This is a genomic window from Ensifer sp. Root31, from assembly GCF_001424825.1.
GTDB lineage: Bacteria > Pseudomonadota > Alphaproteobacteria > Rhizobiales > Rhizobiaceae > Ensifer > Ensifer canadensis.
Window position 1 is genome coordinate 230687 of sequence record NZ_LMCO01000006.1, and the last position, 49999, is coordinate 280685.

The 49999-nt window shown below is 61.9% G+C and carries 48 protein-coding genes, 1 tRNA gene and 1 pseudogene (1 of these 50 only partly in view); 28 read left to right on the forward strand and 22 right to left on the reverse strand.

Annotated elements, in window-relative coordinates; translation table 11 throughout:
* The 3 genes from ASD00_RS07955 to ASD00_RS07965 all read left to right on the forward strand — a co-directional run.
* On the forward strand, positions 1 to 1027 hold the 3' end of the coding sequence (locus ASD00_RS07955) for an ADP-ribosylglycohydrolase family protein (RefSeq protein ID WP_244496026.1). It extends 1082 nt beyond the left edge of the window; 1027 of the gene's 2109 nt are visible here — the last part of the coding sequence; its start codon lies off the left edge, out of view; the stop codon is at positions 1025 to 1027.
* A gap of 78 nt (positions 1028 to 1105) precedes the next feature.
* Positions 1106 to 2161, forward strand: a complete 1056-nt coding sequence (gene ugpC / locus ASD00_RS07960; RefSeq protein ID WP_057205894.1) for a sn-glycerol-3-phosphate ABC transporter ATP-binding protein UgpC — start codon at positions 1106 to 1108, stop codon at positions 2159 to 2161.
* Positions 2158 to 3375 (forward strand): CoA transferase, encoded by a 1218-nt coding sequence (locus ASD00_RS07965; protein ID WP_057205896.1) that lies wholly within the window; start codon positions 2158 to 2160, stop codon positions 3373 to 3375. Before ugpC ends, ASD00_RS07965 begins: the two co-directional genes overlap by 4 nt.
* A gap of 37 nt (positions 3376 to 3412) precedes the next feature.
* Here ASD00_RS07965 and ASD00_RS07970 read toward each other — a convergent pair whose 3' ends face one another.
* Positions 3413 to 3826, reverse strand: a complete 414-nt coding sequence (locus ASD00_RS07970) for a VOC family protein (protein WP_057206150.1) — start codon at positions 3824 to 3826, stop codon at positions 3413 to 3415.
* 2 nt (positions 3827 to 3828) lie between these two features.
* A complete protein-coding gene (locus tag ASD00_RS07975; RefSeq protein WP_057205899.1) occupies positions 3829 to 4845 on the reverse strand; it encodes a threonine/serine dehydratase in 1017 nt (338 codons plus the stop codon).
* Positions 4846 to 4931: 86 nt separating this feature from the next.
* Between ASD00_RS07975 and ASD00_RS07980 the strand changes: the two genes are divergently transcribed.
* A complete protein-coding gene (locus ASD00_RS07980; RefSeq protein WP_057205900.1) occupies positions 4932 to 6266 on the forward strand; it encodes a PLP-dependent aminotransferase family protein in 1335 nt (444 codons plus the stop codon).
* Between the two features lie 117 nt (positions 6267 to 6383).
* On the opposite strand, the gene ASD00_RS07985 is transcribed toward ASD00_RS07980, so the two are convergent.
* Positions 6384 to 6821 carry a hypothetical protein gene (locus ASD00_RS07985; protein WP_025429699.1) on the reverse strand — a complete coding sequence of 146 codons (438 nt, stop codon included), beginning with the start codon at positions 6819 to 6821 and terminating at the stop codon, positions 6384 to 6386.
* A 223-nt stretch (positions 6822 to 7044) separates the two neighbouring features.
* On the opposite strand from ASD00_RS07985, the gene ASD00_RS07990 reads away from it, so the two are divergent.
* The 3 genes from ASD00_RS07990 to ASD00_RS08000 all read left to right on the forward strand — a co-directional run bounded on the left by ASD00_RS07990 (position 7045) and on the right by ASD00_RS08000 (position 10106).
* Positions 7045 to 7380, forward strand: coding sequence for a hypothetical protein (locus ASD00_RS07990; RefSeq protein WP_025429700.1), 336 nt, complete (start codon positions 7045 to 7047; stop codon positions 7378 to 7380).
* 521 nt (positions 7381 to 7901) lie between these two features.
* Positions 7902 to 9854, forward strand: a complete 1953-nt coding sequence (locus tag ASD00_RS07995; RefSeq protein WP_057205902.1) for a hypothetical protein — start codon at positions 7902 to 7904, stop codon at positions 9852 to 9854.
* A 33-nt stretch (positions 9855 to 9887) separates the two neighbouring features.
* Positions 9888 to 10106 carry a hypothetical protein gene (locus ASD00_RS08000; RefSeq protein WP_057205904.1) on the forward strand — a complete coding sequence of 73 codons (219 nt, stop codon included), beginning with the start codon at positions 9888 to 9890 and terminating at the stop codon, positions 10104 to 10106.
* A 213-nt stretch (positions 10107 to 10319) separates the two neighbouring features.
* Here the strand turns inward: ASD00_RS08000 and ASD00_RS08005 are convergent, their stop codons facing one another.
* Together ASD00_RS08005 and ASD00_RS08010 are read right to left on the reverse strand one after the other, a co-directional pair.
* Entirely contained in the window at positions 10320 to 10787 is a 468-nt protein-coding gene (locus ASD00_RS08005) for a GNAT family N-acetyltransferase (protein WP_025429703.1), read from the reverse strand.
* Positions 10788 to 11267: 480 nt separating this feature from the next.
* Positions 11268 to 12626 carry a dicarboxylate/amino acid:cation symporter gene (locus ASD00_RS08010; protein WP_057205906.1) on the reverse strand — a complete coding sequence of 453 codons (1359 nt, stop codon included), beginning with the start codon at positions 12624 to 12626 and terminating at the stop codon, positions 11268 to 11270.
* Here ASD00_RS08010 and ASD00_RS39825 point away from each other — a divergent pair.
* Positions 12583 to 12876 carry a hypothetical protein gene (locus ASD00_RS39825; RefSeq protein WP_107027870.1) on the forward strand — a complete coding sequence of 98 codons (294 nt, stop codon included), beginning with the start codon at positions 12583 to 12585 and terminating at the stop codon, positions 12874 to 12876. The genes ASD00_RS08010 and ASD00_RS39825 overlap by 44 nt on opposite strands.
* 72 nt (positions 12877 to 12948) lie before the next feature.
* On the forward strand, positions 12949 to 13380 hold the full coding sequence (locus ASD00_RS08015; protein WP_025429705.1) for an OsmC family protein: 432 nt from the start codon (positions 12949 to 12951) through the stop codon (positions 13378 to 13380).
* Between the two features lie 192 nt (positions 13381 to 13572).
* Here the strand turns inward: ASD00_RS08015 and ASD00_RS08020 are convergent, their stop codons facing one another.
* A complete protein-coding gene (locus ASD00_RS08020) occupies positions 13573 to 14595 on the reverse strand; it encodes an LLM class flavin-dependent oxidoreductase (RefSeq protein WP_057205908.1) in 1023 nt (340 codons plus the stop codon).
* Positions 14596 to 15078: 483 nt separating this feature from the next.
* Here ASD00_RS08020 and ASD00_RS08025 point away from each other — a divergent pair, with 483 nt between their 5' ends.
* The gene (locus tag ASD00_RS08025; RefSeq protein WP_057205910.1) at positions 15079 to 16356 is read left to right on the forward strand and encodes a DUF2254 domain-containing protein; all 1278 of its coding nucleotides are present in this window, start codon (positions 15079 to 15081) and stop codon (positions 16354 to 16356) included.
* Between the two features lie 79 nt (positions 16357 to 16435).
* Here ASD00_RS08025 and ASD00_RS08030 read toward each other — a convergent pair whose 3' ends face one another.
* Positions 16436 to 17464, reverse strand: coding sequence for a helix-turn-helix domain-containing protein (locus tag ASD00_RS08030; RefSeq protein ID WP_082523475.1), 1029 nt, complete (start codon positions 17462 to 17464; stop codon positions 16436 to 16438).
* 126 nt (positions 17465 to 17590) lie between these two features.
* On the opposite strand from ASD00_RS08030, the gene ASD00_RS08035 reads away from it, so the two are divergent.
* On the forward strand, positions 17591 to 18211 hold the full coding sequence (locus ASD00_RS08035; RefSeq protein WP_199197053.1) for an isochorismatase family protein: 621 nt from the start codon (positions 17591 to 17593) through the stop codon (positions 18209 to 18211).
* A gap of 91 nt (positions 18212 to 18302) precedes the next feature.
* On the opposite strand, the gene ASD00_RS08040 is transcribed toward ASD00_RS08035, so the two are convergent.
* Positions 18303 to 19502, reverse strand: a complete 1200-nt coding sequence (locus ASD00_RS08040) for an MFS transporter (protein WP_025429709.1) — start codon at positions 19500 to 19502, stop codon at positions 18303 to 18305.
* A 110-nt stretch (positions 19503 to 19612) separates the two neighbouring features.
* On the opposite strand from ASD00_RS08040, the gene ASD00_RS08045 reads away from it, so the two are divergent.
* Positions 19613 to 20551 (forward strand): AraC family transcriptional regulator, encoded by a 939-nt coding sequence (locus ASD00_RS08045; RefSeq protein ID WP_057205912.1) that lies wholly within the window; start codon positions 19613 to 19615, stop codon positions 20549 to 20551.
* 74 nt (positions 20552 to 20625) lie between these two features.
* Here the strand turns inward: ASD00_RS08045 and ASD00_RS08050 are convergent, their stop codons facing one another.
* Positions 20626 to 20922 (reverse strand): CcdB family protein, encoded by a 297-nt coding sequence (locus tag ASD00_RS08050; RefSeq protein ID WP_025429711.1) that lies wholly within the window; start codon positions 20920 to 20922, stop codon positions 20626 to 20628.
* Positions 20922 to 21167 (reverse strand): type II toxin-antitoxin system CcdA family antitoxin, encoded by a 246-nt coding sequence (locus ASD00_RS08055; protein ID WP_025429712.1) that lies wholly within the window; start codon positions 21165 to 21167, stop codon positions 20922 to 20924. The genes ASD00_RS08050 and ASD00_RS08055 overlap by 1 nt, the downstream gene beginning before the upstream one ends.
* 186 nt (positions 21168 to 21353) lie before the next feature.
* Between ASD00_RS08055 and fdnG the strand changes: the two genes are divergently transcribed.
* From fdnG to ASD00_RS08100, 9 genes and pseudogenes are all read left to right on the forward strand, one after another.
* Positions 21354 to 24449, forward strand: a complete 3096-nt coding sequence (fdnG, locus tag ASD00_RS08065; protein ID WP_107027868.1) for a formate dehydrogenase-N subunit alpha — start codon at positions 21354 to 21356, stop codon at positions 24447 to 24449.
* A gap of 44 nt (positions 24450 to 24493) precedes the next feature.
* Entirely contained in the window at positions 24494 to 25417 is a 924-nt protein-coding gene (fdxH, locus tag ASD00_RS08070) for a formate dehydrogenase subunit beta (protein WP_164474921.1), read from the forward strand.
* A complete protein-coding gene (locus tag ASD00_RS08075; RefSeq protein ID WP_025429716.1) occupies positions 25417 to 26103 on the forward strand; it encodes a formate dehydrogenase subunit gamma in 687 nt (228 codons plus the stop codon). Before fdxH ends, ASD00_RS08075 begins: the two co-directional genes overlap by 1 nt.
* A 38-nt stretch (positions 26104 to 26141) precedes the next feature.
* A complete protein-coding gene (gene fdhE / locus ASD00_RS08080; RefSeq protein WP_057205916.1) occupies positions 26142 to 27062 on the forward strand; it encodes a formate dehydrogenase accessory protein FdhE in 921 nt (306 codons plus the stop codon).
* A gap of 4 nt (positions 27063 to 27066) precedes the next feature.
* The gene (selA, locus tag ASD00_RS08085; RefSeq protein ID WP_057205918.1) at positions 27067 to 28467 is read left to right on the forward strand and encodes an L-seryl-tRNA(Sec) selenium transferase; all 1401 of its coding nucleotides are present in this window, start codon (positions 27067 to 27069) and stop codon (positions 28465 to 28467) included.
* Entirely contained in the window at positions 28454 to 29239 is a 786-nt protein-coding gene (locus ASD00_RS08090) for a tetratricopeptide repeat protein (protein ID WP_057205920.1), read from the forward strand. Before selA ends, ASD00_RS08090 begins: the two co-directional genes overlap by 14 nt.
* Positions 29236 to 31059: pseudogene (gene selB, locus ASD00_RS08095) on the forward strand (selenocysteine-specific translation elongation factor); the annotation flags it as partial. The gene ASD00_RS08090 and the pseudogene selB, both read left to right, overlap by 4 nt.
* A 114-nt stretch (positions 31060 to 31173) precedes the next feature.
* Positions 31174 to 31269 (forward strand) — tRNA-Sec (locus ASD00_RS39830).
* 14 nt (positions 31270 to 31283) lie between these two features.
* Positions 31284 to 31667: a hypothetical protein gene (locus ASD00_RS08100; protein ID WP_057205924.1), complete on the forward strand. Its 384-nt coding sequence runs from the start codon at positions 31284 to 31286 to the stop codon at positions 31665 to 31667.
* Between the two features lie 80 nt (positions 31668 to 31747).
* Here the strand turns inward: ASD00_RS08100 and ASD00_RS08105 are convergent, their stop codons facing one another.
* A complete protein-coding gene (locus ASD00_RS08105) occupies positions 31748 to 32080 on the reverse strand; it encodes a hypothetical protein (protein WP_025429722.1) in 333 nt (110 codons plus the stop codon).
* A gap of 68 nt (positions 32081 to 32148) precedes the next feature.
* Positions 32149 to 33198 carry a selenide, water dikinase SelD gene (gene selD, locus ASD00_RS08110; protein ID WP_057205926.1) on the reverse strand — a complete coding sequence of 350 codons (1050 nt, stop codon included), beginning with the start codon at positions 33196 to 33198 and terminating at the stop codon, positions 32149 to 32151.
* 375 nt (positions 33199 to 33573) lie between these two features.
* Here selD and ASD00_RS08115 point away from each other — a divergent pair, with 375 nt between their 5' ends.
* Entirely contained in the window at positions 33574 to 34056 is a 483-nt protein-coding gene (locus ASD00_RS08115; protein WP_225968553.1) for a hypothetical protein, read from the forward strand.
* Between the two features lie 161 nt (positions 34057 to 34217).
* On the forward strand, positions 34218 to 35534 hold the full coding sequence (locus tag ASD00_RS08120) for a hemolysin family protein (protein ID WP_057205932.1): 1317 nt from the start codon (positions 34218 to 34220) through the stop codon (positions 35532 to 35534).
* Between the two features lie 161 nt (positions 35535 to 35695).
* Here ASD00_RS08120 and ASD00_RS08125 read toward each other — a convergent pair whose 3' ends face one another.
* From ASD00_RS08125 to ASD00_RS08135, 3 genes are read right to left on the reverse strand one after another with little or no spacing between them, the layout of a single operon-like run.
* Positions 35696 to 36742, reverse strand: a complete 1047-nt coding sequence (locus tag ASD00_RS08125) for a glutathione synthase (protein WP_025429726.1) — start codon at positions 36740 to 36742, stop codon at positions 35696 to 35698.
* 8 nt (positions 36743 to 36750) lie between these two features.
* On the reverse strand, positions 36751 to 38667 hold the full coding sequence (locus ASD00_RS08130; protein WP_082523478.1) for a flavohemoglobin expression-modulating QEGLA motif protein: 1917 nt from the start codon (positions 38665 to 38667) through the stop codon (positions 36751 to 36753).
* The gene (locus ASD00_RS08135; RefSeq protein ID WP_057205936.1) at positions 38664 to 39488 is read right to left on the reverse strand and encodes an N-formylglutamate amidohydrolase; all 825 of its coding nucleotides are present in this window, start codon (positions 39486 to 39488) and stop codon (positions 38664 to 38666) included. Before ASD00_RS08135 ends, ASD00_RS08130 begins: the two co-directional genes overlap by 4 nt.
* Before the next feature lie 242 nt (positions 39489 to 39730).
* On the opposite strand from ASD00_RS08135, the gene ASD00_RS38495 reads away from it, so the two are divergent.
* The gene (locus ASD00_RS38495) at positions 39731 to 39886 is read left to right on the forward strand and encodes a DUF3309 family protein (RefSeq protein WP_082523479.1); all 156 of its coding nucleotides are present in this window, start codon (positions 39731 to 39733) and stop codon (positions 39884 to 39886) included.
* 29 nt (positions 39887 to 39915) lie between these two features.
* Positions 39916 to 40932 carry a DNA topoisomerase IB gene (locus ASD00_RS08140; protein ID WP_082523480.1) on the forward strand — a complete coding sequence of 339 codons (1017 nt, stop codon included), beginning with the start codon at positions 39916 to 39918 and terminating at the stop codon, positions 40930 to 40932.
* Between the two features lie 12 nt (positions 40933 to 40944).
* On the opposite strand, the gene ASD00_RS08145 is transcribed toward ASD00_RS08140, so the two are convergent.
* The 5 genes from ASD00_RS08145 to ASD00_RS08160 all read right to left on the reverse strand — a co-directional run bounded on the left by ASD00_RS08145 (position 40945) and on the right by ASD00_RS08160 (position 46370).
* Positions 40945 to 41307, reverse strand: a complete 363-nt coding sequence (locus ASD00_RS08145; protein WP_057205942.1) for a response regulator — start codon at positions 41305 to 41307, stop codon at positions 40945 to 40947.
* Positions 41304 to 44597, reverse strand: coding sequence for a PAS domain S-box protein (locus tag ASD00_RS08150; RefSeq protein WP_057205944.1), 3294 nt, complete (start codon positions 44595 to 44597; stop codon positions 41304 to 41306). The genes ASD00_RS08145 and ASD00_RS08150 overlap by 4 nt, the downstream gene beginning before the upstream one ends.
* Before the next feature lie 118 nt (positions 44598 to 44715).
* A complete protein-coding gene (locus ASD00_RS08155; protein ID WP_057205946.1) occupies positions 44716 to 45786 on the reverse strand; it encodes a putative zinc-binding metallopeptidase in 1071 nt (356 codons plus the stop codon).
* A 42-nt stretch (positions 45787 to 45828) separates the two neighbouring features.
* Positions 45829 to 46014, reverse strand: coding sequence for a hypothetical protein (locus ASD00_RS39840; protein ID WP_156585497.1), 186 nt, complete (start codon positions 46012 to 46014; stop codon positions 45829 to 45831).
* Positions 46015 to 46169: 155 nt separating this feature from the next.
* On the reverse strand, positions 46170 to 46370 hold the full coding sequence (locus ASD00_RS08160) for a CsbD family protein (protein WP_057205948.1): 201 nt from the start codon (positions 46368 to 46370) through the stop codon (positions 46170 to 46172).
* Positions 46371 to 46575: 205 nt separating this feature from the next.
* Here ASD00_RS08160 and ASD00_RS08165 point away from each other — a divergent pair, with 205 nt between their 5' ends.
* Positions 46576 to 47283: a YetF domain-containing protein gene (locus ASD00_RS08165; RefSeq protein WP_025429735.1), complete on the forward strand. Its 708-nt coding sequence runs from the start codon at positions 46576 to 46578 to the stop codon at positions 47281 to 47283.
* A gap of 86 nt (positions 47284 to 47369) precedes the next feature.
* Positions 47370 to 48062: an aspartate/glutamate racemase family protein gene (locus ASD00_RS08170; protein WP_200951446.1), complete on the forward strand. Its 693-nt coding sequence runs from the start codon at positions 47370 to 47372 to the stop codon at positions 48060 to 48062.
* Between the two features lie 90 nt (positions 48063 to 48152).
* Here ASD00_RS08170 and ASD00_RS08175 read toward each other — a convergent pair whose 3' ends face one another.
* Positions 48153 to 49166, reverse strand: a complete 1014-nt coding sequence (locus ASD00_RS08175; protein WP_057205951.1) for a 1-aminocyclopropane-1-carboxylate deaminase — start codon at positions 49164 to 49166, stop codon at positions 48153 to 48155.
* Between the two features lie 159 nt (positions 49167 to 49325).
* Between ASD00_RS08175 and ASD00_RS08180 the strand changes: the two genes are divergently transcribed.
* Positions 49326 to 49790 (forward strand): Lrp/AsnC ligand binding domain-containing protein, encoded by a 465-nt coding sequence (locus tag ASD00_RS08180; RefSeq protein ID WP_025429738.1) that lies wholly within the window; start codon positions 49326 to 49328, stop codon positions 49788 to 49790.
* Between the two features lie 68 nt (positions 49791 to 49858).
* On the opposite strand, the gene ASD00_RS41545 is transcribed toward ASD00_RS08180, so the two are convergent.
* Positions 49859 to 49999 (reverse strand): type II toxin-antitoxin system VapC family toxin (locus ASD00_RS41545; protein WP_244496030.1); only part of this gene is annotated, 141 nt, incomplete at its 5' end.

Sequence of the window (49999 nt, forward strand, 5' to 3'; positions counted from 1 at the left end):
CCGTGGCGTCCGCTTCGACTTCGATCTGCCGGGCTCGACCCATGGTTTCCGCACCGAGGGCTTCAACCAGATCAGCCTCAAGGGCTCGGCCGAAAGGCAGGCCGAAGGCTCGCGCGGCTCGCTCGAGATCCAGCTTGACCGGCTCGAGCGCGGCCAGGGTGGACGTATCTTCTGGAAGCCGTTCTATCGCCGGTCCGATTTCGACGACGAGCGCTATCGTCCGATGTTCTCGCCGCTGGTCGATGCCGGACAGAAAGTGTCGTTCAAGCTATGGCTCGATCCGTGGAACGGTGACTGCAACCTGCGCGTCGCGCCCTATATCCGCCGCGCGATGTCAGGCGCGATCGAAGAGACCGGTGCGTGGCACGTTCCCAACCACGAAGGCTGGCAGGACTACGCATTCACCGTGCCGGAAGGCGCCGAAGCGATCGACGAGATCGGCATTCAGGTCGAGTACTTCGGTCGTCTGAAATTCCTCGGCCGCCTGTTCCTCGCCGATTTCAAGATCGAGGGTGCTGGCAAGACTGTCATCGACCCCAAGACCGAAGTGCAGGAGTGGGGTGCGATCTCGCGCTTTACCTGGAACCGTGGTCACTGGACGCTGCAGGACGGCCGCATTCACGCCCATACGGCCAGCGATGCCGATATGTGGACGGGCCATTACTACGCCCGCGACGTCGAGGTCCTGGCGGATATCAAGCCGCTTACCGGGCCGTCGCAACTGGTGACGGCCCGCGTGCAGGGCACCAGCCGGTTCTATGCCGCAGGCTTCGACGGCGACGACGTCGTCATCCTCAAGGAGGATTTCGGCACCACCGTTCTCGCGCGCGCCCCGTTCAAGCGTGAGCTCGGCAAGAGCTACGGTTTCGCGTTTTCGGTAAAGGGCGATGCGCTGTCCTTTGCCATCGACGGCAAGCCGTTGATCGAGGCGAGCGATGACCAGTTTGCCTATGGCATGGCCGGCCTTCGCCTCGGCGCGCTCGGTCGCATGAGCGTCGGAACGTTCGAGATTATCGAGTCCGCCTGAGCGGGTTTGATCCTGCCTGCCGGTCCAACGGGCCGGCGGGCCAGAACCGCATCGGCCTATCAATTGGGAGGAGAAACCATGTCCGAGATCGAACTGCGGAATGTGGGAAAGAGCTACGGCAGCCTGCCGGTGCTCGATAATATTTCGCTGGACATGGGCAGCGGCGAATTCGTGGTGCTGGTCGGCCCGTCCGGTTGCGGAAAGTCGACGCTGCTGCGGATGATCGCGGGGCTGGAAGACATCAGCGCCGGCGAAATCACCATCGGCGGCCGGATCGTCAACGACATGCCGGCCAAGGAGCGCGACCTTGCCATGGTGTTCCAGAGCTATGCGCTCTATCCGCACATGAAGGTGGCCGACAATATGAGCTTCGCGCTGAAGCTCGCCGGCGTTTCGAAGAGCGAGATCAAGCGTCGCGTCGATGAAGCAGCCGACATCCTTGGCCTTGGGCATCTGCTCGAACGGCTTCCACGCGAATTGTCGGGCGGTCAGCGTCAGCGCGTGGCCATGGGGCGCGCCATCGTGCGCGATCCGCGTGCATTTCTCTTCGACGAGCCGCTCTCCAATCTCGACGCCAAGCTCCGGGTGAAGATGCGCGGCGAGATCAAGAAGCTGCACCAGCGGCTGGGCAAGACCACGATCTATGTCACCCACGACCAGACCGAGGCCATGACCATGGCCGACAAGATCGTGGTTCTGAACGGTGGCAAGATCGAGCAGATGGGGCCGCCGCTGGAGCTTTACAAAAACCCGCAGAACCTGTTCGTTGCCAGCTTCATCGGCTCGCCTGAGATCAACCTCTTGCGTGGCGAGGTCGACGGCCAGATGCTACGGCTTGCCGACGACGCCCGCCTGCCGCTGCCTTCGGGCCATGGGCTCGCACAGGGGCGCAAGGTCGTCTACGGCATCCGCCCGCAACACATCCAGCTTGCCGACAACGGCATCGCCGCCGAGGTTGTGCTGGTCGAGCCGACCGGGGAGGCACAGGAGGTCATGCTGCGACTCGAGACCACGGATATCACCGTGGTTCTCGGCGAAAGCGCATTACTGCAATCGGGCGCGAACGTGACGATCGGCTTCGACACCGCCAATATCCTATTGTTCGACGACAAGACCGGCGGGCGCATCCAATGAGCGAATTTGGCAGGAAACACTGGGATCCGAACGCCGAGGGGCCTCTCGAAGGGGTCAAGGTTCTCGACCTTTCGCGTCTCGTCGCCGGCAACATGTTGTCGCTGCAGCTTGCCGATTTCGGCGCCGACGTGATCAAGATCGAACCGCCGGCCGGTGATCCGCTGCGCGAATGGAAAGACGAAGGCCTGTCGCTGTTCTGGAAGACCTATGGGCGCAACAAGCGCTCTGTCGTCCTGAATTTGCGCGAAACGGCCGACCGCGAGGCACTCTGGGCGCTGGTTGCGAGCGCCGACGTCTTCATCGAGAATTTTCGCCCGGGAACGCTCGAACAGATGGGCTTTGGCCCGGAGGCGCTGCTCGCGCGCAATCCCGATCTCGTCGTCGTGCGCATATCCGGTTTCGGGCAGACAGGCCCCTATGCGGAATTTCCCGGCTTCGGCACCATCGTCGAAGGCATGAGCGGCTATGCCTACCGCACCGGTTTTCCCGACCGCGAACCTGTGCTGCCGCCGCTCGCGCTCGCCGACATGATCGCCGGTGTCTACGGCATGTCGGCGACGATGACGGCGCTCTTTGCGCGCGAAAAGGGCAGAGCGCGCGGGCAGGTCATCGACCTGTCGCTGCTGGAGCCGATCTTTTCCGTGCTTGGCCCCGAGGCCGGTATCTACGCGCTCAACGGCACGGTCAAGGAACGCATCGGCAGCGCCTCGAACACCGCATGCCCGCGCAACGTCTACCGCTGCGCCGATGGCAAATACGTCGCGCTCTCCGGTTCGACGCCGGCGGTCGCCCGGCGGATATTCGAGATCATCGGCCGGGCCGACATGAACGATGATCCGCGCTTCCGCTCCAACAGCGAACGCCTCAAGCATCGCGATCTGGTCGATGACGCCATCGGAGCCTGGTTTGCCGTGCGCTCGCATGACGAAGCCCTTGCCACCATGCGCGACAGTGGCGCAACGGTCGGGCCGATCTACAACATTGCCGACGCCACCGAGGACGCACATTTTGCCGAGCGCGAGGTGATCGTATCGCTGGATGATGCGGAGCACGGTGCGCTGCCCATGCACAACATCGTGCCGCGCATGTCCGAAACACCGGGACGCTTCCGGCGTCCGGCACCGGCGCTTGGTGAACATACGGCCGAGGTGCTGGCAGAAGTGGGGTTTAATGCCACGATAGCGGCGGCGATCGTTGCCGGAGCAGGCCGATAAGGCTGCGTCCCGCTTTACGCGCCGGCCATTCGGACCGTTACGGTAAAAGGGGCAGAAGGTCATCTCTACAGACGACATGCACCTTGTTGCCGTCGGGGTCGCGCAGATATGCACCGTAGTAGCCATCTCCATAGTGCGGCCTCGGACCGGGAACGCCCTCGTCCGTACCGCCGGCCGCAAGGCCGGCAGCATGGGCCTGGTCGACCGCCGCAGGTGTCGGCGCGAGAAATGCGACCATGCTACCGTTTCCCACACTGGCAGGCTTCCTGTCGAACGGCTCATAGACGTAGAAGCGCGGCAATGCCTGGCCTGATGCGATCCAGCACGCTGCAGCCGGTCCGCCATCCGGAGCAACTGTTCGCCTGACAAGACCAAGAGGCGCGAGAACGGCGTCGTAGAAGACGGAGGCACGATCAAGGTCGCTGCAACCAACCGTGACGTGGCTGAACATGTTCATGCCCTGCCGACCGTTGGCTCTCCACTCGCCAGGATGGCGCCGGCAAGATCCAAATCGACGTTCCGGCCGGATAGCGTGACGGCAAACGTACGTCCCTCGAGCGGTATCTTGCGGGCGAGCACAGCCGCCAACGCGACAGCGCTTCCAGGCTCGAGAGCCAAGCCGAATTCGCTGAAGGCCACGCGCATGGCCTCCTTTGCTTCGTCATCCGTGACAGCAAGCGTACCGGCCAGATCAGGTCTGATGATCTCGAAGGGAATCTCTGCCATGTAGAGCCCGCTGATGGCGTCGCAGATCGAATGGCCGCCTGGTGCCAGGTTGATGCGTTTGCCGGCTGCGAGCGATTTCGCCATCTTCTCGAACCCAACGGCCTCGACGCCATAAACCTTGGTGGACGGAGACGCCTTGCTCAACCCCAGCAGGCAACCGGCGGTCAGTCCGCCGCCGGAGCAGCAGGTCAGCAATACATCGATCTGGGCATTCAGCCTCGCGGCCTGTTCCGCCATTTCAAGCGCGACGGTGCCGGCACCGGCAACCACCCAGAAATCGTCGGCCGGCGGTATAAGCACCCGATCCTCGCGACGCGTGATTTCAGCTGCCACGTCGGCGAGGTCTTTCATCGGAACCTTCACGACGCGTGCTCCATAGGCCGCGATCCGTTCGGCCTTTGCCGCCGGTGCGGTCTCCGGCACGACGACCACGGCTGATGTGCCCATCAGGCCGGCGCAATAGGCAATCGCAAGGCCGTGATTGCCGGAAGACCGGGCGACGACGCCACGCCGCCGTTCGTCGTCGGTCAGCGACCCTACCCTGTTGACCGCGCCACGCAGCTTGAACGAACCCGTGACCTGCAGGCTTTCAGCCTTGAGCAGCAACCGGCCACCATATTTCTGGTTGAGATATGGCGATTCCAGCAGGGGCGTCTCGATGCAGTATTTGCCGATACGGCGGGCGGCCGCTTCGACATCGTGTAGAGTTGGCAGGGAAGTTGTCGGGACGGTGGAGAAGGGCATGACATTGATCCGGCGCTGCAATTTGTTTTACAAATGCACCGATGCCATAAGAGTTCAATTGGTTTATTGCCCTCGGAGCATTTGAGATGCTGGATTACCGCGCCGTCGCCGACGTTGTCGCCGGCGAGATCGCCTCTGGAAAGCTGCCGCCCGGTTCGCGGCTGCAGCCGCAAAGAACCTTTGCCTATGAGAGAGGAATAGCGGTCTCGACCGCCAGCCGTGTTTATGCCGAACTCGTTCGCCGCGGTCTGGTTATCGGCGAAGTCGGGCGTGGGACCTTCGTCAGGACGCCGGACCGGCTGCAATCTGCGCGGATCAGCGAGATCGCCGACGCGCCGATCGATTTGCAACTGGCGACATCGGGTTCCCTGGAGCAGGCGGCCCTGATGGCGCCGGCGTTCAAGAACATGGCCAACCCGGCAACACTCTTTGACGCGATGGACGCTCTCGGTCCCTTCGGGCCAAAGGGCGTCGGCGAGATCGTCGCGCGCTATCTCGCGCACGATCATTGGTCCCCGAGGCCTGACGGCATCCTTCTTGCCGGTGGAGGACGCCAAGCGATTGCATGCGCCATGGCAGCTGTCTGCAAACCTGGCGATCGCATCGGTGTCGAGCCGTTGACCTATCCGTCGGTCATCCGCATGGCGGCTCGGCTCGGCTTGCAGCTCGTGCCGCTTGAGATCGACGGTGACGGCGTCGACGTTGCGGCGCTTATCAGGGTGCATCGCGCGAAGCCGCTCGATGCGATCTACATCCAGCCGACCATCCATAACCCGCTCGGCTTTTCGATGTCGCACGCACGACGAACTGCCCTCGCCGAGGCGCTCGAGGAGACCGGGCTGCTCTGCATCGAGGACGCTGCCTTTGCATTCCTTTCCGACGCGGCACCGCTTGCGGCCTATGCGCCGGAGCGTGTCGTCTACGTCAACAGCATGCAGAAGCGGCTTGGTCCGGGCGTTGGCGTTGGCATTGTCGTCGCGCCGCCGCAGGTCAAGGATCGCATTGCCGCGGTCATGCGTGCCGGAGGCTGGATGGCGTCGTCCCTATCAATGCGCTTGGTGCTATCCTGGATCTCTGACGGCACAGCCGCCCATGTTTCGGAGCTGAAGCGGAAGGATGGGCGCGATCGGCAGTTGCTGACGGCGCGCATTCTCGGCCCCGTGTCGCCGTCGGCGGAAAGCAACGCCTTTCATATCTGGCTCGAACTGCCGGAGATCTGGAGTGCCGGGGCGTTCGTTTCGGCGGCCGCTGTACAAGGCGTCGCCATCACGCCTGCGGGCGTGTTTAGTGCCATCCCAGGGCGTGCACCAAACGCGGTGCGCGTCGCGATCTCCGCTCCGCCGCTCAAGGACCTGGAGCGCGGGCTTCACGTGATCCGATCCCTGCTGGCCTCGGTGCCTGGCGACGCCGAGATCGAGTGACGAAGACTTGAAGCAAGCGGGGGCATGGCCCGGCGCTTTTAATCTCGCCAACATCTCTACATCAGCGAACTACCATCCTGCCGCGCAGCATCTCACAACAGTGAAATGCGGCTCGCGTCAGCCGACGAACAGCGCGCGCAGCCGGGCGAATAGGCCGCTGCGTTCGCCAGTCGAGATCGACCTGACGAGTTCTGCGGCCGTCTGCGCGTTCACCGTTGCACCGAAATGGCAGTAGCAGATCACGCCGTGCAGCTGCCAGTCGCGCAACTCGAAGAACCTGAGGGCTTCGCCATAGGTGTCGTTTTCCATGCCTGCGGCACGCAGCATGGTATCTTCGAACGCGACGGAGATCGGCGAGCCGTCGCTGCGCAATGTATCGCGCACGGCAGCGGACTGGTGTTCGGTTTCATACAATGTCGCCAAGTGTCGGGACGGGCTCTGCTCGAGAACCTCCGCCCAACGTTCGAGGCGTTCCCTGCGAGACATGCTCAGCGGCCGGCATTCCGGTTCGATTTGTGCAAAGACCTGCAATTGCTCGCGTGTATGGTGCTTCATTGTTGCCTCCATTTAGACGATAGATGCTCTGCGCCAGCCCATTTCACCCTACCGAAAGCGTGACTCTTGTTGGGCGCGAAGTCCAATCACGATGATGCTTCGTGACCCGCTGCCAATCCGGCGCCGCGACAATCCGTCCACAGGCAACACGCCCGCATGGGCGAAGTACCCAGATTTTGACATCTTGTGGGATCACTCAGGCTGCGTATTGAGGGAGGCTTCCATGAAGACAAAGGCACGCGACCGCGAACTCATCGACGTGATGAGACGATATTTCGCGGCAAAAGCTGAGCTATCCGAGCTACGAGCGCAGCTGGAGCAGGCCAGACGCGCCGCCGGTGCGGACATCGGTAGCTTTTACGATCCGCGCACCAATACCAGCCATGCAGACGACGTCATGCGTTCGCATGCTCTCAACAGCGAGATGCGCTCGCTGATGGATCGAGCCGAAGCCTGGGGCAGACAAGAGATTGCGACATTGAGACGAGATTTGCCGGCGGAGGAGTTGCAATCCGAACCGGATCCAACGGATGAGCCGGCTGCATCCGGTATCGAATAAGCGCCGTCCAACCCTGAGGTCGTGCCGAGAGCCTTGACGCGTGCCCGGATACAGGGACATGCCGCCGGCATGACAACCGTAACTGCGCAAGCGCGATAGGCTCGGAGCGCCAAGTCACCCTGAGCGTGCATTGGCGGTCTTCGGTCAAGCCGTGGCGCCAAGCAGCCAAGCCCCGCTGCAGCATTGGTGCTTTCGATGAACGCAGAGAGCGATCAGGGCCTTCGCCGCGGGACATCGGCCGCGATTCCCTGTCGTTGCGTCAAAAATTGGAATAAAACCTGGAGTGGAACGTAGAATAGACCGCCTGTCGATTACCCATTGGTGCTGGTAAGCTATGGAAACTCCCTTCTCCCACAGTAAATTCCCGGTTGAATTGCGTGAGGTATTAAGACAAACTCTGTCGCGCAATCGTTTGTCCAATCGCTTCCTAGATTAGTGGCCGAAGGGCTTAGATACTGCTGTTGAATTTTTTTCGGCACGCGGATGCCAATCAATATTGGCGGAACGGCTTAAAGGTACAAATGGCTTTCTTGCTGCAAACCTTTGGGGGCTTGAGGCTCGTCGATTCAGAGGGAAGGCAAATTGCCTATCCCGAGAAAGGTTTGTTACTTCTCGCTTATTTGCTCACGACCAAAGATGGAGCCGAACACCGAACGGTGATGGCCGCATTCTTGTGGGGCAACGAAGACAGTGCCGTTCCGCTCGTGAACATGCGCAAGTTGATTTCCAGGATAAAGGTCCGCCAGGACGAAATTGGAGCGCAATTCCTCTCCTTTACCAGTAGCATGATCCATATGGATCGCGCGTCGTTGTCATCGGACATGGATCCGGCGACCGATAGCGAAATAGCCGATCCCTTGCCCCAGCTCCGCAGCCTTGCAACGCTGATGCACAGGTCATTCCTGGGGGCGGTCGGCTGTCAGAGCCGCGCTTTTTATGGCTGGCTCGCGGAACAGAAAGACCGCCAAAATACCCTTCTCAAAGCTTTGTTGCGAAAAGCGGCGCGCGCGCCGCGTTCGGAGGAAGAGGCTGACGTTCTCAAGGATGCGGGGATATTGCTCATCGAGGCGGAATACGCGGATCCGAATCCCGATACGTTGCAGTTGCTTGTCGAAATCTTTCAAGCCGAAGAGCAAGTCGACCACCTCAGGAAAATTCTCGAGAGGCGACGCGATGCGCTTGCACGAGGTGCCGATCTCGTGAACACCTTGGCGAGCCGGGATGCCGGACCTGGACCGGTCGCACGGCCGTACGCTCGTGCCGCCAGCATGTCCGAACCTGATTTTCAGACTGGATCTGGACAAACGCACCGTCATGCAATCCCTCGTCTGGTGCTGTTGCCTCCAAGCGACTATGTCGGGCGCCCGGACTTTGGCTTCATCGCGAGCGCCCTGATCGAGGACATCACCATCGGGTTTTGCGCCTTCAACAGCCTTCAGGTGATCGCCCACCATTCTGCCGTCCGGATCGGGCGCCAGCTTGAGGACCAGGCTGATTTCTTTGAGCGATTTTCTCTGAACTACATCCTCGACAGCCGGATCAGCAGTCAGACAAGCGAAGGGACGTTGTTCGTCCAGCTCATCTTCTTTCCCGATAATGAAGTCGTGTGGGCGGAAAGGTTCAGCCTGAGCCATCCGGAACTCGTCGCCACCCGGCGTGTGATCGCACGAAACATCGCGCTTTCGGTTTCAAGCGAGATCGAGCGGCATGAGGCGGCGCGTCTTTATCGCGAGCTGAATCCGGCAGCGTACCACAGCTATCTCGTGGGACGACGGCACCTGAACCGGCTGACGCTGCCGGACCTGCGGCGCGCCCGCAAGGAGATGAAGACCGCACTCCATGCGAGCGCCGATTTTGCGCCGGCGCTGAGTTCGATCGCCAGGACCTACTCAAAGGAATGGCTGCTGACGGCACGTGGCGACCTCGAACTGCTGAAGGCGGCCGAGGTGTTTGCTACGCGTGCCATCGGGGCCCGCCGGAATCTGGCAGACGGCTATCGCGAGTTCGGCGTGGCCAAGCTGTTGCAGGGGGCTTTCGATGAAAGCGCGGAAGCAATGGAACTCGCGGAGACGCTTGGTCCCCATTATGCCGATATCATTGCCGACCATGCCGATACACTCGTCCATTGCTCGCTTCCCGGCAAGGCGTTGGAAAAGATCGAACATGCGATTGAGCTCAATCCGTTGAGCCCGGACTCCTATCTCTGGACCGCCGCAGGTGCGAACTACGCGTTGAGTGAATTCGAGACATCGCTGGATTACATCGGACGTATGGCCGATCCGAGCCTGGCCGACAGGCTCTCGGCCGCGAACTGGGCGATGTTGGGCCATAGGGACAGAGCGCGTGTCTTTGTTCGCCGGGTGCGCGAAGCCAACCCCAATTTCGACCTGGACACGTGGCTTGCCGCCGTTCCCAGCAAGGAACAATGGCACAAGGACCTCTACAGAGAAGGCTTGAAGAGGGCAGGATTTTAGACCGAGCAGATCCATAGTGAGAGGGGAATACGGATGGCCAAAGTTGTTGTGATAGGTATCGAAGGTGAGGACGGCCTTTGGATTGTCGATCTGAAGGCTCGCAGCGTCGAGCCGCTGGATTCACCGAAGGCCGGGGGACTGAAGACGGTTGCCGATCTACGTGCCGCCGGGGTGAGCGTGATCAAGGGGGCCGACGTGGCGTTGGTCGTCAAGTCGGCTGCCGCCGCGTCGTCGGGGCACTACGAAGGGTAGGGCGCCGGCTTAAAAAACGGCAGCACAAGCCTGGCTGAAGGCGTGGATTGTCTCGGCCATGGGGTCAAGGTGCAGCGCAATGCTGGTGTGAAGCCTCGGCGTGACTTGGTACGCCCCGAGTTTGGACTGCTGGCGCCAGAGCGTATGCAGCGCGGGGGATGCCTAGCAATCATCCAAGCGAACTCAGGCACGGGCCGGTTACATCACAAATCATCAGCGCGCTGACTCAGGACTCCACTTTAGCGGCTTTGAATAAATCCTGAGCTTCGTAGCCTGATTGTAGCCGCTCGCCTTATAGTATTCGGCAGTGGCGCCCTCACTTTGCGACAAAAGCCACGCGCTCGAAAAGCCGGAACTCAAGGCTTCAGCCTCAAGAAATCTTAGCAGTTGCTTGCCGATGCCACGTCCCTGGTGAGAAGGCAGAACCGCGATTTCAGGAATGTACAGGCCCCTGCCGGCCGCCGACGTATGGGGGAGGCCGATCGCAAAGCCAAGCAACGCGCCATTTTCCAATGCCCCGACGCCGAGCCAACCGGGAGTGGTCGACAACTCGCCCATCCGTGCCGTCGCTCTCTCCAAGGTCCACGCCTCGTTCCAAGGCGGCCCGATATATGCCTTCACGATGATGGCCGCCGCCCGCAACGCGTGGTCTTCATTTATCCGTTGGAAGATGACCGGCATTCGAGCTCCGCTTGTCACGTGCTGTTAAGGCAGAAATCACGGCCATTCAGTATTCCAATCGCTGGCAGATAACAACTCTACGGTATTGCTGATAGTAATTCAAACGCGCTGATTGAAGCGCGAGTATTACCGGCAATCCGCCAGTCTTGAGTTCGGAATGATCTGCCACGATTTGGGGTAGCCGACCTTCGGTCCTGCTTCACTGACGCTATCGATGCGAGGCGTTGCAGCCACCTTAGAAGCCGGTGCGTGCGCAGGTTCCTCGAACTGCAACATCGCGGTCGTGCGACAAGCGCTGCTCAACCTCAGGATAATGCAGGCGGTTTGGCTGGCGCGCGCCAAACCGTGCCGGTGGAAGCTTGAACCAGCACTCATGTGAGAACGAGACTGCCGCAAATGATCCGAGGCACCGAGCGGTTTAGCCAGGCAATAGAATCAAGAAGCCGGCGAGATGCCGGCTTCCTCTGGGTGTGAATCCAATCAGGCCGTCTGGAGGCCTACAGCCGGTTCCGGATCCTCTATGGACTTGCCGGCATTGTAGACGGTCTCGTCGAGAATGCCTTCGCGCTTGGAGACGATCGTTGGCACCAACGCCTGTCCGGCGACGTTGACGGCAGTGCGGCCCATGTCGAGGATCGGGTCGATGGCAAGCAACAGGCCGACACCTTCGAGCGGAAGGCCAAGCGTCGACAGGGTGAGCGTCAGCATGACGGTCGCCCCCGTCAGGCCGGCAGTCGCGGCCGAGCCGAGCACGGAAACGAAGATGATCAGCACATATTCCTGCAGCCCGAGCGGTACGCCAAAGAATTGCGCGATGAAAATCGCCGAGATTGCCGGGTAGATCGCCGCGCAACCATCCATCTTGGTCGTAGCGCCAAGCGGGACGGCAAAGGCGGCAAACTCGCGCGGCACGCCGAGGCTCTTCTCCGTCACGGTTTCGGTGACAGGCAGGGTGCCGACAGAGGAGCGCGAGACGAACGCGAGCTGGATTGCCGGCCATGCACCGGCAAAGAAGCGCGATGGCTTCAGGCCATGCGCGATCAGCAGCGCGGGATAGACGACGAAGAGCACGATGGCGAGGCCGATATAGACAGCAGCTGCATACCAGCCGAGTTGCGCCAGCGTTCCCCAGCCATATTGCGCCACGGCGCGGCCGAGCAGGCCGATGGTGCCGATCGGCGTCAGGCGAATGACCCACCAGAGGATCTTGCGGACGATCGCGAGAAGCGACTGGTTGAAGGCAAGGAAGGGCGTGGCCGCTTCGCCTGCTTTCAGCGCGGCGGCACCAAAGGCGATGGAAACAACGAGGATCTGCAGCACGTTGAAATTCAACGACGTACTGGCACTTCCTTCCGTCAGCTTGGTGCTTGCCTCCAGGCCCAGCATGTTGCCGGGAACCAGGCCCTTGAGGAAATCAAGCCATGAGCCGGCATAGGACGGCGCCTTGGCAGCCTCCTGCGACACCGCCGAGCCGACGCCTGGCTGGATGATGAGGCCGAGCGCGATGCCGATGATGACAGCGATGAACGAGGTGATCGCGAACCAGAGGAGGGTTTGCCAGACGAGCTTCGCTGCATTCTGAAGCGTCGCCAGATTGGCAATGGAGGCAACGATCGCCGTGAACACGAGCGGCGGGACCAACGCGCGCAGAAGCTGCACGAAGATGGAGCCGATCGTCTGGAGCGTCACGGTCAACCAGTTGGGGTTGCCGGCCGCATCGACGCCCATGTTTCGGGCGATGAGGCCGAGCAGCAGTCCAATGACCATGGCTGCCAGAACTTGGAAACCGAAGGACATGAAAAACGGCTTCGGCGGGGATTTGATAGTGGCTTGGGACACGATTCACACTCGATTGATTGATGGAGCAGAGCGTTCGGGAGGAAACTTCCGCAACGGCGACAAATTAGTCAAGGTTGTGACAGAGGATAAGCAACCGTTTGGCTCGGGACCAATCATAGGTGGAATAATTTTCCCGGTTGAACGCTTGGCCACGGTGCATGGCGGAGGGGCGAAACCGGCAATCCGTTACGTTGCGCCCGTTTGCTGGGCCGCAAGCCGTGTATTCGGGCGCTGGCGGGTAGCAGCGTAAGCTATCCACACATACCAATCCGACGCCACTGCTCTATCTGGTGCCTGTGGATTTCACCCTGAGGAGAAGAGCATGCAGATCAATCGCACAGGATCGGCGAAATGGGCCGGCGGTCTCAAGGACGGTAAGGGTCAGATTTCGACGCAGAGCGGCGCGCTCAAGGAGTATCCGTATGGTTTTGCAGCGCGCTTCGAAGGCGTCGCGGGTACCAACCCGGAGGAACTCATCGGTGCGGCTCACGCCGGTTGCTTTACCATGGCGTTGTCACTGATCCTTGGGGAGGCTGGCCTGACGGCCGACAGCATGGAGACGACCGCCAAGGTCACGCTTGAGTCCGTCGCCGATGGCTTTGCCATCACGGCTATCCACCTGGCGTTGAAGGGCCGTGTGCCGGGCGCGGATCTGGCAAAATTCACTGAGCTGGCAAACAAGGCGAAAGCGGGATGCCCGGTGTCAAAGGCACTTGGTGCGGTTCCGATAACACTCGACGTCAGTTTGGCATGAGAAGCCCGTGTGCGCCGACGACAGCGCCGCGCGTCTTATTGGACGCGCAAAGGTCACTGCAGCACTTTGAATGGCCGCAACTTTATCCTGAAATCGAATTGGATTTAAGGAAACATGCGGTAGGTCGGCGCACGCGGATATCTTCATGCCAGTCGAATTCGATCGCCGGTGCGAACGAACGCGTCTTGTCGCTCAACGCCAGCCGAGTGCGGGCGCCACGTGCTTCAGGATCGCCTCGATGACGTGCGCATTGTAGTCGACGCCGAGCTGGTTCGGCACCGTCAGCAGCAGCGTATCGGCTTCGGCGACGGCCTCATCCCCGGCGAGCTGCTTGATGAGCACATCAGGCTCGGCCGCATAAGACCGGCCGAAGATCGCCCTTGTGTTCTCGTCGATGAAGCCGATCGTATCCTGTTCCTTGCCGCTTCGGCCGAAATATGCGCGGTCGCGATCATCGACGATGGCGAAGATGCTGCGGCTGACGGAAACCCTCGGCGTGCGGGTGTGGCCCGCTTCCTTCCACGCCTCCCGGTAGGCGCGGATCTGTGCTGCCTGCTGGACGTGGAACGGCTCGCCGGTCTCATCGTCCTTCAGGGTCGAACTCTGCAGGTTCATGCCGAGCTTTGCCGCCCAGACGGCGGTGGCGTTCGAACTGGAACCCCACCAGATGCGGTCGCGCAACCCTTCGGAATGGGGTTCGAGGCGCAACAGTCCTGGCGGGTTCGGGAACATCGGCCGTGGGTTGGGTTGGGCGAAACCGTTGCCTTTCAGTGCTTCGAGAAACACTTCGGCGTGGCTGCGGCCCATATCCGCATCCGACGCGCCGTCCTGCGGCTGATAACCGAAATATCGCCAGCCATCGATCACCTGTTCCGGCGATCCTCGGCTGAGACCGAGCTGCAGGCGTGAGCCGGAGATCAGGTCGGCGGCACCGGCGTCTTCGGCCATATAAAGCGGGTTCTCGTAGCGCATATCGATGACGGCCGTGCCGATCTCGATGCGCTTCGTCCTTGCGCCGACGGCAGCCAGAAGCGGGAAGGGGGAGGCAAGCTGCCGGGCAAAGTGATGAACACGGAAATAGGCGCCGTCAGCGCCGAGCTCCTCGGCGGCAACTGCAAGGTCGATAGACTGCAGAAGCGCATCGCCTGCCGAGCGGGTTTGCGACTGGGAGGAGGGGGTCCAATGGCCGAAGGAAAGGAATCCGATTTTCTTCACGATAGTGCCGCCTGCGAATATGTCGTTGATACTCTTCTAGATGGCATAGGACAGGCTCGAGGGACAGCAGTGGAGGGTCGAACGCTGTGTTTCCGATCTGCTCATGAACCACCATGTTGCACCAAGCTCCAAACACTCAACGCTCGTCATCCATATCCAACGCCGCAAGGCCATGGCAGAGTGGAAAGCCGTGACCGTAATGCCCACCTAAATCACGACCCGATGCTCCATTCCGTCCCTTTTCGAACAACGTGACAGAACCTCGGCAGGCTATGAAAAAGGCTCAAGCTGCGGAGGCGGCTCGGGGGAGAAGCCGTGACCTGAAGTTGTGATTTTCGCGGCCCGACGAGACAGCATAGTATATATTAGGCCCCAGGTCGCTTGCGCCGATCGTCTCGTATCGGGAGTTGGTCGCGTACGGTGCCCTTGTGGCAGATTTGACCGTTTCCGGCTCGAAGGGCCACACGAGAGGGATGGGGCTAAATGCGCTGGAACAAGTTGTATGCGCTCAAGAGCTACATGCGGTCCTCGCTGTGGGTCGTGCCTTTCTTCGCGCTCGTTCTGCAGCAAGCCTTCTTACGCGCAGTGCTTGTATTAGAACAGTGGACAGAATGGGTGCCGTTGTGGCCCTTGGAGACAGAGGGTACGGTTGCAGCGATGCAGGCGATTATCAGCCTGGCGCTTTCGTTCATCGTCTTCACGTTCGGTTCCCTGCTCGTCGCCATACAGATCGCGAGCGGGCAGCTTACGCCCCGGATCATCGCGACCACGCTGCTGCGCGATAACGTGATCCGTTTCACTGTGGGCCTGTTCATCTTCACCCTGCTCTTCGCCATTGGGGCGATCAGTCGCATCAGTACGTCGGCTCCGTCTCCCATCATGTGGATCTCGGGGATCTTTGGCGTCCTGTCGCTGGCTGCCTTCCTCTATTTCATCGATTATTCCGCCCGGCTATTACGTCCCGTCAGCATCATTCATCGCGTCGCCGAGCAGGGCTTTGCCGTTATCGAGGCGGTATATCCTGGCCCGCTGTCGGATACCGACGAGCGACCACAACCGGACGAGCCGTGCGAGAAGCCGGGAAACATCGTTTTGCATGTCGGGTCGTCGGACATCATTCTTGCAGTCGACGTGAAGGCCTTGACCATTCAAGCACATCGAGCGGACGGCGTGATTGAACTTGCTGCGCGCGTCGGCGATTTTGTCTCATCCGGGCAGCCACTGTTCCGCCTCTATGGCGGCGCCAAGGCAATACCAGCCAAAGACCTTCGCAACAGTGTCGTCTTCGGGCGTGAGCGGACCATCGAGCAGGATCCGACCTTCGCCTTCAGGGTTATTGTCGACATCGCCAGCAAGGCGCTTTCGAAGGCTATAAACGACCCGACGACAGCGGTGCTTGCCATTGATCAGTTGCAGCGACTGCTACGCAGCGTTGGTGGGCGCGAACTGAGCAACGAGTACGTCCGCGATGCCCAGGGACGCCTTCGTGTGGTGTTCCCGACGCCGAACTGGGAAGATTTCGTGCAACTTACGTTTCGAGAGATCCGGATCTATGGAGCGGAAAATCTGCAGATCGCAAGGCGGCTGCACGCGATGATCGACGATCTCGAAGCGGTGCTGCCGGAAAGCCGGAAGGATGCGTTGGCCATTGAGCGCAACCTGCTCGACCAGACGATCGACAAGGTCTACCTGCTCCCCGAAGACGCAGCACTCGCGCATATTGCCGATACGCAAGGGCTGGGCGGCTCTCCTAAAGCATGACTGAAATTCGCACATCCGCATAGCCAGTGTCCGAGACGTCCTGATTGGCAGGCGCACGGATTCACCACGCTCCAATCACTCAGCGCTGGTCATCCATGTCCACCGCCTCAAGGCCATGGCGGAGTGGAAAGCCGTGACCGTAATGCTCCCCTAAATCCGGTCTCTTCCTGAACTGCCGGCGGTAGCTTGCCGGCGAGATCGAGAAGGCGCGGGTAAAGTGCTGGCGCAGCGATACCGTTGAGCCGAAGCCGGCCATCTCTGCGACCCGGTCGATCGAGCAGGATCCGGTTTCGAGCAACCGTTGCGCGGTCGCCAGCCGCTGGTTCAAGAGCCATTGCGTAAAGGTGGTTCCGGTCGTCTTTCTGAAATGTCGGGTGAAGCTGCGCAGGCTCATTCCGGCCCGCGCCGCCAGCTTTTCGAGCGACAATGGCTCGTCCAGATGCTCGATTGCCCAATTGATCGTCGCGCCGAGCTGCGCCTCGCCGGCGGCGGCAGGCATTGGCTTCTCGATATATTGGGTCTGGCCGCCATGCCGGTGCGGCGCCACCACCAGCCGCCGGGCGACGCGGTTGGCGATATCTGCCCCATGATCGCGACGTACGATATGCAGACAGCAGTCGATGGCCGCGGCCGTGCCGGCCGATGTCAGGATGTCACCATCATCGATATAGAGCGCATCCTGATCCAGGGCGACCCGCGGATAGCTTCGTTGGAACTCCTCCGCCCAGGCCCAATGGGTGGATGCCGGTCGCCCGTCCAGCACGCCCGCTTCCGCCAGTACGAATGTACCAAGGCAAAGCCCGACCAGCCGCGCGCCGCGTGCATGGGCGGCCCTGACGCTCCGCAGCAAGGCTTCGGGAGGACGCTCGTCCGGATCCCGCCAGGCCGGCACGATGACGGTGTCGGCCTCCCCCAGGTGGCTCAGATCATGCGTCACTTCAATGCGAAAGCCGGAGCCAGTGGCAACCGACCCGGTATTCTCGCCGCAGATCAACAGGCGATAGCGGGGCGCTCCGAGTTTCAAAAGCTCATCGCCGAACACGATGCAGGGCACCGACAGGTGGAAGGCGCTGATGCGCTCGAAGGCGATGACGGCAACGGTGTGCATCGGCGTGGCGATCCCAATCTAATGAATTGGCCAGAACCTAGCACATATTGTCATTCTGGCCACTTTCGCGAAGCCGCCGCATGCAGGATTTTTCCGCCATCAACAACGATGCGAAAGGACGCTTTCATGATGCAGCACCCCACCATCCGGACCATGGCTGGAGCCACAGCGCCGCAAAGTCTCGATCCTGCCAAGACCGCCCTGCTGGTGATCGACTTTCAGAACGAATATTTCAGCGGCAGGATGCCGATCCCGGATGGCGCAAAGGCGCTCTCCAACGCCAAGCGCCTCATCGAGCGTGCTGATCAGGACGGCATGAGAGTCTATCATGTCCAGCACGTGACACCGGCGGGAAGCCCGGTCTTTGCCGAGGACAGTGCGACCTCCCGGTTCCACGACCAGATCCAGCCATCAGCCAACCATTCGGTGGTGCGCAAATCGTCGGTGAGCGTGTTTCCAACCACCGACATCGACCAGAGGCTGAAACAGGCTGGCGTCGATACGCTCATCATTGCCGGCCTGATGACCCATGCCTGCGTGGCCGGCGCTGCCCGCGATGCCGTCCCCCTCGGCTACAATGTGATCGTGGCCGACGACGCCTGCGCCACGCGGGACGTCGATACGGCAGATGGGGAGACCGTGTCGCATGTTGCGCTGCACCGCGCAGCTCTGGCTTCGATCGACGACACCTTCGGCGATATCGTCACGACCGATCAGCTCCTGGCCCTGCCACTGACGCGCAAGTGAGACTTGAGCGCGGCTGAGTACGGGGCCTAATGATGGCTCTCCCGATCCCGCAGGAATTCAGGATCGGGAGGGCCATAGAGTCCTTCATCTCTCAGCCCGGCTGGAGCGCCACCTTGCGGGAGACGGCGACGAGCGAGGCGCCCAGCAGTGCGGCCAATGCCGCAAACATGAAGACGCCGGCAGGCCCCTGGAGTTCGACGATCAGGCCGCCGAGGATTGCTCCGGTGGAGATGGCGATCTGGAATGTCGTCAGCGTCGCCGCACCAGCGCCTTCCGCCTCGTCGCCGGCGGCCCGACTGATGAAGGACTGGACGCTGACAGGGAGCGCACCGAAGGCGAAGCCCCAGGCGGCCGTCGCTGCGGCTGCAATGCCCGGCAGCACGCCGGCGACCGCAAGCAGGAGCGCGGTGGCAGCGATGCCCGCGGCTGCCAGCGTCATCGACAGGCGGGTGTTGCGCTCCGCCAGGAAGCCGCCTGCGATATTGCCGAAGAAACCGCCGATACCGAATGCGAGCAGGATCGCGGTGATCATTTCGACGTCGAAACGCGGCACCTGCTCAAGATAGGGGCGGATATAGGTGAAGCCGGCAAAGTGACCGGTCACGACCAGTAGGATCGTGGCAAGGCCGAGCCGGATCGCCGGGCGCCTGAGAACCCTCACGATCGTGCCAAGGCCGGTGGTCCCGATCGGCGGCAGCGACGGGACGGTCAGCGCCTGGACGATAAAGGTAACCACCCCGACTACGGCTGCCAGCAGGAAAGCATAGCGCCATCCGAGCGTGGCGCCGATCCAGGCGCCGACGGGGGCGGCACAAACCGTTGCGATCGAGACGCCCGACATCACGATCGCCATGGCGCGGGGCATCAGCCTGGCGGGAACGAGCCGCATGGCCAGCGCCAGCGACATCGCCCAGAAGCCGCCGAGCGCGATACCGAGCAACACGCGGGCCGCAAGCAGGAAAGGAAGGTTGGGTGCAAAGCCCGCCATAAGGCTCGAGACGACCAGCAGGCCCGTCAAAGCCAGAAGCACCGTGCGCCGGTCGAACCGGCCTGTGTAGACGACGATCGCCGGGCCGGCGACCGCCGCAACGACAGCAGTGGTGGTCACCGACTGCCCGGCAGCTCCAACGCTGACCCCGAGATCCGCCGACATCGGCGTCAGCAGGCTTGCCGGTAGAAACTCTGCCGTTACCAGGCCGAAGACCCCAAGCGAAAGGGAAACGACAGCGCCCCATCGGGCTTTGTTCCGCTCGTCCGTCGGGGCACCTGATTTCGTCACGACGCCATCCATGATTTTCATCTCCGCGATTGTTAATGGCGAAGGTAGGCATGACCATCAGGAGTTTCTATGCTAGAAAATCCAAAAGACTGTGCCGTTTGTCCAAAATTGCGGAGCACCTTATGAGCGATGCGTTGACCGAGATTTTGCGCGGGCTGAGGCTCGACGGCGTCGAATACGGGCGTTGCCAACCCTGTACGCCCTGGGCGACGGCCTATCCGGCACAGGAGCCCGCGCGATTCCATTTTCTGGCTGCAGGCTCAGCCCATCTTCAGACACCGGATGGTGAATGGATGGAGCTTGCCCAGGGCGACGCGGTGCTGTTGCCGAGGGGTGACGCGCATGTGCTTGCCAGCAAGCCGGGCATTCCTGCCGTTTCGATAGCCGACCTGCCGAGGCGACAGCTTTGTGACGGCATCATCGATGTGCAATGCCCGTCGACGGACAGCAAGAACCTCATCTTCTTTGCGGTGATGCAGTTCAATGTCGATCGTCTGCATCCTCTCCTGCAGTTGATGCCCGCCGTCATGCGCACGAGCGACCTTGCTGCGAGCGAACCTTCGATACCGGCACTGCTTGAGGCCATGATGCGCGAAGCAGAAATGCAGCGCGTCGGCTCGGGCGGCATTCTCTCGCGGCTTGCCGATGTGCTGACTGCAACGCTCATTCGAACCTGGGTGGAGCATGGCTGCGGCACGGCGACCGGCTGGCTGGCGGCCGTCCGCAATCCGGAGCTCGGGCGCGTCCTTGCCGCGATCCACCTTGAACCTGCGCGGGATTGGAGCGTGCCCGAACTGGCAAAGCTCATGGGTGCGTCACGGTCGGGCTTTGCCCAGCGGTTTGTCGACACCATGGGCGAGACGCCGGCCCGTTATGTTGCGCGCATGCGGATGCACCAGGCGCATCAATGGCTACAGGAAGGACAGCGGGTGGCCCTTGTCGCAGGCCGTCTCGGCTACGATTCGGAGGCCTCGTTCAGCCGCGCCTTCCGCAAGATCATCGGGGCACCACCGAGCCATTACCGAAACAAGAGCGTGGCCAGGGGACAACTGGTTTCCTGAGCCGGCTGCTGTTCAGATGATCGCGCAGGGAGGCTGCGGCTTGGAGCGTGACGACGCTTGCTGTCACCCGTTCGCTAAAAGCCGTGAAAAACCATATCGAGAGCGGCGACGATCTCGTCGTGCCGCTCCGATAGATTGGAAACAGGTTCTGCAAGTGCCGATACGGGTATCGCAGCCAGAAACTGAGTGACCAAGGTGTAGCGAACGCCGGATATTTCAAACACGGGATTGAGGCGCTTGGCCGGTTTAGGAGCCGCTTCCATTGGCAAAAGCGGGACGACGACACGCGTCTTCAACTCGTCCAGCACGTCGGCCTGCACATCAAGCACGAGGCCGCCGCCAGGATTGGCATAGACGTCATAACGCGCCATTAGAATTGACGGAACTGCGCCAGCGGCAGGCCATTTGCATCGACGAAGGCATTCGAACTCTGCAAAGCCTCGCTATTTTCTTTCTTCCAACGGGCAGCCTTGGCATCGGACACCGCCCTGGCGATCCCTGCCTCGGCAGCGCGAGAAATATTGATGTCGAAATGCCGTGCTTCTGCAAGAAGATCGGCGTCAATCGTCAAATTGGCTGCGCGCTTTGCAGAGGCAGATCGAGCATGCTCGGCCATGATTGTTCTCCTTTTGAGCAATCAATATATGCGCATCTTTCTGCGCATGCAAATACCCGGCCAGACAAGAGGCGATGGCATTGCCGATCGTCAGGAGAGTGGGTGGCGGGCAACCAACGCACCTTGACTTGCAAGCACTTAGCAATAGACTTCAAGGTACGAAGTATCGGGAAAGGGAGGCCATCTATGAACATAGACCTCTCGCGGCGCAGCTTCCTGAAGCTGGCCGGAGCGGGTGTCGTGGCAACTTCCGTCGGAGCACTTGGCTTCGGCGAATCCGAGGCGGCGGAAATCGCGCATGTGCGTGCTTTCAAGCTGAAGACCACGACCGAAACCCGCAACACCTGTCCGTACTGTTCCGTTGCCTGCGGCGTCATCATCTATTCGAAGGGTGACCCTCGAAAAGGCGAGACGGCGGACATTGTGCATATCGAGGGCGATGCCGATCACCCCACCAACCGCGGGACGCTCTGTCCCAAGGGGGCGGCACTCAAGGACTTCGTCAAGTCGCCGACCCGCCTTCAATATCCGATGCTGCGCAAGCCCGGTTCCGATACTTTCGAACGGATCTCCTGGGACGATGCTCTCGATCGCATTGCCCGCCTGATGAAGGACGATCGCGATGCGAACCTGATTGCGGCCAACGCCAAGGGCCTTCCGGTCAATCGCTGGACGACCGTCGGCATGCTGGCGGCGTCTGCAACAACCAATGAAACGGCCTGGGCGACCTTCAAATTCGCCAAGAGCCTGGGAATAGTCGGTTTCGATAATCAGGCACGCGTCTGACACGGCCCTACGGTGGCGAGTCTCGCCCCAACATTTGGCCGTGGAGCAATGACCAACTCCTGGACCGACATCAAGAACACCGACCTCGTCGTCGTCATGGGCGGCAATGCGGCGGAAGCCCACCCCTGCGGCTTCAAATGGGTGACGGAAGCCAAGGCCCATCGCGGTGCAAAGCTGATCGTCGTCGATCCGCGCTATACCCGCACCGCCTCGGTCTCGGACTATTACGCGCCGATCCGCCAGGGAACCGACATCGCGTTCCTAAACGGCGTCATGAAGTATTGCATCGACAACGACAAGGTGCAGTGGGAATACACCAAGGCCTTCACCAACGCAGCCTATCTGGTCAAGGACGGCTTCGCCTATAAGGACGGTCTCTTCACCGGCTATGATGCCGAGAAGCGCGACTACGACCGTTCGACCTGGGACTATGTGCTCGGCGACGATGGTTTCGTCGTCACCGATCCGACGCTGCAGAACCCCCGCTGTGTCTGGAACCTGCTTAAGGAGCATCTGGCGCCCTATACGCCCGAGATGGTTGCGCGCATCTGCGGAACGCCGAAGGAGAAATTCCTCAAAGTCGCCGAGATGATCTCGGAATGTTCGACGCCGACAAAGACGATGACGTCGATGTACGCCCTGGGCTGGACCCAGCACTCGCACGGCTCGCAGAACATCCGCGCCATGGCGATGCTGCAGCTGATCCTCGGCAATATCGGCGTGCGCGGCGGTGGCATGAACGCCCTTCGCGGCCACTCCAACATCCAGGGCCTGACCGATCTCGGCCTGATGTCGCACCTGCTCACCGGCTACCTGACGGCGCCGACCGAGAAGGACGAGGATTTCGAGACCTACATGTCGACCCGGCAGTTCAAGCCGCTTCGGCCGGGCCAGACAAGCTACTGGCAGAACTACCGCAAGTTCATGGTCTCGTTCCAGAAGGCCATGTGGGGCGATGCCGCGCGGGCCGACAACGACTGGGCCTTCAACTACCTCGCCAAGCTCGACGTGCCATCCTACGACGTGCTGCGCGTGTTTGAGCTGATGCATGCCGGCAAGGTCAACGGCTATCTCTGTCAGGGCTTCAACCCGCTGCTGGCCTTCCCCAATCGTGCCAAGAACACCAAGGCTCTTTCGAACCTGAAGTGGCTTGTCACCATGGATCCGCTGGAAACCGAGACGGCGCGGTTCTGGGAAAACCACGGCGATTTCAACCCGGTCGACACGGCCTCCATCCAGACCGAAGTCATCCAGCTGCCGACGACCTGCTTTGCCGAGGAGGAGGGTTCGCTGACGAACTCCGGCCGCTGGCTGCAGTGGCATTGGGCCGGCGGTACGCCGCCGGGCGAAGCCAAGCACGATACCTACATCATCGCGCAGATCTTCCTCAGAATGCGCGAACTCTACCGGACGGAGGGCGGCGCCTTCCCCGATCCGATCCTCAACCTGTCGTGGGAGTATGCCGACGAGAACGAACCGACGGCAGAAGAACTCGCCCGGGAAATCAACGGTCGAGCATTGAGCGATGTCATGGACACGACCGACCCGACCAAGGTTCTCGTGCCGGCCGGAAAGCAGGTGGTGAACTTTTCGCAGTTGCGCGACGACGGCTCGACCATGTCCGGCTGCTGGATCTATTCCGGCTGCTTCAACGAGCAGGGCAACAACATGGCTCGGCGGGACAATCAGGATCCCGACGACACCGGCACCTATCTCGGCTGGACCTTCGCCTGGCCGCTCAACCGCCGCACCCTCTACAACCGCGCCTCGGCGGACCTAGAGGGCAAGCCCTGGGATCCGAGCCGCAAGCTGTTGGAATGGGACGGCGCCAAGTGGACCGGCTATGACATTCCCGACATTGCGCCGACGGCCAAGCCTGGAGATGTCGGTCCCTTCATCATGAACCAGGAAGGCACCGCGCGTCTGTTCACCCGCGGACTGATGCGCGACGGCCCGTTCCCCGCGCATATGGAGCCGTTCGAATCGCCCGTTGCCAACGTCTTCAATCCGCAGATGCGCGGCAATCCGGTCAGCCGCATCTTCAAGGACGATGCCGAGCAGCTGGGGCTTTCAGACGAGTTCCCCTACGCGGCCACCTCCTACCGGCTCACCGAGCATTTCCACTTCTGGACCAAGCACAACCGCGTCAACTCGGCGCTGCAGCCGGAGTTCTTCGTGGAAATTTCCGAGGAGCTGGCGCAGGAAAAGGGCATAACCAATGGTGGCTGGGTCAGGGTCTGGTCGAAGCGCGGCGAGGTCAAGGCCAAGGCGGTGGTGACCAAGCGCATCCGGCCGCTCATCTGCGACGGCAAGCCGGTCCATGTGGTCGGCATCCCCTTGCATTGGGGCTTCACCGGCTCTGCGAAAAAGGGTTTCGGCCCCAATTCGCTGGTGCCCTTCGTCGGCGACGCCAACATCGAGACGCCTGAGTCCAAGGCTTTCCTCGTCAATATCGAGCCTTCGACGCCGCCAAAGGACAAGGAGGCCACAGTGTGATGGATAGCCCGCGCACAGCCGTCAGCAATCCGCCGGTCCAGCCGATGGAGAGCAACCTCACGCAGCGCGATCTCGTTCGCCGCTCCGCCACGAGCGAGCTGCCGCCGCCGGAGCGGCAGCTGACGCCGGTCGCCAAGCTGATCGACGTTTCCAAATGCATCGGCTGCAAGGCCTGCCAGTCGGCCTGTATCGAGTGGAACGACACGTATCCGGATATTGAGGAGAATGTCGGGGTCTATACGAACCCGCACGATCTGACCGAGAACATGTTCACCCTGATGCGGTTTACCGAATGGGTGAACCCCGAAACGGACAATCTGGAGTGGCTGATCCGCAAGGACGGCTGCATGCACTGCGCCGATCCGGGCTGTCTCAAGGCATGTCCTTCACCCGGCGCGATCGTGCAATATTCCAACGGCATCGTCGACTTCATCCATGAAAACTGCATCGGCTGCGGCTACTGCGTGAAGGGCTGCCCGTTCAACATTCCGCGCATTTCGAAGGCCGATCATCGCGCCTACAAATGCACGCTCTGTTCCGATCGCGTCGCAATGGGGCAGGGCCCCGCCTGCGCCAAGGCTTGCCCGACACAGGCGATCGTGTTCGGTACCAAGGACGACATGATGAAGCATGCCGACGAACGTATCGCCGATCTCAAATCGCGCGGATACGCCAATGCCGGCCTCTACGATCCTCCCGGCGTCGGTGGGACCCATGTCATGTATGTCCTGCATCACAACGACAAGCCGCATATTTACGCCGACCTGCCTGATGACCCGAAGATTTCCGCCGTCATCGAGGCCTGGAAGGGCGTGACCAAATATACCGGCCTTGCGGCGATGGGGCTGGCGGCTGCGGGCGCGATCCTGCACGGCCTTTTCGGCAAGGCGAACCGGGTCGCACCTGAAGACGAGGTCAGTGCCGAAAAGCTCGTCGAGGAAGCCGAGGATCTCAGGGAGGGTGCCTGATGGCCAAGCCGAACGACATCCAGTCCGAAGACGCGATCCATCGCGGCCCGCCGGTGACTGTCGGTCGTTATGGACCCGGCAAGCGCCTCAACCATTGGATCACCGCTTCCTGCCTGATCCTGCTTCTGCTGTCCGGCCTCTCGATGTTCCATCCGTCGCTGTTCTTCCTGACGGATCTGTTCGGTGGCGGTCAGAACACGCGCATGCTGCATCCCTGGATCGGGGTCGTTCTGTTCCTGAGCTTCTTCATTTTCTTCGCCCAACTCTGGCGGGCCAACCTGCCGAACCGCACCGACGCGCAGTGGGTGTCGCAGATCGGCGACGTGGTCAAAGGCCATGAGGAGCGGCTGCCCGAGATCGGCAAGTACAATGCCGGACAGAAGTTCATCTTCTGGGGCATGGCGTTCTTCATCATCGTGCTGATCGTCAGCGGTATCATCATCTGGGACCAGTATTTTGGCGAGGCCACACCCATCGACGTGAGGCGCATTGCCATGCTGACCCATTCCGTTTCCGCGGTGCTGATCATTCTCATCTTCATCCTGCATGTCTATGCCGCGATCTGGACCCGCGGTACGCTGCGGGCGATGACGCGGGGTTCGGTCACCGGCGGCTGGGCCTGGCGGCACCATCGCAAATGGCTGAAGGAACTTGCTGGACGGGGCCGGATTGATCCTGCAGAATAACGACATAACAGCGGTGGCCGGTCGGCCCGCGAGGTGCAATGTCGATATCGTCCGTGCAGCCCGATCCCGCGATGATCGGTGGAATTCCCAAGGCTCCCTTCGTCTTGATGTCCAATCTGACGCGCCTTTTCGGGGATCGCGCCCAGCGTTTCCAAGTGCTGTCGGAAAGCAGCCGGCTTGCTCCCTACTTACGCTTCCTTGCAGGCACAGCAGTAATCCAGAGTGACCTCCTGTCCAGCCTGCCGCCGCTGGAGCCGATTTCCGCAGAACAGCGCGAGCGGGCGCGCGACAATGCGATGCCGCCGATCGATCGCTCGGCCATGGGCGCTTCTGCCGAGTGCCGGGACACGGTCCGACAGTTCCTTGCGCGGGTGGAGCAACTGGAAATGCCAAAGGCCGCGGCCGAAGCGCTTGCCCAGATCATTGCCGCTGACGACGAGGCGCTGGCGTGGATGATCGACAATATCGCCGCCGACAATCTGCCGCTCGATAGCCTTGCGCACCATCTTTTCGTTGCCGCGGCCGTGCAGGTCCATGCGACACGCCTGGCCGCGGGGCTCGATCCTGGTCGCCTCGTGCCGGTCAGCATCGGCGTCTGTCCCGCCTGCGGCGGCAGGCCCGTCGCTTCGCTCGTCGTCGGTTTCCACGGCGCGGAAGGAACCCGCTACGCGGTATGCGCCTGCTGCTCGACCAAATGGAACGAGGTCCGGGTAAAATGCCTCTCCTGCGGCTCGACCAAGGGCATAGGATACCGCGCGGTCGAAACCGGTGATGAAGAGGCCACGGTTAAGGCAGAGGTTTGCGACAGCTGCCACGGCTGGACGAAGATCATGTATCAGAACAGGAACCCGGCACTCGATGCCGTGGCCGACGATGTCGGCAGTCTCGGCCTCGACGCGCTGATGAAGGATACCGGATACAAACGCGCGGGCTTCAATCCATTCCTGGTGGGGTATTGACGGGATGGCCGGGCTTGCCGAACTCCGCACCCTGCCGTCCGTCGACCAGATGTTGAAGGCGCCGGCCGTCGCGCCGCTTGTCGAGCGGCATGGTCGTGTCGTCGTGACCGAAGAGCTGCGCCTCGTGCTCGGCGAAATCCGCGAGATGGTTCGCAGTGGCGGCTTGCCCCCCGATGCGGACGGCGTCATGGCCTCACTTATGAGCCGGCTCGACTATCGGGATCGCTCCAATCTGCGCCCGCTCTTCAATCTCACCGGCACCGTGCTGCACACCAATCTTGGCCGTGCCCTCCTGGCCGAGGAGGCGATTGCCGCTGCCGTCGATGCGATGCGAGAGGCGGCGGCACTGGAGTTCGATCTCGACACCGGCCGGCGCGGCGAGCGCGACAGCCACCTGCGTGACCTGCTTTGCGAGCTGACGGGCGCCGAGGACGCGACAGTCGTCAACAACAATGCCGCCGCCGTGCTGATCGCACTGGGCACGGTTGGCGGCGGACGGCAGGCGATCGTCTCGCGCGGCGAACTGATCGAGATCGGCGGTGCGTTCCGCATGCCCGATATCATGGAACGTGCAGGTGTGGCGCTCATCGAGGTCGGCACCACGAACCGCACCCATGCCAGGGACTATCGTCGGGCGATCGGCCCCGAAACGGCGCTCATCCTCAAGGTGCACACGTCGAATTACCGGATCGAGGGGTTCACGGCCGAGGTCTCCGGCGCCGAACTTGCTGCGATCGCGCACGAAGCCGGTCTGGTTCTTCTGAACGATCTCGGCTCCGGGACGCTCGTCGATCTCCGGCGCTATGGCCTTAGCAAGGAGCCGACCGTTCGCGAAGCCGTGGCCGAAGGTGCAGATCTCGTTACATTTTCGGGCGACAAACTGCTGGGTGGCCCGCAGGCCGGCTTTATCGTCGGTCGCCGCGATCTGATCGCCGCGATCAACCGCAATCCGTTGAAGCGGGCCTTGCGGGTCGACAAGATCCGCATCGCGGCGACGGCCGCGACGTTGAAGCTATACCGCGACCCGGATCGGCTCGCAGCGCGGCTGCCCACCCTTCGCATGCTGGCGCGTCCGCAACACGAGATCCGCGCGCAGGCGGAACGGCTCGCGCCCGAGGTGGCGAGACTTCTTGCCTCGAGCGGACATCGGGTGGAAATCTGCCACTGTTCGAGCCAGATCGGTTCGGGCGCGCTGCCGGTCGACACGATCCAAAGCGCCGGCCTCCGGATCGAGGCTGCAAGCGGCAGCGCGCTCGAAGCGCTCGCGGCGCTTTTCCGTTCGCTTTCGCGCCCGATATTGGGGCGTCTGCAGGACGGGGCGCTCATCCTCGATCTTCGCTGTCTTTCCGACGAGAGCGAGTTCCTGAAAAGCCTCTCCGAGGGCGTCGGACATGCACTGGCTTGACCGTTTGACAGGGCGTATGCCCGAGGCGGCGTCGGACGCCGATGAGATGACACAAGCCCTGACTGCCGCCCGGAACGGCGACTATGAGACCGCCCTGCGCCTATGGGAGCCCCTGGCGCAATCCGGCGTCGCGCGGGCACAGAACAATATCGGCGCCTGTTTTGCCGAGGGGCTCGGCGTGCCGCAGGATCGGGCCCTGGCGGGCAAATGGCTGCGGCTGGCGGCCGAAGCGGGCGATCCCGTCGGCGAGCGCAACTATGCAGCCTTCCACATGCAGGACGCGGATGGCGATTATAGTATTGCCGCCGACTACTATCGCCGCGCCGCCGAGAAGGGCGACGCGCCGGCACAGGACATGCTGAGCTGGATGCTGCTCGAAGGCGAAATCATGCCGTCCGATCCGGTCGAGGCGCGCCACTGGGCGGAACGTGCCGCTGAAGCGGGCATTGCTTCGTCGATGACCCGGCTCGGCATGCTCTATCACAACGCTTCGGGTGTCGATCGCGATCCGGAGAGGGCCGTCGATTGGTGGCGCCGCGGCGCCATGGCGGGCGATGCCGACGCGCAGGCGATGCTTGGCGCCGCCTGTCACATGGGCGCCGGCACGGCCCGCGACGGCGTCGCGGCACTCGTCTGGCTGATCCGCGCGACCAATGGGGGCAGTGCCCTGGCGCAACCCTTCATCGGGCCGGTGCGCCAGAGCTTGTCGCCCGGCGAGATCGGCATCGCCGAGAGGCGCGCGCTTGAGCCCCCGGCGGAGGCGCGACCATGATCGTCGGAACCGCCGGTCATATCGACCACGGCAAGACCAGTCTGGTGAAAGCCTTGACCGGCGTCGATACCGATCGCCTCAAGGAGGAGAAGGCACGCGGCATCACCATCGATCTCGGCTTTGCCTATGCGAAATTTGCCGAAGCGGTCACCGGCTTTGTCGATGTGCCGGGCCATGAGCGTTTCATCCATACGATGCTCGCCGGTGCCGGCGGCATCGACTTCGTCCTCCTCGTCGTTGCGGCGGATGACGGCATCAAGCCGCAGACGCTCGAACACCTGGCCATTCTCGATCTGCTCGGCATCGAAAGGGGATTGGTCGCGATCACCAAGGCCGATCTTGCCGATGCGGAGCGATTGCTGGGGCTCAGTGTCGAGATCGGCAATATGCTTTCGGCAACGGGCCTTCGCACCGCCGAAATCCTTCCCGTGTCCGCCGCCACGGGCCTCGGTATCGCCGATCTCAGAGACCGCCTGGCCGAGGCCGAAAGGGCAACCGTGAAAGCAAATGCGGCGGGCCGGTTTCGGTTTTCGGTCGATCGCAGCTTCATTCTCTCGGGCGCCGGAACGGTGGTGACGGGAACGGTCCTTTCCGGTTCGGTTGCGGTCGGCGACAACGTAATGATTTCGCCATCCGGACAAGGGGCGCGCGTGCGCTCGATCCATGCCCAGGACCAGCGGTCGGAACGCGGGGTCGCGGGTCAACGCTGCGCGCTCAATCTGGTGGGAGACGGCATCTCCAAGGACAAGGTCGGCCGCGGCGACATGGTGCTCGATCCCTATCTGCATGCGCCGACCACACGCATCGATGCGGGCCTGTTTGTGCTCAAGGGTGAGCCGAAGCCGATCAGCGAGTGGTTTTCCGCGCGCCTGCATCATGGCAGTGCTGAAGTCGGGGTCCGTATTGTGCCGCTTGAAAACCCTGTAGGTCCCGGCGAGCGGGCGAAGGTCCAGCTTGTTCTCGATCGGCCGATCGCCGCCGCGGTCGGTGATCGCTACATCCTGCGCGACGTTTCCGCCCGGCGCACCATCGGAGGCGGGCGGCTTCTCGATCTGCGTGCGCCATTGCGCAAGCGCCGGACACCCGAGCGGATAGCCTATCTCGATGCGGCAGGCGTTGCGGAAACGGGCCCGGCCCTTGCAGCGCATCTGGAAGCGCCGCCCTATATCGTCGATCTCGATGCCTTCGCGCGCAATAGGGCCGTATCGGAGGAGGAGCTACGCGAGGCCGTCGAGTTATCCCACGCCATCGTGATCGAGGCCGGGCATGTGCGCCATGCCTTGTCTGTGTCGCTGTTGGACGACCTGTCGAAGGACGTCGGACGAATTCTCGCCGATTTCCATGTCGAAAATCCGGATCTGCAAGGCATCGGCCGAGAGCGCCTGCGCCTGCAGGTGACGCCGCGATTGCCGATGCCTGCCTTTCTCTTCCTGCTCAGGCAGGAACAGGCCGCCGGACGCCTCGTACTCGAGGGCGCCTTCGTTCGCCTGCCGGGCCATGAGGTTCGTTTAAGCGAGAGCGAGGAGGCGTTACTTGGCAAAATCTTGCCGCATCTCGAAGGAGAGGAGCGCTTTCGCCCGCCGCGCGTGCGCGACCTTGCAGACGTGCTCGGCGTCGACGAGCGGGAGATCCGGCGCGTGCTCAAACTATGGGCGAGGCTCGGACGTGTCGATGAGATCCGGCACGATCATTTCTTCATCCGTTCCACCACCGCAGAAATGGTTGAAATCATAAGGGATATCGCGGGCAAGGCCGAACGGGGCGAATTTGCCGCCGGTCTCTTTCGGGATCGCGTGAACAGCGGTAGAAAGGTGGCGATCGAGATCCTGGAGTTCTTCGATCGCCAGGGAGTGACGCTTCGGCGCGGCGACATCCGGCGCGTCAATCCCCACAGGCTCGACCTTTATGACGGAGCCACGCCCGAGGCGAAGCAAGGAAGAGATTCGTCCCCGGTGGGGCGTCCGGACTTCAAATCCGGGTGGGGCAGCGAGGCTGTCTTGGGTGGGTTCGACTCCCATTCTCTTCCGCCATCGGGAGATCGCTGATGGTTTATGCGCCCTGCAGCACCGACTTCGATGACTGGATCGTTTCCACCTATGGCGAGGCTGGCGCTTTCACCATGCTCTTCGTCCTGCTGGCGATCGGCGAGACCCGTTTAGACCTCCTGCGCTCGGCCTATCTTCACGTCGTCGGCGACGACACCCGATGGCAGGATATGGCCGCTCTTTTCGCCGGCGCCGGCGTCAAGTGGTCCGGCGTCGTGTTTTACCGCGCCGGCCCGGAGGGTCTTGTCGAAGACCATGTCGCCAGGGGACGGCTTGCCTCTCTGGTTCGCAATCTCAACGAGGACCGCTCACTGATCCGCGAGGGCGAGTTCTTCAATGTCGACGGATTGCGGCTGTCGATTGAGGAGATCAAGCCCCATTGATCTCCAGTCTCGGTCTTGTCCCGTTCGGCAATAGCGGTTCACGGCCTTTGTGCTGAAGGCTGAGTGCAATCATGCGCAGGCTAGCAACCGTTTTTCTTGATATCCTCGGGCGTCATTGCGAGATCGAGGCCACGCGCGGTCGGTGGTTGCCATGTCGGGGAGTCCTCGGACGCGCCTTGCGGATTTGTACCGATAAGGGCGCCGCCTGTTCCGCCGGTCCAGCCGGTCGAGCCGGCGTTGCCGGGTGCTGTACCATCCGCGCTCAAACGGTCGGGCTCCGTCGCCGGGTCCGCCTTCCCGGCGGTCGCATCGCATCCGGTGTTGGCATCGTTCTCCTGCGAATGTGCAGGGACAGTCATGCCCAGACAGGCGAGGAAGAGAGCGGTGGCAAGGGCAAATCGGGGATCGCGCATGGCATTCTCCTTCAGCGTTGCTCTACCAACGGGATGCTGCGGCCGGTTGTTCCATCTCCCCTTTTCACTCAGGCGCGAACCTCCACCTGCACGGGGCCAGGTTGCGTGTAGCCGACGATGCTGGCGAGCGGGTAGCCAGCGTCCCGGATCGTCTTGACCAGACTGTCAGCGCTGGCGGCATCGCAGGCCACCAGAAGTCCGCCTGATGTTTGCGGGTCGGCGAGCAAAAGACGCTGCCAGTCCGCCATACCATCGGGCAATTTGATCTCGCTGCTATAACTCGCCCAGTTGCGCTCCGACGCGCCGGTGATGAAGCCTTCTCGGGAAAGCGTTTCGGCCTGCGACAGGAACGGAATGTTCGCGAGGGAGAGCGACACGGTCAAGCCGGACGCGCGGGCCATTTCGAGCCCATGACCGAGAATACCGAAGCCGGTGACATCCGTCAGCGCATGCACATGCGGATCGGCGGCAAGCTCGGACCCGATCCGGTTGAGAAGGGTCGTCGAGGCGATCATCTCCTCATAACAAGCCCGCGGCAGCGCCTTCTTCTTGAAGGCGGAGGAATAGATGCCGACGCCAAGGCCCTTGGTGAGGATCAAGGCATCCCCCGGCTTCGCGCCGCTATTGCGCCGCACCTGTTCCGGGCGACAGATGCCGATGACGGCAAGGCCGTAGATGGGTTCGACCGAATCGATCGAATGCCCGCCTGCCACAGGGATGCCGGCCTGCGCGCAGATCGAGGCGCCGCCTTCGAGGATCTTGCCGATCGTCTCGGGGGAAAGCTTGTTGATCGGCATCCCAAGGATCGCAAGCGCCAGGATCGGCTTGCCGCCCATGGCGTAGATGTCGGAGATCGCGTTCGTTGCGGCGATGCGCCCGAAATCATGCGGGTCATCGACCACAGGCATGAAAAAATCGGTGGTGGCGATGATGCAGGTGTGGTCGTCGACCTGCCAGACCGCCGCGTCGTCCGCCATCTCGTTGCCGACGAGAAGCTGGGAGAAGGGCTGCATGGCCGGCTGATTGGCGAGAAGCCGCTGCAGAACCGAGGGCGCAAGCTTGCAGCCGCATCCTCCGCCATGGGCAAGCTCAGTCAGACGGGGTTCAAGAGATGTCATGTGTGCTCCCGCGTAAAAGATTTTGCCCGTTCGACCGCGTGGTCTCGCCGGCAACCGATAGTTGGCAAGTTAGGACGATGTCGTGCGGGAGCAAGGCCGCTTCGATGCTTCTGCGAGATATGGCCGTCCGGAGCGGCAGGGTGACCGCGTCCCCGGTCGCTGCGACGGTTTGACCCGCCGAATCGACGCCTGCTGCGTGCGGGATTGTCGTGATCTGCCATGACAAGTTGTTGTATCCCTTTCGGTGTTGCGCCATGTGTACAACTGTCGATCAGCCGTCAGCCGAGCGGGGAAGTAACCTCGCGGGCAATTGGAGTCATGATTTTGTTTTCAAGAGTTTTTCTGCCTGCCCTTGCCGTCCTCGCCGTTTCAGGCGTGCCCGCAGCCTTTGCATCCGAAGATGTCGCGGCCTTTTATGACGGCGCCCTCTGCAACCCGCCCTACACGATGCAATCGGCAACCGAGTTCTATGACGCCGCCGAGAAGCTGGTGAAACCCGATACGTCGCTGCTGACGGCCTATGTCTACAAGCTGCCGTCCGACATCGGGCGTGATGGCTTTAAGACGAATGAGGTTATCTTCGCCGGCAGCTCCGTCGGCGTGCTGATCGAAGGCGCGCGGGCGGACGAATTGGCGGCCCGCTACCAGCTGGAGCGCGAAAAAAGCAGCATTCTCGGCACGTCCACCAAGGGCTATGCACGGGTTCTGCCCGATGCCGAACAGCCGACAGCGGAGATGGGCATCGTGTCGATCGTTGCCCGCGAAAGCGAAGCCATTCCCGGCAAGACCTTGCTCGCCTGCGAGTTCGTTTCGCATGCGGATCTGGAGGCGCTCAAGAATCTTGAAGGCGGCAACTAGGACGAAGCGATACGCCCGGCCGACAGGGCCGTCCGGGCGCATTCCGGGATGCGGGCGAAGTCACAAAGATCGCCTGCGTCCCGTCTGACGTGTACGGCAAGAGCATGTTAGGCTGATCGCATTTTCAACAATGCGAGGCGCGACGCGCCCGAAGGGAGACCATGTCCGGCTCGGATGGCAGTATGTTCGACTATCTCGGGATACTGGCCGTATTTCTGCTCGTTGCCGCCAACGGCTTTTTTGTTGCGGCCGAATTCTCGCTGGTTTCCGTCCGCCGCAGCCGCGTGACCGAATTGGTGGCACAGGGGCGAATGAACGCCAGTGCGCTCCAGCATGCCGTCGACAATCTCGACGCCAACCTGGCCGCCACTCAGCTCGGCATTACCATATCGTCGCTGGCGCTCGGCTGGGTGGGCGAGCCCGCTCTGGCGCATCTGATCCAGCCGCTGTTGAGCGGCCTGCCGATGGCATGGGCCTCGTTCGGTTCGCATGCGATCGCGGTGGCGATTTCGTTCATCATCATCACCGCGCTTCATATCGTGCTCGGAGAACTGGCGCCGAAGAGCCTGGCGCTGCAGCGCAGCGAGGGAACGGCCCTTGCGGTCGTGCGTCCGCTCGGATTTTTCCTGTTTCTGTTGCGTCCGGCGATTCTGGCTCTCAACGGCCTCGGCAATCTCGTGCTTCGACTGGTCGGTCTGCGGCCCGGCACCGGCGAGGCGTCGATGCATTCGCCCACCGAACTGAAGCTGCTTGTCGCCCAAAGCCAGGAGGCCGGTCTCCTCGATGTTGCCCAGCAGGAACTGGTCGAACGGATCTTCAACATCGGCGACCGCCGGATTTCCGATTTCATGACCCCGCGCATGGAAATCGACTGGATCGATGCAGACGACACGCGGGAGGAAATCCTGCGCACCGTCAGGGATTGTCACCATGAGCAGTTGCTCATCGGCCGAGGCGGCATCGACTATCCCTTGGGCATGGTGCTGAAGAAGGATCTGCTCGATCAATTGCTCGACGGCCAGACGCTCGATCCGATGAAGGCGATGCGAGAGCCGCTGGTGCTGCACGAATCGGCGCGCGTCTTCCGTGTCCTCGAAACCTTCAAGACCGCGCCCGTCCGTCTGGCGATCATCGTCGACGAATATGGCAGCCTCGAAGGCATCATCACCCAGACCGACCTGTTGGAGGCGATTGCAGGCGACCTGCCGGATACGGAGGCGAGCGATCCTGACATCGTCACCCGCGCGGATGGTTCGCTGCTGATGGAAGGACTGATGTCGGCGCACGACGCTTTCGAGCGGCTCGGCATTCACGACCGGCCGGAGGGCGATTTTCACACCATTGCCGGCTTCGCGCTGCAGATCCTCGGCCATCTTCCGCATGTCGGCGAAACCTTTGACTTCCAGGACTGGCGCTTCGAAATCATCGACATGGACGGCATGCGCATCGACAAGCTCTTGGCGTCGCGCCAGGAGTGATACCACTGCATGTTCCCCTTAATCCTTCGATTTAGGGATAAAAACATGCAGCAATTCAAAGTGCTACAGCGACCTTTGCGCGTCTAATAAGACGCGCGGCGCTGTAGGTCCCGCTGCTGCGGAACTCGTCTCCTGGTCGGCCAGGCGATGTGAAGGCCATGTCAGAGCGTCGCCAACGCGCGGTTGGACAGGGCGCCGCCATAGGCCTCGCGAATGGCTACCTTGTTTTCCAGGGCAATCACGATCTCTTCGGCGAAATCGATCGCATGCAGGGCCCGAATGGATTGCAGACCACCGGGTGTGAAGACATTGATCTCCAGGATCTTGTCGCCGACGATATCCAGGCCCACCAGGAACATGCCATCGTCGATCAGTTTGGGCCGTAGCTTTTCAGCAATCGCCAGTATGGCCGGGGTAATGGTTGCCGCCTGGGCGGTGCCGCTCGCATGGATGTTGGACCGCACCTCGCCCTTGGCAGGAACCCGTCGAAAAGCGGCATAGACGTCGTCGCGAACGAGCGGGCGGCCGTTCATCAGGAAAAGCCGGATGTCGCCTGCCGTGGCTTCTGGCAGGTAGCTCTGGGCAATGAGATAGCCGATCTCGCTGACGGCCTCGAAGATCTGGTTGAGGTTGGCTTCCTCGCTCGACTTTATCTTGAAGACATTCCTGCCGCCTGAGCCCTGCAAGGGCTTGAGGATGACGCCGTCGCGATGATCGTCGATGAACGCGCGGATCTCTTCGATGTTCTTCGAGATCAGCGTCGTCGGGCGCACGGCCCGGGGGAAATCCTGAAAGTAAAGCTTGTTCTGCGCAAGCGACAGACCGGAGGGATCGTTGACGACGATCGCGCCGCGCTCCGAGGCGAGGCGCCCGAAGTTGGCGCCGACATTGGCGGCCCACGGCCGGCCTTCCGCATCTTCGGACGGGTCGTTGCGCAGAAACAGCACATCGATCTCGCTGATGTCGACGACGCTCATCTTCGCATCGTCGGCTTTCAAAGCCGAAATGAACGTTTCCGGCTTTTTCGGCTTCGTCCCATTGAGGCTGCGCGCCCGGATCATCAGCTTGTCGTCGGGCCGCAGGATGAAATCCGCCGGGGTGACATAACAGATCTCGTGGCCTCGGGAGAGGGCGGCAAGCGCCAGCGCCGTCGTCGTGTAGGACGCTGTCTCGGAGTCTATCGAGTTGACGAAGAAGGCTATGCGCATCGGATCTCCTACTCTGCGACCATGTCGAGCGGGGTTATTCCCCCACGCGCCCGGTCCAGCCGGGCACGTGCATGGGCGTCATCCAGAAAGATAGGGCGCACCGCCGGCGCACCCAGCAAGCCGCGCAAGCTCAACTCTTGCATGGCGGCAAAATGTGAGGCGGCGATCTTGCCCATCCAGAAGGGTTCAAGACTGCCGCCTGCGGCCAGATGGGCAAGCAGCTGAAGAAGCCCGCGCAGATAGATCGCGTCCTTCGCCAACCCGCCTCCGCGATAGATCCGCAGGACGATGTTGAAGGCGTCTGAAGGCTGAAACCGGTACTGATCGACGAGCAGCCGATAGGTCTCCGGGAAAAGCGCACCGTTCAACATCGCCGCGCACGCAACCACACGGGCCGCGATGAGACGCAGGCGCGCCAGCGTCATGCCGCCGCTCAAATATTCGGCAAACACGGCAAGCCCTTCCTGCATGCCCTCATAGCCTGCGAGGCCTGAGCGGAAGAGCCGCAGCCCCTGCGCCGAGCCATTGAAGTAGGTCAGCAGGTGCACGCCGATTTCGTGATTGAGCAGGGCCTCGACGCGGCGCCGGCTCATGACAGTGCTGCGCGAAATCAACAGCTGGCTCCTCGACACCAGCAATCCGGCGGGAATGTCGTCGCGCAGCTCCACTGAGGCCGTGAAATCGGCATATTGCCGCTTATAGGCCGAAACCATCGTTTGCGCCCGGTTGCGAACGTAGTCGCAATCCACATTGTCAACCGCCGGTTTTTGTCCGGGCTTGCCGGTCCGCTTTTGTGTCTGCACCAGGATATCGGTGGCGACGTCGAGGAGTTTAGCCTCCACCGGACCATAGAGCGCCCGGCCGAATTCGACGAATGTGCGGCTCTCGCGGGCCGAGATCATCGAAAGCTGCAGGTCGAGCTCCTGTTGTTTCTGGCGATAGAGCGCGTAGAGCAACGGGTCCTCGAGATGCTCGAAGCTGATCGAAAAAAGCTTCTTCTTTGCGGCCTCGACTTCAAGTGTCAGCGGCCGATAGAGCAGCCGCGGACCGACTTCGTATCGGCTCGAAACAAACTCCGCCCAGGCCGCATCGGCGTTGATCGGCGTTACCGCCAGGAGGAAATCGAAACTTGAGGCAATCTCGTCTATGGCGCGGTCGGTGCGGGTCACGGTCTCGACGAAGGTTTTCCGCCCGAAGGCCCGATGCGTCGAAACGCGCGTGTCCGTCGCGCATTGGGTCGCTGCCGCCAGCGCCTTGAGACCGGCATCGAAAATGTTGGCAATCAGGCGTTCTCGCAGTTCCGGGTAGATCCGTCGCGTGCCCGGTTCGCGATAGATCGGCGCAAATCGCACGCTGATGTGGGGGAACGCCGTCAGCGTTTTGCCGTTGGCGTCTTGCGGCGGTGGCGACAGCAGGTTCATGTGGGCGGTGCGAAACTTGCCCTCGATCGTGCTGACGGAGCCGAGGAAGGCATTCGCGGCTGCCTCAGCAGCCGGGTCCTCGCCAGCGGTGACTTCGATCGTGAAAGGCGGCAGATAGGGCGCGTCCTTGGCGGGCGCCTCGTCCCGTTCGAGTTCGCCATATTCGAGCACGAAGAAAGCGCCGAGACGCTGTCGAAGCGCGCTTCCGACTGCCTCGATGACAGCGGCAGCCGCCGCGGCGTCGGGTGCCATCAGGTAGGAGGCGTTGGACTGGGTGATCTCGCGTGCCACGACGGCTTGCTTTGCCTCGGCGATAAAGACGCAGAGAAAGGGCAGCGGTCGGTCGATGTGCAGGCGCCCGCCCTCGGCAAATTCGCGCCGCACCGCCTTGCCGGCCTCAAGGCAGGCGATCACCTCGCCGAGCCACACATCATCTGGTGCCCGGTGCCTGGCTTCCTGATGATCCCGGGCGCTGTGATCCCTTGGCGTCGCTGCGCTCTTCATCGGCGCGCATCCAGCGCCTTGACGAGATCAGGCACAGTCGATGCCACTAGCGCGCGCAATGCCTCCAGCACCTCGAAATCCGGCTCGCCGGTCCATTCGTCCATGAAGAATTTCTTGAACTCGATGGCGATCGCGCAGCCCGTCTGCGGAAAGTACTCATGGATGAAACGCGTTTGTTCGCCGCGCCCCTGAAACGCGACATTCTCGCGAACGTCGAAACGCCTGCCCTGAAATTCGAAGCGGTGAAAGGTGTCGAGCAGTGTCGCGAGCACATCCGCCCAACGGTCGCGGTTCATCGAATGGGTGCCGATGTTGATCTCGGGCGCACCTTCGGGATCAGAGGGTGTGGCGGTCGACCCACCGCGCCGATGATTGTAGCTGTGCACATCCAGAACGACGAAGCTGCCATGCCGCCGCTCGATCGACAGCAGCATCGATCGCAGCATGCGATAATATTCGTCATGCAAGACGAGTGAGCCCTCGTGAAGTTCATGAGGAAGCGCGTCTCGCCAGACCGTAAGCCCCCAGGCCTGTAAGGGGTCGACATATACCGCGCCGTCGCGGGCACGGTTGAGATCGACCTCGAAGCGCGAGCGATGCACGATCACCCGGTTCACCAAGTCCTGAATGATAAAGGCGGTGTAGGGATCCTCTTCCCGCAGGCGCTCTTCATCGGCAAGGGCTATCAGCGACCGCAGATCGGCGCGCAGGCCGTGCCCGTCGTGTATCGCCGTAGCGACGACGGGACTGTCGCCGCGATGCACGGTCCACCAGCTGTCTTCATCGAAGTCCTGTCGTTTATCACCTGTTCGATCAAGCATATTCGGGTCCCGTTCCTCCCTCGTCGATGGACCTGTGGTCTGGCTACAATTCGCGAGAGAACGGTTCGGTTCCAAACGCTGCGCAATTCGCATCGGGACGAGAGGTGCAGGGAGCATGCCGATGGCGGTCACACTGGGACGGTCGCGGCTCGTTGCGTCTTGGCTGCTGCACGGGTGACGGAACCAATGCGCCTCCGCCGCATTTTCCCAACACGTTACAACGCATTAGGGAAGGTGGAGCCATGCTTGGAACCATTCTGCTTATCGTATTGATTCTGCTGCTGATCGGTGCGTTTCCGAGCTGGCCGCATTCGACCAACTGGGGCTATGGCCCATCGGGCATACTCGGCGTTCTGGTCGTCGTTCTCTTGATCCTCCTGCTCCTGGGACGGATCTGACGGTGGCGTAAATCTTGTCATCCGCGTCGATGGAACCCGACCTCATCTACGTGACCGACGCCGATCCGGGCATAAGGCGCTACCGGAAGGGAAAGCGCTTCAGCTATCGCCTTCCGGACGGCTCGACCCTCAAGGATCCGGACACCCGAGCGCGTATTGCAGCGCTCGGCCTGCCACCCGCCTATGAGCGTGTCTGGATCTGTTCCAAGCAGAACGGCCACCTGCAGGCGACCGGCTTCGATGCGCGCGGGCGAAAGCAGTACCGCTACCATGATGCCTGGCAGGAAATGCGCAATCACGCCAAGTTCGATCAGTTGATCGACTTCGCCACGGCCCTGCCGAAAATTCGCCGGACCCTTCGCCGCCATATGGATGGGCCGCTTGACGATGCTCGCACCGTGCTCGCCGCCCTTTCGACGCTGCTCGATCAGGCGAGCCTGCGCGTCGGCAACGCCACCTATGTCGAGGAAAACGGCACCTATGGCGCAACGACGCTTTTGAAACGGCATCTCAAGCTGCGCGATGAGGGCATCGAGCTTCGCTTCATGGGCAAGGGCGGCAAGCGTGTCGTTCGCCGGCTGCGTAGTCCGCGGCTGCAACGGTTGCTCGAAGATATTGCCGACCTGCCCGGACGCCAGCTTTTCGTCAGCAGGGACGCGAACGGTGATCTGCATCCGATCGATTCCGGTCGGCTCAATCGCTATCTCGCTGACATCTCCGGTGCACCGATCTCGGCCAAGACATTTCGCACCTGGGCGGGAAGCGTCGCCGCTTTTACCGAGGCGCGCCTGGCGCTGGCGGAGGAGCGGCGCCCCTCGGTCAAGCGGATGTGCGAGGCGGCGGCCGACGTGTTGCACAATACCCCGGCTGTCTGCCGCAAGAGCTATGTTCACCCTGATATCATCGCCCTTGCCGATAGGGAGGGCAAAATCAACCTGCGGCGGCTTGAGGCGCGGCCAAGGCAAAGCAGCCTGTTGCGTGCCGAGGAGGATCGCCTGCTGCGGTTCCTCCAATACGCCGCGCGCGCGAAGAGGCGTGCGACCTGAGTTGGGTCGTGATCATTTGCCGGCCAGCAGGCCCTCAACTGTGCGGATGAGGTCTCGGCTGTTGAACGGCTTGGAAAGGCGGGGAAGGTTGCGATACTGCTCGGGAAGGTCGGAGGCGGCGTAGCCGGTCAGCAACAGCACCGGAACGCCGCGGGCCAGCAGCTCGTCTGCCACGGGATAGACGAACTCACCGTTGAGATTGACATCGAGCGTCGCTGCCTGCGGTGTCTCCCGCTTTGCCGCGGCGATCGAACTGCGCAGGCTGGTGAAGGGGCCGATAACATCGAAACCCGCGGCCTGCAGGTCGTCCTGGATCTGTATCGCCAGCAGATACTCGTCCTCGACAACAAAGACGCTCCGTTGTCCGCCATTCATCGTTCAGCACCTGCGGCGTAGGGCATGTGGATCGTGTACCTCAAACCGCTCTTTGCAAAATCCAGTTCGACGTCGGCGCCGAGGTCGGAGCCGACGACGCGTTCCAGCAGCAGCCGGCCAAAACCGTTTCTGGAAGGCGGGGCGACTACGGGACCACCGGTTTCACACCAGTCGATGTGAAGCGCCTTGTTGGCCCGATCCAGGCTCCAGCTGACGTCGACATGCCCGCTTTCCACCGAAAGCGCGCCATGCTTGGCGGCGTTGGTTGCGAGCTCATGGGCCGCCATGCCAAGGGCCAGAGCGTGCCGTGGCGAGAGCATGATCGCCGGTCCGCCGAAGGAGACGTTGCCGGCGTTTTCGTTCTTGTAGGGCGCAAGCTCATCGCAAAGGATCGTTTCCAGCGAAACGCCGGCCCAGGTTGCTTCCGCGAGCCGGGTATGCGTCTGGGCGAGAGCCCGGATGCGCGCATGAAACGACTGCTCGGCCTCCTTGCGGTCGGGGGTCATGGCGAAGGACTGGCGGGCGATCGAGGTGACGGTCGCGAGCGTGTTCTTGACACGGTGGCTGAGTTCGGCAACCAGCAGATTGCGCTGCGCCTCGGCGTCCTTGCGTTCGGTAATGTCCATGCAGACGCCGGCGAGGCGCAGCGAGGAGGGTCCTGCGCCTTGCAGAAAACGGCCGAACGCCTCCAGCCAGCGAATGGATCCATCGGGGCGGCGGATGCGATAGGATGTGTGGTAGTCCTCGCGCCTTTCGATGGCGGATTGGATCTCAAGCTCGACCATGGCGAGATCATCAGGGTGGATGTCCGCCTTGAAGTCGTCGAGCGTGCCGCCGAAACTGCCCGGCTCTAGCCCGTGAAGTGCTTCGAGGCCCGGCGACCAGATCACCTTGCCGGTGTCGAAGTTCCATTCCCAAGCCCCCATCCGGCCGGCTTCGAGCGCCATCTGCAGCCGCCGCTCGCCATCGCGCATCGCCTGTTCGGTCTCCTTGCGCTCGGTGATATCGACGAAAGCGGCAACTGCGCCTTGCGGTATGCCCCAGGCGTCGATCAGCGGCGTGGCATTGCCTAGCAGATGCCGGGACGTGCCGTCGTCAAAGCGGATCTCCTGTTCGAAGCTGCGCACCTCTTCGCCGCGTGCCGCCCGCTGGACCGGCAATTCGTCCGGCGAAAGCAACCTGTCTTGCGAATAGACCTTGAAGTGCGCGGGCCGTTCGCCGGGCGGTGCCGAGAGGGAGGGATTGCTCTCAGGCGGCAGCCGCAGCAGCTCGAACGAGCTTCTGTTGCCGCTGATGACCCGACAATCCGGGGTCCTGGCAATCCAGATCGGCGCCGGGACCGCTTCCATGAGCGCGAGCACCTCCGTCGCCCTGGCGCGCTCCTTTGCCTCGTTGTGCCGCAGCAGATCTTCGGCCCGCCGTCTCGCCTCTTCGGTCCGGATGCGCTGCACGCTGAAGCTCAGCTGGCGGGCGATGGTCTGAGCGAGGTCGACCTCGGAAGCGGCGAAGTGATGCGTCGTGTCGTAGTAGGTCATGAACTTGCCGATCAGTCGGCCTGCCGAGACCAGCGGAATGAAGCCGAGAGCGCCGATGCCTTCGGTTCGAACGGCTGCGCGCAACTCATCCGAGATGTCGGCCAGGCCAATATCTTCGATGAAGATTGGGTTGGGATCCTGCGCCTCCGCGCTCCATGGCGTGTGGCCGTCGACGGCGAGGCGATAGCGTTCCGAAAGTCCGCGGGAGGCGACAAAACGCATGGTGCCGGTCTCGTCGATGAGCAGGATCGATGCCCGGCTGCAGCGCAGCGCCGATTGAATGGCGTCGAGCGCAGCCTCATAGACGGCAGCGATCGACCGCGCACGGTGCACTCGCTCGGTAAACTGATAGAGCGAAGCCTGCTCGCGCAGGCGCTCGGAAAGCACCAGCTCGGCTGCCTTGCGTTCGCTGATATCGCGGGCAATCTTCGAAGCGCCGACGACACGCCCCTCGTTATCGAGGATCGGCGATATCGTCAGCGATATGTCGATGAGGGTGCCATCCTTGCGTTGCCGTCTCGTTTCATAGTGATCGACGCGTTCGCCTTTGCGGATCCGGTCTAGGATTTGCATTTCCTCGTCTTCATGGCCCTTCGGAATGAGGCGCATGATCGGGGTTCCCACCATCTCCTGCACGCTGTATCCGAACAGTGCCTCGGCGCCCCTGTTCCAGCTGGTGACGACGCCGTTCAGGTCCTTGCTGACAATGGCATCATCAGAGGATTCGACGATCGATGCGAGATGGCGGGCGGAAAGCTCGGCAATCCGGCGGCTTTCGCTTTGTTTTTGGCTGTCGGCAAGCAGTCGAGCGTTGTCGATGGCGATGGCCGCTTGGGCGGCGATGGCAACGACGATGTCCTCGGAATCGTGGGTGAAGACACCCGGTGCGTCATGGCCGAAGAACAATCCCCCGAGCACGGCCCCGGAGCGGGCGATCACCGGAACGGCGAGGTAGCTGACAACGGGCAGATGCCCCGGCGGCATGCCGAGATGCGGCTCGCTCAACCCGTAGCGCGGGTCTTTGCGGATATCGTCGCTGCGCACGACCCTTTCGCCGTTGAAGGTCGGCGCGAACACTGCCGTCTTGCGCGGCGGGCCGAATTTTTCGAACGCTTCCCGCGGTGCGCCGGACAGGGTGAAGAGTTGAAAATGCTCACCGGTCTCGTCGACGACATTGTAGAAGAACGCACCGAATTTCGCGCCGCTGAGTTCCGTGGCGCTGTCGGTCACGGTCTGGACGATATGCTCGATATCGAGGTCGCTGGCTAAAAGCCTGGAGATGCGATCGAGCGCCTGAATGCGGTCGGTCTTGGCGCGCAGTTCCTCTTCCGCCGCCTTGTGCTTGCCGATGTCGATGAGGACATTGACGGCGCCGATCATCTCGCCTTCGGCATCGAAGATCGGTGTCGGGTAAGGAAGCACCGCCACCGTTGTCCCATCGGGACGCGCGACGGTCAATTCGTCGCCACGAACGGCGCGTTTGCTGAGGAGCGCCTCGGCCATCGGGCATTGATCGGTCGGCAGCACCGTGCCGTCAGGTCGATGCAGGCGCCAACAGACGCACCAACGGTCCGCATTGAGGCGTGGTTCGCGTCCCGCCAACTCCGCCGCAGCGCGATTGAAATAGGTGACGACCCCGGCCGCATCCGTGGTGTAGATCGCGATCGGAAGGCTGTCGAGGACAGCTCTCGATTCGATCGTCTGCGATCCCGCTGCTCCCGCCAGCGCTGCCGCCAATGCTTCTGCGCCGCTCATAATTCCCTCCGCAAGCGCTTGCTAACGCAGGGCAACGCGGCGCGATGCGATTTTGTTCCGCTTGCATCCTGTCCAACGCGGCTCGGTGATCACGCCCCAGCGTCAAATCCGGAGGCCTTTACCGGCTCGAAGTGGCGGCGCCGAGGATCAGCCGGTTGATGAAATCCAGCTTCTGGATAACCGGCTGCGACAGGACGAAGGGATAGCTGTCGGGCTGGCCCATCGACCGCTGGATGGCGTTGAGCGCAACGCTGAGCGGCACCCACGCCTCGACAAGCACGCCTGCGCTCGGCTCCCGATAGGGATCGAAGGGGATTTCGGCCTCGAGCGAATCATGCCCGATCGGATCGAGGACCATGCCGAAGGCGCGCCCGGTCTCCAAGGCGTCGACGATGTGGAAGAGATGGGCCCAGCACTCGGCGAAATCCTCTGACGGATGGGCACTCGCATAGGGGCTGATGAACCGTTCCTGCCAGTCGTCGGGAGGGCCTTGATAGTAGTGGCGTTGCAGTGCTGCCGCATAGTCCTGTGTCTCATCGCCGAACAGTGCGCGCGCCTCGATCCTTGTCGCCTCGTCAGCGACGAGTTTCTGCCAGTAGAAGTGACCGATCTCGTGGCGAAAGTGCCCGAGCAGCGAGCGGTAAGGCTCGTTCATCGATACTCGCACGCTTTCGCGAACGACGTCCTCCGCCTCGGAGGCGCGCAGACTGATCATTCCATTCTTGTGGCCCGTTCGGGCAGGTACGGTGTTGCCGTAGGTATCGACGGTGTCGGCGAGGAATTCGAACGCCAGCCCGTTCTGCGGATCCTGCTCGCGGGTGGGATGCGGCAGCCGCCAGCGCAACAACGAATAGAACAGATGACGCTGTGCCAGGCCTATTCTGCGCCAGCGCTCAAGGCCGACGCCGTCGATTGTCGGCACGATGGTGTTGTGACGACAGGCGACGCAGTAGCGATCGGGCTGATCGGCCGGCACCAGCCAATGGCAGACATCGATGACGGCATTGTCGCAGAAGCGAAAGGTCCGCGATCCGCCGCCGTGGACCTGCCACAGTCCGTCGTCGAGTGGCACCAGCGCGTGCATCGCCACATCGCCTGGATCGAACCCGAGGGTCGATCCACAGCGCATGCAGCTGCGGTTTTCAAAATGGATCGTCTGACCGCAGGCGCTACACTGGAAGAGCCGCATTCTTTCTCCTTGCAGGGGTTCTCCGGTCTTCGAAAGATGCTCTCATGTACAACTTTTGCGTGCTTTCATGGCGGCATCCAGGGCCTGCCGCGACGGGCCATATTTCTCAAACAAGGGTCGGGCTTCGAGCGGCGGCAGATCATAGGCGCAGATGAATTCGGTCAGATCATAGATCTTGCTCCAGCCGTATACCACGTATCTTTGAGCCACGGGCCGGTTCTCTTGCACGGGTCTTCCCATCGTTGTCGGATTTCTCCCTGGGGTCATGATGCGGCCACTGTTGCGGCCACGCCAACAACCCGGCTGGCCTGACAAAGTTCCATTTCCGTCGTGCTCTCAGAAAAAAACCCCGCCGGAGCGGGGTTTCTGAAATCGTTGAACGGTCAGAGCTGACGTCCATACCATTCGTCGACATCGCGGCGAGCGCGGTCCTTTTCGATGCCGTAGCGTTCCTGGATCTTGCCTTCGAGCTGATCCCGCTTGCCGGCGATCTGATCGAGGTCGTCGTCGGTGAGCTTGCCCCACTGTTCCTTGACCTTGCCCTTGAACTGCTTCCAGTTGCCTTCAACACGATTCCAATCCATCTGCGGATCTCCTGACGTTGTGGTTGCACTGATAGGCAAACGCCTCGTGTCGGCTTTGGTTCATTCATGGCGGCAAAAAGTTCGGGACGGCGATGACGCCGCACGCGCCCGGGCCGCACTTCGCTCTCGCCTTTCTCATCCAGCGCTACAGATAGAAAACGAGCAACCGTCAGCGCCTCCCGGCGCCTTGTGGAGGAGTGTTCCCATGAATGAGCCGTTCGTGGCTTTCGATCTCGGCAGGATGATGATCGGCGACGAGCCGCCGCTTTTCCTCCTCGAGATCGCGCTGAGGACGCTGATCATCTACGCCTACACGCTGTTCCTGATCCGATGGATCGGCAGCCGGTCGATCGGCCAGCTCTCGCTGGTGGAGTTCCTGCTGGTGATCGCGCTTGGCTCTGCGGTTGGCGATGCGATGTTCTATCCCGACGTCCCGCTCGTCCATTGCATCGTCGTCATCACCGTGGTCGTGCTGCTGGACAAGTCGTTGAGCTACATCGTTGCTCGCAACCGAAAGCTCGAGGACGTGATCGAGGGCGTCAGCGTCGAGGTGGTGCGCGATGGCGCAATCCTCTGGAAGGCGCTGAAGCGGCTGAACGTTGGCCACGACGAGCTGTTCGAGCAGCTCCGCCTGAAGCAGGTGCGGCATCTCGGACAGGTGCGGGCCGCCTATTTCGAAACCAACGGGCTGCTGTCGGTTTTCACCTTCGATGAGCCGTCGACCAGGCAGGGGCTGTTGATCGAGCCGCCCTGGGACGTCAGCAAGCCGACGCAGTTCCGGTCCGGATCCGCCGTTCGGGAGAAACGCCGTCTTGCCTGCGTGCAGTGCGCAGAAGTCCTCAAGCTTTCTCCGGGCGAAATGGTGCCGCCTTGTCCACGCTGTGGGGCGGAGCTCTGGCACGAGATCCATTAGCGTGTGTTGCTTGTGCGGCGGCGGATGTGGCAGAAATTAGGATCGCCGAGCTTGAGGTTTGCTCGCAATCGGGAAGGACAAGCGCATTGAAGGTCATGGGACTTATCGGCGGCATGAGCTGGGAAAGCTCTGCCCAATACTACCGTATCGTCAATCAGGAAGTCCGGGCGCGCCTGGGCGGCGTGCACTCGGCCAAGAGCCTGATGTGGTCGATGGATTTCGGTGAGATCGAGCGGTTGCAGCATATTGGCGACTGGTCGGCCCTGACGGGCGAAATGACCGATGCGGCCCGCCGCCTTGAAGCCGGCGGCGCGGATTTCCTGGTGATCTGCACCAACACCATGCACCGGATGGCCGATGCCATATCCGCAGCCGTCTCCATTCCGCTCTTGCATATTGCCGACCCGACGGCGGAGAAGATCAAGGCGCTCGGCCTCAGCCGCGTCGGATTGCTCGGCACGGCCTTCACCATGGAGCAGGATTTCTACAAGGGGCGGCTGATCGAACGGCATGGGCTGGACGTTCTGGTGCCCGGCGAAGAGGACCGGAAAACCGTCCACGACATTATCTACAAGGAGCTCGTTGTCGGCCGTGTCGAGGACGCGTCGCGCGACGCCTACCGTCAGGTCATTCAGCGACTGGTGGAACGCGGCGCCCAGGCGATCATCATGGGCTGCACCGAGATCATGCTGTTGATCTCCCAAGCCGACAGCCCCGTTCCGGTTTTCGACACCACCGAACTCCATGCGCTTGCGGCGGTCGATCGCGCTCTCGCCTGAATTGATGTCCTCTTGTCCACGGCCGGTCAGTCCTGCCCGGCCGTAGCGCTCGAAGCGGTGGGTCGAGATACCCGGCGGCCGGCGGAGATATCAGCCGTTGCGGAAGGTGTAGCCGTAGCCGTTGAGCGCTGGGGCGCCGCCGAGGTGGGCATAAAGAACCTTTGATCCCTCGGGAAAATAGCCCTTGCGAACGAGATTGATCATGCCCTGCATCGATTTGCCTTCATAGACGGGGTCGGTGATCATGCCCTCGAGGCGGGCGCAAAGCCGGATCGCCGCCTTGGTCTCGTCGGAGGGCACGCCGTAGACCGGATAGGCATAATCCTCGAGCAGCACCACGTCCTCTTCGGTGAGATCGGTGCCGAGCTCGACCAACTCGGCGGTCCTGCGGGCAATGTCGAGAACCTGTGCTTTTGTCTGCGCCGGGGTGAACGAGGCGTCGATGCCGATGACCTGCCGCTGGCGGCCGTCCTTGGCAAAGCCCACCAGCATGCCGGCATGGGTCGAGCCGGTGACGGTGCAGACGACGATGTAGTCGAACTTGAAGCCAAGCTCTTCCTCCTGCGCACGCACCTCCTCGGCAAAGCCGACATAGCCCAGCCCACCGAACTTGTGCACGGAGGCGCCGGCGGGGATGGCGTAGGGTTTGCCGCCACGCGCTTTCACGTCCTCGATCGCAGCCTCCCAGCTTTGGCGGATGCCGATGTCGAAACCTTCATCGACCATCTGGACCTCGGCGCCCATGATACGGCTGAGCATGATGTTGCCGACGCGGTCGTAGACGGCGTCCTCGTGCGGCACCCAGCTCTCCTGCACCAACCGGCATTTGAACCCGATCTTGGCGGCAACGGCGGCGATCATGCGCGTGTGGTTCGATTGAACGCCTCCGATCGACACCAGCGTATCGGCTCCGGAGCTGAGCGCATCCGGAATGATATATTCCAGCTTGCGCAGCTTGTTGCCGCCGAAGGCGAGGCCGGAATTGCAGTCGTCTCTCTTGGCGTAGATCTCGACCTGACCGCCCAGATGGCCCGAGAGCCGGTCGAGTTTCTCGATATGCGTCGGCCCGAAGGTGAGCGGGTAACGTTCGAATTTTTCCAGCATGTTGTTCCCTTCCTTCTGTTTTGAAAGTCAGGAAACGCTACCACCCATCACGTGGAAGGTGCTCTCTAATATCATGCAAAGATTTTGCATTTGCCCCGGCAAATTGCATAAGATCACAGATTGCATCCGCATATCACGACAAACAAGGAAGATTCTTCCATGCAAGGTGAACTCGATCGTATCGATCTCAAGATGCTGCGCCTGCTGCAGAAGAACGGCCGGCTGACCAATGCGGAGCTGGCGCAAATGGTCGATGTCAGTGCTGCGACATGCCACCGCCGGACGCAGAGGCTGTTCGAGGAAGGTTACATCAGCAATGTGCGTGCGCTTGTGGCGCCGCAGAAGGTCGATCGCGGCGCGCTGGTCATGGTCGGCGTGGTGCTCGATCGCTCGACGCCGGAGAGTTTTCGCGAATTTGAAAAGGCGGTCGAGAAGCTGAAGTTCATCCTCGACTGTCATCTCGTTGCCGGCGACTTCGACTACTTCTTGAAAATTCGCGTGGGTGACATGGCCGATTTCAATCGGATCCACGGGACGCAGCTGATCGCGCTGCCGGGCGTCCGCCAGACAAGGACGTTCTTCGTGATGAAGGAAGTGGTCGACAACGCCGCCCTCGATTTTTGAACGGTCGGCGCGATCGACCCCGGGCTAGAGGCTCACCGTTTGTGTGCGACGACCCCGCTCGTCGTTTGTCATGCTGCCTCTATGTCTGTGCGCGAGAAATCGTCACCATTGAAGAGCAATGGCTCGTTGCGCGACTTGGCCAGCGCATAGGAAAAACAGTCCCCAAAATTCAGGCTCGCCGGGTGCCGGCCCTTGCCAAAGTTGCGCCA

Excerpts from the sequence above, each read along its gene's own strand:
- ASD00_RS08050 (WP_025429711.1), bottom strand. The coding sequence starts at position 20,922 with ATGGCGCGTTATGACGTCTATGCCAATCCTGGCGGCGGCCTCGTGCTT.
- ugpC (WP_057205894.1), top strand. The coding sequence starts at position 1,106 with ATGTCCGAGATCGAACTGCGGAATGTGGGAAAGAGCTACGGCAGCCTG.
- ASD00_RS08045 (WP_057205912.1), top strand. The coding sequence starts at position 19,613 with ATGAGCGATGCGTTGACCGAGATTTTGCGCGGGCTGAGGCTCGACGGC.
- ASD00_RS08175 (WP_057205951.1), bottom strand. The coding sequence starts at position 49,166 with ATGCTGGAAAAATTCGAACGTTACCCGCTCACCTTCGGGCCGACGCAT.
- selD (WP_057205926.1), bottom strand. The coding sequence starts at position 33,198 with ATGACATCTCTTGAACCCCGTCTGACTGAGCTTGCCCATGGCGGAGGA.
- ASD00_RS39825 (WP_107027870.1), top strand. The coding sequence starts at position 12,583 with ATGAAAAACGGCTTCGGCGGGGATTTGATAGTGGCTTGGGACACGATT.
- ASD00_RS07980 (WP_057205900.1), top strand. The coding sequence starts at position 4,932 with ATGCTGGATTACCGCGCCGTCGCCGACGTTGTCGCCGGCGAGATCGCC.
- ASD00_RS08150 (WP_057205944.1), bottom strand. The coding sequence starts at position 44,597 with ATGAGCGGCGCAGAAGCATTGGCGGCAGCGCTGGCGGGAGCAGCGGGA.
- fdxH (WP_164474921.1), top strand. The coding sequence starts at position 24,494 with ATGGAGAGCAACCTCACGCAGCGCGATCTCGTTCGCCGCTCCGCCACG.
- ASD00_RS07990 (WP_025429700.1), top strand. The coding sequence starts at position 7,045 with ATGAAGACAAAGGCACGCGACCGCGAACTCATCGACGTGATGAGACGA.
- ASD00_RS08130 (WP_082523478.1), bottom strand. The coding sequence starts at position 38,667 with ATGAAGAGCGCAGCGACGCCAAGGGATCACAGCGCCCGGGATCATCAG.
- ASD00_RS07985 (WP_025429699.1), bottom strand. The coding sequence starts at position 6,821 with ATGAAGCACCATACACGCGAGCAATTGCAGGTCTTTGCACAAATCGAA.
- ASD00_RS08145 (WP_057205942.1), bottom strand. The coding sequence starts at position 41,307 with ATGAATGGCGGACAACGGAGCGTCTTTGTTGTCGAGGACGAGTATCTG.
- ASD00_RS07970 (WP_057206150.1), bottom strand. The coding sequence starts at position 3,826 with ATGTTCAGCCACGTCACGGTTGGTTGCAGCGACCTTGATCGTGCCTCC.
- ASD00_RS08090 (WP_057205920.1), top strand. The coding sequence starts at position 28,454 with ATGCACTGGCTTGACCGTTTGACAGGGCGTATGCCCGAGGCGGCGTCG.
- ASD00_RS07975 (WP_057205899.1), bottom strand. The coding sequence starts at position 4,845 with ATGCCCTTCTCCACCGTCCCGACAACTTCCCTGCCAACTCTACACGAT.
- ASD00_RS08180 (WP_025429738.1), top strand. The coding sequence starts at position 49,326 with ATGCAAGGTGAACTCGATCGTATCGATCTCAAGATGCTGCGCCTGCTG.
- ASD00_RS08000 (WP_057205904.1), top strand. The coding sequence starts at position 9,888 with ATGGCCAAAGTTGTTGTGATAGGTATCGAAGGTGAGGACGGCCTTTGG.
- ASD00_RS07995 (WP_057205902.1), top strand. The coding sequence starts at position 7,902 with ATGGCTTTCTTGCTGCAAACCTTTGGGGGCTTGAGGCTCGTCGATTCA.
- selA (WP_057205918.1), top strand. The coding sequence starts at position 27,067 with ATGGCCGGGCTTGCCGAACTCCGCACCCTGCCGTCCGTCGACCAGATG.
- ASD00_RS08040 (WP_025429709.1), bottom strand. The coding sequence starts at position 19,502 with ATGGATGGCGTCGTGACGAAATCAGGTGCCCCGACGGACGAGCGGAAC.
- ASD00_RS08055 (WP_025429712.1), bottom strand. The coding sequence starts at position 21,167 with ATGGCCGAGCATGCTCGATCTGCCTCTGCAAAGCGCGCAGCCAATTTG.
- ASD00_RS08155 (WP_057205946.1), bottom strand. The coding sequence starts at position 45,786 with ATGCGGCTCTTCCAGTGTAGCGCCTGCGGTCAGACGATCCATTTTGAA.
- ASD00_RS08140 (WP_082523480.1), top strand. The coding sequence starts at position 39,916 with ATGGAACCCGACCTCATCTACGTGACCGACGCCGATCCGGGCATAAGG.
- ASD00_RS08035 (WP_199197053.1), top strand. The coding sequence starts at position 17,591 with ATGATGCAGCACCCCACCATCCGGACCATGGCTGGAGCCACAGCGCCG.
- ASD00_RS08160 (WP_057205948.1), bottom strand. The coding sequence starts at position 46,370 with ATGGATTGGAATCGTGTTGAAGGCAACTGGAAGCAGTTCAAGGGCAAG.
- ASD00_RS08030 (WP_082523475.1), bottom strand. The coding sequence starts at position 17,464 with ATGCACACCGTTGCCGTCATCGCCTTCGAGCGCATCAGCGCCTTCCAC.
- fdhE (WP_057205916.1), top strand. The coding sequence starts at position 26,142 with ATGTCGATATCGTCCGTGCAGCCCGATCCCGCGATGATCGGTGGAATT.
- ASD00_RS08100 (WP_057205924.1), top strand. The coding sequence starts at position 31,284 with ATGGTTTATGCGCCCTGCAGCACCGACTTCGATGACTGGATCGTTTCC.
- ASD00_RS07965 (WP_057205896.1), top strand. The coding sequence starts at position 2,158 with ATGAGCGAATTTGGCAGGAAACACTGGGATCCGAACGCCGAGGGGCCT.
- ASD00_RS08125 (WP_025429726.1), bottom strand. The coding sequence starts at position 36,742 with ATGCGCATAGCCTTCTTCGTCAACTCGATAGACTCCGAGACAGCGTCC.
- ASD00_RS08005 (WP_025429703.1), bottom strand. The coding sequence starts at position 10,787 with ATGCCGGTCATCTTCCAACGGATAAATGAAGACCACGCGTTGCGGGCG.
- ASD00_RS08120 (WP_057205932.1), top strand. The coding sequence starts at position 34,218 with ATGTCCGGCTCGGATGGCAGTATGTTCGACTATCTCGGGATACTGGCC.
- ASD00_RS08135 (WP_057205936.1), bottom strand. The coding sequence starts at position 39,488 with ATGCTTGATCGAACAGGTGATAAACGACAGGACTTCGATGAAGACAGC.
- ASD00_RS08025 (WP_057205910.1), top strand. The coding sequence starts at position 15,079 with ATGCGCTGGAACAAGTTGTATGCGCTCAAGAGCTACATGCGGTCCTCG.
- ASD00_RS08165 (WP_025429735.1), top strand. The coding sequence starts at position 46,576 with ATGAATGAGCCGTTCGTGGCTTTCGATCTCGGCAGGATGATGATCGGC.
- ASD00_RS08015 (WP_025429705.1), top strand. The coding sequence starts at position 12,949 with ATGCAGATCAATCGCACAGGATCGGCGAAATGGGCCGGCGGTCTCAAG.
- ASD00_RS08075 (WP_025429716.1), top strand. The coding sequence starts at position 25,417 with ATGGCCAAGCCGAACGACATCCAGTCCGAAGACGCGATCCATCGCGGC.
- ASD00_RS38495 (WP_082523479.1), top strand. The coding sequence starts at position 39,731 with ATGCTTGGAACCATTCTGCTTATCGTATTGATTCTGCTGCTGATCGGT.
- ASD00_RS08105 (WP_025429722.1), bottom strand. The coding sequence starts at position 32,080 with ATGCGCGATCCCCGATTTGCCCTTGCCACCGCTCTCTTCCTCGCCTGT.